General features: G+C 43.4%; 56 protein-coding genes and 2 riboswitches (2 of these 58 cut by a window edge). Of the genes, 10 read left to right on the forward strand and 46 right to left on the reverse strand.

Annotated elements, in window-relative coordinates; translation table 11 throughout:
- Positions 1 to 155: the start of an MFS transporter gene (locus MHH60_RS02550; protein ID WP_076132987.1), read on the reverse strand. It extends 1,066 nt beyond the left edge of the window; the window shows 155 of its 1,221 coding nt (coding positions 1-155); it begins with the start codon at positions 153 to 155; the stop codon falls past the left edge of the window.
- A gap of 188 nt (positions 156 to 343) precedes the next feature.
- On the opposite strand from MHH60_RS02550, the gene MHH60_RS02555 reads away from it, so the two are divergent.
- Together MHH60_RS02555 and MHH60_RS02560 are read left to right on the forward strand one after the other, a co-directional pair.
- Entirely contained in the window at positions 344 to 1,123 is a 780-nt protein-coding gene (locus MHH60_RS02555; RefSeq protein WP_076132985.1) for a GNAT family N-acetyltransferase, read from the forward strand.
- 24 nt (positions 1,124 to 1,147) lie between these two features.
- Positions 1,148 to 1,456, forward strand: a complete 309-nt coding sequence (locus tag MHH60_RS02560) for a DUF4190 domain-containing protein (protein WP_036676925.1) — start codon at positions 1,148 to 1,150, stop codon at positions 1,454 to 1,456.
- 75 nt (positions 1,457 to 1,531) lie between these two features.
- Here MHH60_RS02560 and MHH60_RS02565 read toward each other — a convergent pair whose 3' ends face one another.
- The 8 genes from MHH60_RS02565 to MHH60_RS02600 all read right to left on the reverse strand — a co-directional run bounded on the left by MHH60_RS02565 (position 1,532) and on the right by MHH60_RS02600 (position 13,034).
- Entirely contained in the window at positions 1,532 to 2,722 is a 1,191-nt protein-coding gene (locus tag MHH60_RS02565; protein WP_076132983.1) for a Ger(x)C family spore germination protein, read from the reverse strand.
- Entirely contained in the window at positions 2,715 to 3,818 is a 1,104-nt protein-coding gene (locus tag MHH60_RS02570) for a GerAB/ArcD/ProY family transporter (RefSeq protein ID WP_076132981.1), read from the reverse strand. The genes MHH60_RS02565 and MHH60_RS02570 overlap by 8 nt, the downstream gene beginning before the upstream one ends.
- 37 nt (positions 3,819 to 3,855) lie before the next feature.
- Positions 3,856 to 5,526: a spore germination protein gene (locus MHH60_RS02575; protein WP_076133420.1), complete on the reverse strand. Its 1,671-nt coding sequence runs from the start codon at positions 5,524 to 5,526 to the stop codon at positions 3,856 to 3,858.
- Between the two features lie 172 nt (positions 5,527 to 5,698).
- Entirely contained in the window at positions 5,699 to 7,897 is a 2,199-nt protein-coding gene (locus tag MHH60_RS02580; RefSeq protein WP_076132980.1) for a DEAD/DEAH box helicase, read from the reverse strand.
- Complete coding sequence (locus MHH60_RS02585; protein ID WP_076126647.1) at positions 7,894 to 9,213, reverse strand: ATP-binding protein; 1,320 nt, start codon at positions 9,211 to 9,213, stop codon at positions 7,894 to 7,896. The genes MHH60_RS02580 and MHH60_RS02585 overlap by 4 nt, the downstream gene beginning before the upstream one ends.
- Before the next feature lie 15 nt (positions 9,214 to 9,228).
- Positions 9,229 to 10,788 carry a TerB N-terminal domain-containing protein gene (locus MHH60_RS02590; protein ID WP_076132978.1) on the reverse strand — a complete coding sequence of 520 codons (1,560 nt, stop codon included), beginning with the start codon at positions 10,786 to 10,788 and terminating at the stop codon, positions 9,229 to 9,231.
- A gap of 185 nt (positions 10,789 to 10,973) precedes the next feature.
- The gene (locus MHH60_RS02595; protein WP_036677382.1) at positions 10,974 to 12,176 is read right to left on the reverse strand and encodes an MFS transporter; all 1,203 of its coding nucleotides are present in this window, start codon (positions 12,174 to 12,176) and stop codon (positions 10,974 to 10,976) included.
- A 90-nt stretch (positions 12,177 to 12,266) separates the two neighbouring features.
- Positions 12,267 to 13,034 (reverse strand): DUF1836 domain-containing protein, encoded by a 768-nt coding sequence (locus MHH60_RS02600; RefSeq protein ID WP_036676915.1) that lies wholly within the window; start codon positions 13,032 to 13,034, stop codon positions 12,267 to 12,269.
- 114 nt (positions 13,035 to 13,148) lie between these two features.
- Here MHH60_RS02600 and MHH60_RS02605 point away from each other — a divergent pair, with 114 nt between their 5' ends.
- Entirely contained in the window at positions 13,149 to 14,459 is a 1,311-nt protein-coding gene (locus MHH60_RS02605) for a hemolysin family protein (RefSeq protein WP_036676912.1), read from the forward strand.
- A gap of 50 nt (positions 14,460 to 14,509) precedes the next feature.
- On the opposite strand, the gene MHH60_RS02610 is transcribed toward MHH60_RS02605, so the two are convergent.
- From MHH60_RS02610 to MHH60_RS02620, 3 genes are read right to left on the reverse strand one after another with little or no spacing between them, the layout of a single operon-like run.
- Positions 14,510 to 15,043, reverse strand: coding sequence for a GNAT family N-acetyltransferase (locus MHH60_RS02610; protein WP_081388821.1), 534 nt, complete (start codon positions 15,041 to 15,043; stop codon positions 14,510 to 14,512).
- Positions 15,044 to 15,067: 24 nt separating this feature from the next.
- A complete protein-coding gene (locus tag MHH60_RS02615) occupies positions 15,068 to 15,496 on the reverse strand; it encodes a GNAT family N-acetyltransferase (RefSeq protein WP_076132977.1) in 429 nt (142 codons plus the stop codon).
- Between the two features lie 25 nt (positions 15,497 to 15,521).
- Positions 15,522 to 15,875 (reverse strand): VOC family protein, encoded by a 354-nt coding sequence (locus tag MHH60_RS02620; RefSeq protein WP_076133416.1) that lies wholly within the window; start codon positions 15,873 to 15,875, stop codon positions 15,522 to 15,524.
- A gap of 191 nt (positions 15,876 to 16,066) precedes the next feature.
- Here MHH60_RS02620 and MHH60_RS02625 point away from each other — a divergent pair, with 191 nt between their 5' ends.
- Positions 16,067 to 17,383, forward strand: coding sequence for a TrkH family potassium uptake protein (locus MHH60_RS02625; protein WP_076133414.1), 1,317 nt, complete (start codon positions 16,067 to 16,069; stop codon positions 17,381 to 17,383).
- 55 nt (positions 17,384 to 17,438) lie between these two features.
- Here MHH60_RS02625 and MHH60_RS02630 read toward each other — a convergent pair whose 3' ends face one another.
- A complete protein-coding gene (locus tag MHH60_RS02630) occupies positions 17,439 to 17,717 on the reverse strand; it encodes a hypothetical protein (RefSeq protein ID WP_076126655.1) in 279 nt (92 codons plus the stop codon).
- A gap of 178 nt (positions 17,718 to 17,895) precedes the next feature.
- Between MHH60_RS02630 and MHH60_RS02635 the strand changes: the two genes are divergently transcribed.
- The 3 genes from MHH60_RS02635 (at position 17,896) to MHH60_RS02645 (ending at position 20,822) form a co-directional block, all read left to right on the forward strand.
- Positions 17,896 to 19,128, forward strand: coding sequence for an aminopeptidase (locus MHH60_RS02635; RefSeq protein ID WP_076132975.1), 1,233 nt, complete (start codon positions 17,896 to 17,898; stop codon positions 19,126 to 19,128).
- A gap of 44 nt (positions 19,129 to 19,172) precedes the next feature.
- Positions 19,173 to 20,402 carry an aminopeptidase gene (locus MHH60_RS02640; RefSeq protein WP_076132974.1) on the forward strand — a complete coding sequence of 410 codons (1,230 nt, stop codon included), beginning with the start codon at positions 19,173 to 19,175 and terminating at the stop codon, positions 20,400 to 20,402.
- A gap of 237 nt (positions 20,403 to 20,639) precedes the next feature.
- On the forward strand, positions 20,640 to 20,822 hold the full coding sequence (locus MHH60_RS02645) for a hypothetical protein (RefSeq protein ID WP_076126661.1): 183 nt from the start codon (positions 20,640 to 20,642) through the stop codon (positions 20,820 to 20,822).
- Positions 20,823 to 20,896: 74 nt separating this feature from the next.
- On the opposite strand, the gene MHH60_RS02650 is transcribed toward MHH60_RS02645, so the two are convergent.
- From MHH60_RS02650 to MHH60_RS02685, 8 genes are all read right to left on the reverse strand, one after another.
- Entirely contained in the window at positions 20,897 to 21,589 is a 693-nt protein-coding gene (locus MHH60_RS02650; RefSeq protein WP_076132972.1) for an AlkZ-related protein, read from the reverse strand.
- A 25-nt stretch (positions 21,590 to 21,614) separates the two neighbouring features.
- Positions 21,615 to 22,187: a TetR/AcrR family transcriptional regulator gene (locus MHH60_RS02655; RefSeq protein WP_076132971.1), complete on the reverse strand. Its 573-nt coding sequence runs from the start codon at positions 22,185 to 22,187 to the stop codon at positions 21,615 to 21,617.
- Positions 22,188 to 22,904: an MBL fold metallo-hydrolase gene (locus tag MHH60_RS02660; protein WP_076132969.1), complete on the reverse strand. Its 717-nt coding sequence runs from the start codon at positions 22,902 to 22,904 to the stop codon at positions 22,188 to 22,190.
- Positions 22,905 to 24,568: 1,664 nt separating this feature from the next.
- Positions 24,569 to 25,171: a nitroreductase family protein gene (locus tag MHH60_RS02665; protein WP_076138724.1), complete on the reverse strand. Its 603-nt coding sequence runs from the start codon at positions 25,169 to 25,171 to the stop codon at positions 24,569 to 24,571.
- A gap of 151 nt (positions 25,172 to 25,322) precedes the next feature.
- Positions 25,323 to 26,099 (reverse strand): phosphate ABC transporter ATP-binding protein PstB, encoded by a 777-nt coding sequence (gene pstB / locus MHH60_RS02670; RefSeq protein ID WP_076138725.1) that lies wholly within the window; start codon positions 26,097 to 26,099, stop codon positions 25,323 to 25,325.
- 38 nt (positions 26,100 to 26,137) lie between these two features.
- The gene (pstA, locus tag MHH60_RS02675; protein WP_036687518.1) at positions 26,138 to 27,034 is read right to left on the reverse strand and encodes a phosphate ABC transporter permease PstA; all 897 of its coding nucleotides are present in this window, start codon (positions 27,032 to 27,034) and stop codon (positions 26,138 to 26,140) included.
- Entirely contained in the window at positions 27,031 to 27,933 is a 903-nt protein-coding gene (gene pstC / locus MHH60_RS02680) for a phosphate ABC transporter permease subunit PstC (protein WP_036687519.1), read from the reverse strand. The genes pstA and pstC overlap by 4 nt, the downstream gene beginning before the upstream one ends.
- 90 nt (positions 27,934 to 28,023) lie before the next feature.
- Positions 28,024 to 28,959 carry a phosphate ABC transporter substrate-binding protein PstS family protein gene (locus MHH60_RS02685; protein WP_076126671.1) on the reverse strand — a complete coding sequence of 312 codons (936 nt, stop codon included), beginning with the start codon at positions 28,957 to 28,959 and terminating at the stop codon, positions 28,024 to 28,026.
- A 328-nt stretch (positions 28,960 to 29,287) separates the two neighbouring features.
- Here MHH60_RS02685 and MHH60_RS02690 point away from each other — a divergent pair, with 328 nt between their 5' ends.
- Positions 29,288 to 30,178 (forward strand): LysR family transcriptional regulator, encoded by an 891-nt coding sequence (locus MHH60_RS02690; RefSeq protein WP_076138726.1) that lies wholly within the window; start codon positions 29,288 to 29,290, stop codon positions 30,176 to 30,178.
- Positions 30,179 to 30,232: 54 nt separating this feature from the next.
- Here the strand turns inward: MHH60_RS02690 and MHH60_RS02695 are convergent, their stop codons facing one another.
- The 15 genes from MHH60_RS02695 to queF all read right to left on the reverse strand — a co-directional run bounded on the left by MHH60_RS02695 (position 30,233) and on the right by queF (position 45,471).
- Positions 30,233 to 31,222 (reverse strand): substrate-binding domain-containing protein, encoded by a 990-nt coding sequence (locus MHH60_RS02695; RefSeq protein WP_076138727.1) that lies wholly within the window; start codon positions 31,220 to 31,222, stop codon positions 30,233 to 30,235.
- Positions 31,222 to 33,003 carry a cache domain-containing sensor histidine kinase gene (locus MHH60_RS02700; protein ID WP_076138728.1) on the reverse strand — a complete coding sequence of 594 codons (1,782 nt, stop codon included), beginning with the start codon at positions 33,001 to 33,003 and terminating at the stop codon, positions 31,222 to 31,224. Before MHH60_RS02700 ends, MHH60_RS02695 begins: the two co-directional genes overlap by 1 nt.
- On the reverse strand, positions 33,000 to 34,610 hold the full coding sequence (locus MHH60_RS02705; RefSeq protein ID WP_076138729.1) for a response regulator: 1,611 nt from the start codon (positions 34,608 to 34,610) through the stop codon (positions 33,000 to 33,002). The genes MHH60_RS02700 and MHH60_RS02705 overlap by 4 nt, the downstream gene beginning before the upstream one ends.
- An 80-nt stretch (positions 34,611 to 34,690) precedes the next feature.
- Positions 34,691 to 35,671: an ABC transporter substrate-binding protein gene (locus tag MHH60_RS02710; RefSeq protein WP_076138730.1), complete on the reverse strand. Its 981-nt coding sequence runs from the start codon at positions 35,669 to 35,671 to the stop codon at positions 34,691 to 34,693.
- Between the two features lie 63 nt (positions 35,672 to 35,734).
- Positions 35,735 to 36,724, reverse strand: a complete 990-nt coding sequence (locus MHH60_RS02715) for an ABC transporter permease (RefSeq protein ID WP_076138731.1) — start codon at positions 36,722 to 36,724, stop codon at positions 35,735 to 35,737.
- A gap of 32 nt (positions 36,725 to 36,756) precedes the next feature.
- The gene (locus MHH60_RS02720) at positions 36,757 to 38,256 is read right to left on the reverse strand and encodes a sugar ABC transporter ATP-binding protein (protein WP_076138732.1); all 1,500 of its coding nucleotides are present in this window, start codon (positions 38,254 to 38,256) and stop codon (positions 36,757 to 36,759) included.
- A gap of 223 nt (positions 38,257 to 38,479) precedes the next feature.
- Entirely contained in the window at positions 38,480 to 39,325 is an 846-nt protein-coding gene (locus MHH60_RS02725; RefSeq protein ID WP_076138733.1) for a class I SAM-dependent methyltransferase, read from the reverse strand.
- 32 nt (positions 39,326 to 39,357) lie between these two features.
- A complete protein-coding gene (locus MHH60_RS02730; RefSeq protein ID WP_179088968.1) occupies positions 39,358 to 40,272 on the reverse strand; it encodes a DMT family transporter in 915 nt (304 codons plus the stop codon).
- Between the two features lie 142 nt (positions 40,273 to 40,414).
- A complete protein-coding gene (locus MHH60_RS02735) occupies positions 40,415 to 41,551 on the reverse strand; it encodes a zinc-dependent alcohol dehydrogenase (RefSeq protein ID WP_076138734.1) in 1,137 nt (378 codons plus the stop codon).
- 81 nt (positions 41,552 to 41,632) lie between these two features.
- On the reverse strand, positions 41,633 to 42,451 hold the full coding sequence (locus MHH60_RS02740) for a VanW family protein (RefSeq protein ID WP_076138735.1): 819 nt from the start codon (positions 42,449 to 42,451) through the stop codon (positions 41,633 to 41,635).
- Positions 42,452 to 42,973: a cysteine hydrolase family protein gene (locus MHH60_RS02745; protein ID WP_076138736.1), complete on the reverse strand. Its 522-nt coding sequence runs from the start codon at positions 42,971 to 42,973 to the stop codon at positions 42,452 to 42,454.
- Between the two features lie 135 nt (positions 42,974 to 43,108).
- The gene (gene queE / locus MHH60_RS02750) at positions 43,109 to 43,831 is read right to left on the reverse strand and encodes a 7-carboxy-7-deazaguanine synthase QueE (protein WP_076138737.1); all 723 of its coding nucleotides are present in this window, start codon (positions 43,829 to 43,831) and stop codon (positions 43,109 to 43,111) included.
- The gene (locus MHH60_RS02755; RefSeq protein ID WP_036687544.1) at positions 43,824 to 44,306 is read right to left on the reverse strand and encodes a 6-pyruvoyl trahydropterin synthase family protein; all 483 of its coding nucleotides are present in this window, start codon (positions 44,304 to 44,306) and stop codon (positions 43,824 to 43,826) included. Before MHH60_RS02755 ends, queE begins: the two co-directional genes overlap by 8 nt.
- The gene (gene queC / locus MHH60_RS02760) at positions 44,306 to 44,968 is read right to left on the reverse strand and encodes a 7-cyano-7-deazaguanine synthase QueC (RefSeq protein WP_076138738.1); all 663 of its coding nucleotides are present in this window, start codon (positions 44,966 to 44,968) and stop codon (positions 44,306 to 44,308) included. Before queC ends, MHH60_RS02755 begins: the two co-directional genes overlap by 1 nt.
- 29 nt (positions 44,969 to 44,997) lie before the next feature.
- Positions 44,998 to 45,471: a preQ(1) synthase gene (gene queF, locus MHH60_RS02765; protein ID WP_036687775.1), complete on the reverse strand. Its 474-nt coding sequence runs from the start codon at positions 45,469 to 45,471 to the stop codon at positions 44,998 to 45,000.
- A gap of 163 nt (positions 45,472 to 45,634) precedes the next feature.
- Positions 45,635 to 45,678: riboswitch (PreQ1 riboswitch) on the reverse strand.
- A 258-nt stretch (positions 45,679 to 45,936) separates the two neighbouring features.
- On the opposite strand from queF, the gene MHH60_RS02770 reads away from it, so the two are divergent.
- Positions 45,937 to 46,272: a hypothetical protein gene (locus tag MHH60_RS02770; RefSeq protein ID WP_036687547.1), complete on the forward strand. Its 336-nt coding sequence runs from the start codon at positions 45,937 to 45,939 to the stop codon at positions 46,270 to 46,272.
- 64 nt (positions 46,273 to 46,336) lie between these two features.
- On the opposite strand, the gene murB is transcribed toward MHH60_RS02770, so the two are convergent.
- The 10 genes from murB to MHH60_RS02820 form a co-directional block, all read right to left on the reverse strand.
- Positions 46,337 to 47,248, reverse strand: coding sequence for a UDP-N-acetylmuramate dehydrogenase (gene murB, locus MHH60_RS02775; protein ID WP_076138739.1), 912 nt, complete (start codon positions 47,246 to 47,248; stop codon positions 46,337 to 46,339).
- 150 nt (positions 47,249 to 47,398) lie between these two features.
- On the reverse strand, positions 47,399 to 48,199 hold the full coding sequence (locus MHH60_RS02780; protein WP_036687549.1) for an ABC transporter ATP-binding protein: 801 nt from the start codon (positions 48,197 to 48,199) through the stop codon (positions 47,399 to 47,401).
- 55 nt (positions 48,200 to 48,254) lie between these two features.
- A complete protein-coding gene (locus MHH60_RS02785; protein ID WP_076138740.1) occupies positions 48,255 to 49,289 on the reverse strand; it encodes a FecCD family ABC transporter permease in 1,035 nt (344 codons plus the stop codon).
- Complete coding sequence (locus tag MHH60_RS02790) at positions 49,289 to 50,344, reverse strand: FecCD family ABC transporter permease (protein WP_051491521.1); 1,056 nt, start codon at positions 50,342 to 50,344, stop codon at positions 49,289 to 49,291. The genes MHH60_RS02785 and MHH60_RS02790 overlap by 1 nt, the downstream gene beginning before the upstream one ends.
- A 220-nt stretch (positions 50,345 to 50,564) precedes the next feature.
- Positions 50,565 to 51,572: an iron-hydroxamate ABC transporter substrate-binding protein gene (locus MHH60_RS02795; protein WP_081389194.1), complete on the reverse strand. Its 1,008-nt coding sequence runs from the start codon at positions 51,570 to 51,572 to the stop codon at positions 50,565 to 50,567.
- Positions 51,573 to 51,775: 203 nt separating this feature from the next.
- Positions 51,776 to 53,593, reverse strand: a complete 1,818-nt coding sequence (locus MHH60_RS02800; protein WP_076126699.1) for an APC family permease — start codon at positions 53,591 to 53,593, stop codon at positions 51,776 to 51,778.
- Between the two features lie 124 nt (positions 53,594 to 53,717).
- Positions 53,718 to 53,877: riboswitch (cyclic di-AMP (ydaO/yuaA leader) on the reverse strand.
- A 194-nt stretch (positions 53,878 to 54,071) separates the two neighbouring features.
- A complete protein-coding gene (locus tag MHH60_RS02805; protein ID WP_076138741.1) occupies positions 54,072 to 54,536 on the reverse strand; it encodes a disulfide oxidoreductase in 465 nt (154 codons plus the stop codon).
- A complete protein-coding gene (locus MHH60_RS02810; protein WP_076138748.1) occupies positions 54,533 to 55,249 on the reverse strand; it encodes a DsbA family protein in 717 nt (238 codons plus the stop codon). Before MHH60_RS02810 ends, MHH60_RS02805 begins: the two co-directional genes overlap by 4 nt.
- A gap of 197 nt (positions 55,250 to 55,446) precedes the next feature.
- Entirely contained in the window at positions 55,447 to 56,763 is a 1,317-nt protein-coding gene (locus tag MHH60_RS02815; protein WP_036687555.1) for a hemolysin family protein, read from the reverse strand.
- 348 nt (positions 56,764 to 57,111) lie between these two features.
- Positions 57,112 to 57,354, reverse strand: coding sequence for a DUF7667 family protein (locus MHH60_RS02820; protein ID WP_076138742.1), 243 nt, complete (start codon positions 57,352 to 57,354; stop codon positions 57,112 to 57,114).
- 127 nt (positions 57,355 to 57,481) lie between these two features.
- Between MHH60_RS02820 and MHH60_RS02825 the strand changes: the two genes are divergently transcribed.
- Positions 57,482 to 57,671 carry the 5' portion of a helix-turn-helix domain-containing protein gene (locus MHH60_RS02825; protein ID WP_076138743.1) on the forward strand. 32 nt of this gene lie beyond the right edge of the window, so the window shows 190 of its 222 coding nt (coding positions 1-190); the start codon lies at positions 57,482 to 57,484; the stop codon falls past the right edge of the window.

Below are 57,671 nucleotides of genomic sequence, written 5' to 3' on the forward strand. Positions count from 1 at the left end.
GATGCATTAAATGTGCGTCCTATCTCAGCCAGGAGCGGCTGATTATAATACATATTTGCCACGCTTAGTCCTGATGCAATGGCTAGAATTAAGATGAATTGCTTAGATAGACCTTCTCCTACACGAACAGCAGCGCCTGTGATAGATTGTGTCATGAAATTATGTGCCTCCGTTCACGTATGCTGCTTCAAACAGCGAGCTTTATTTTCCCTAATATATTATAACAGTCAATGTCAACCTTCCTTCTTCAATAGCTTAATAATTAGTAAAGGAAAAAATATAAATATCTGTATAAGTACAATTTATAGTAAAATATATAAATCTGAGCTAGGAGTGGATGGACGTGCACCAGAACGAACGAATCATAAACAAATTACAAACGAATCCCTTAAAAAATGTAAGCTTGTTAAAAATGTTAAACTCCTTCCACGAAGTCATGGAAACACATCTAGTTGAGCAAGGTGATCAGTGGGGTATTGTATTACTTCTTCCAGCCACAGCATACGCATATGATCATAGGGTATATCCTCAAGCGGATTACATCGTATTTTTGGATTACAGCTGCCCCGATATATTTCCAGCTTTATTACCACTGCTCCCAGCACAGGCAAAGCTTGTTTTTAAACTACAGGATGTGAAGTACCAAGAGGCACTGTCTGCACATTTTTCTTTAGAAAAAGCTCGGGGGTTTTTCTCTTACAGCACAGCTGAAGGATTAAGGTATAGTAAGGACAAAGAGGTGGCAATCAACCATTCATTTGATGAACGGCTACTTCCACTTTGGGCTGCTAACCATTACAATAAGGAAGAAATTGAGGAATATTTCCAAAAAGGAGCGTTTTCCGTTTCAATCTTTCAGGGCGACAATCCGGTTAGTACCTGCCTAGCGTTCCGAAATGAAGAGCAGATTTGGGAAATCGGCGCTGTACATACTTTAGAAGCATTTCAAAGATACGGATACGCGAAAAAGGTAGTTCGCACAGCCATACATGCAACGTTAGAACGAGGCTTTATTCCACGCTATCACGTCCTTGAAAGAAATCAAGCTTCCATTCGTCTAGCTGAATCTATTGGACTTGTCCCTTGTGTGCAGCTAGAGCACTGGATTAACTACATTCAATAACATTTTCTATTGGAGGTGATTTTAATGAGCTATCCACCAAACGACAATTTGAACTATTATCAGCCTCCACCCCCTCCGGCACCGACGAATGGCAAATCAATCGCTGGTTTTGTCTTGGGAATCCTCTCCATTGTTGTACCTTATATTGGCTTTCTGTTAGGAATTATTGCGATTATTCTATCCGCCTTATCGCTGAAGGAAATCCGTAATCGTTATGAACAAGGCAAAGGCCTAGCGATTGCAGGTCTGGTATGTGGAATTGTGGGCACGCTGATGTACGCAATTATTATATTATTCGTCGTTGTGTTTGTTTTTGCAGCTTCTACTTACTAACCACGAAAAGGATCTCAATAGCCATCATTGGCTGCTGAGATCCTTTTCGAGTTAACACGCTATCAAGTGAACCCTTCATTCAGTCGTGGAACCAAAATCGGTGATTTTAAGCTTTACATCAAAGGTCAATGGCATCCGAATAAATTCCTCGTCCCAATGATCCTTGATCTTTTTCCAAACCTGCGGTTTTTCTATGCTGAACCAATTTCCGAACCCTGCTATATCCACTTTGTAGGTCGAATGCATTTTGTGAATAAGAGCATTGATTTTTTCGGTTAATCTTTCCTCGAATATCTTCTCCAATTCTTTGAAATAGGCAACTTCCGCGGAATGTTCATTATCATCCCAATTCTCAATAAGACGGCCATCAGACTCAATGGCTACATGAATAGAGAACTTCTCGTCAGCAGTCTCCTTTAGCGTAATCTTGCTCTTAACTGATTTAATTTCATAAGTAATCGCTTCGTTCGACTGATTATAGGCCTTAATGCTTCCGCCTTTAATATCCCCTTTGATCCAGGCAATACTCTCCACATCCTGTTGATCAATATTGCCAATCCATTGTCCTGTATCTCCCTTGATAATACCTGCTCCGGAAAATTCCACCTCACCTTGCGCCTCCACAACGTTCTGTAATACAAAGCTTTGCTTGGAGTACATCAGCGCATCCAGATTCGACAATGTTATGCCCTTCATAACTTTACTGGTTCTAAAGTGGTTATGAATCATGTCTGCCAGACGAAAGGAAGGAATCTCCTCCGAGGATGTGTTAAGCGTGTCAGACGCAGGACCTTGGCTTAGAAATATAAGACAGCTAGGGCGGATATCATTATCTCGCAGTAAAAAGTCCATTAGACGTCTGATCTTCACCTGTTGCACCAGTTTCTCGGATATGACAACAACCTTGAGGTGATGGCCTATAATCGGACGGTTCTTACGTATCGAGATTTGGCGAAATATCTCAAGCAGAGAATCCCCTGTCTCAGAAATATTATTATAATGAGTTTTAGGTGTTTCGCCTTCTTTGCCAGAGTTTCCGATTACATTTTCAGGTACAATTTGTACCGTAGCCGTCAATTTATTTTTCTTTAAATAGCTTCCTCCAAGTTCCTCAAATTCCCGTTCGACTCCTTTCGGCTCCCCCTTGTCAAGTGCTAGTCCCGTATAAACACTCAGGTCTTCAATCTCCTTACTGCTCCAGCAGCCAGACTGCGTAAGCAGAATTACGAATACCAACAGTAAGTGTATAACCCGTTGTCTAAACATTCTGCTTGAGTCCTTTCTTCCTAATGATTAATACAATCGACAATAACATTGGCAGCAAAATAAAGATCAACACACCCATATAGCCAATCGTATCACCAAGACTGAAGACATCATTGATGCGTTGAGGGATCATCGTGCAGATGAAGATGATGGGCATTAAAGCGAACATAACCGGATGGATCTTTAGGTGGAACACCTGGGAGATTCCGAGTGAAGCATTAAAGAAAAAGCTGCAAAAATTACAGAACATCTGCATCAGCCAGATAACCAGTAACGGAAATTCAAATCGTTCAAAAAAGAACCCTGAAATTTCAAAGCTCCGTACCAAATCTATCGTCGGCCAGGTGCTTGAGATTACAGAATTAATAGATAAGCCGCCGATAACCATTACAACAGTAACCAAATATAATACAAATGGTATGCATAAACCAACCAACATTCCCTTGACTGCTTGCTGTGGATGCTCCATAAAGGCCGTCATTGTCATCACAACCTCACAACCGGTAAAGATCAGGATGCTTGACTTCATTCCACGGACCACCAGCATCATACCTTCACTCAGAAAAGGACGTAAATGCTGGATATCAAATATTCTGGTACTTAAGATGTAACAAATAATCAGGATAAAAATACTGATCGGAAATACAATCTGAAATACGCGGGCCATGGAATTAATCCCGCCATACACCAAATAAGTGCCCACCCAGATGAACGGCATCACAATCGCCCAGATCGGTGTCCCTTCCAGAAGAAAAAACAACGTTACTTCCGCCAGAACGCGAATTTCGAAACCCGCTATCACAATAAAGTACAGAATCAATATTGTACTCATTATACTGCCTGGAAGATTCCCAACAATTCTTTTAGAATACTGAAAGACAGTCTTTCCTGGAAATTGCTGGCTAAGTTTCACCATAACTAATATCACCAAAGATACGATGATACCTCCCAGCACTACTGAAATCCAGGCATCGGGAGTCTGCACAGCCTTAACAACATTTCTGGGCAAAGTCAAAATTCCCGCACCTAGCATTGAATTGGTCAAGATTATGGAAGCCTGCGAGGTTGTGATCTTGTCATCAGTTCGTTTAAACACTGTGGTCTCCCCTCTGCTCCTGCTAAGAATACATTCTCTAGGACCTGCGCTTTTTCTTCTGGGTCTTCAGCATCTCCGGTCTTCGCTTCATGATCGATAACGGTGCACGAACGAACAAATCTTTCCAGTCACTTAACCGGAAAGGGGAAATAGGGGTGACGTAAGGAACTCCAAAGCTTGAAAGCCGAGTCAGATGACTGCAAATAAGCAGGAAGAAAAGGATGGTTCCGAACATACCCAGGACCGCCGCAAATAACATGCCTGCGAATCGTAAGATCCGGAGAGTAATCCCCGCACTATACATCGGTATGGAAAACGAAGAGATCGCTGTCACAGCTACAACAATTACAAGAAAAGGACTCACAATACCAGCCTGTACCGCGGCATCTCCAATGATCAGACCTCCGACAATCCCCATTGCCGGACCTATGGGCTTCGGCAGCCGGATCCCAGCTTCACGCAAGATTTCAATGGAAATTTCCAGAATCAACACTTCAATTAATGCAGGAAAGGGTACACCTTGGCGTGTTTCGATAATGGAGATCGCCAGTTGTGTAGGAATCAATCCCGGATGAAAAGAGATAAAGGAAATATACAGCGCCGGAGCCAACAGAGCCAGAAATGATGCGCAAAACCGGAGTATCCGCAAAAGTGTACCCGGAATCCAGCGCTCATAATAATCCTCAGGAGACTGCAAAAGCATACTGAACGTCACTGGAACAACGAGTGCAAACGGTGTGCCATCCAGCAAAATAGCGACTCTTCCCTCTAACAAGGAAGCAATTACCCGATCGGGTCTTTCCGTATTCTGTGTCTGCTGAAACGGGCTTAAATAATCATCCTCGATCAACTGTTCCACATAGCCGGATTCCAGAATAAAGTCCATATCAATTTTGGAGATACGTTCCTTCACTTCCTGGAGCAGATCAGGATTTACAATGTTTTTCATATAAGCGATAACCAGGTTCTTCTTGATTTCGCTGCCTACTTCAACCATTTTCATTTCCAGATTCTTATTAAGCCCTTGGCGCCGCAGCATAGAGGTATTCTCACTAAGCACCTCTGTAAAGCCAATCCGAGGCCCACGCAGTAAAGCCTCCGAGGTCGGCTCAGTAATCGAACGCACGGATCCATGCGGAGAACCTACCAGCAACATCTCTCGCATGCCTTCGACAATCAGCGCAGTGTATCCGAATAGGACAAACTCCTGCAGTTGGTCTAAATCTTTGGCTTCACTAAGCTGAGCTAACGGGAGCATATTCTGTTTCAAGTAGTTGTATATTCCTTCTGAAGCCTGCGTTTCGCCGGCAAACATCAGATTCTGCAGCACCTGCTGATTAATCAGTTCTTCGTGCTGCATCCCCTCTACATAGACCAATGCGGCACGTGCCTGAATGCCTTTAACTGAGAATTCACGAAAATGTACATCACTGTTCTCCCCCAATGCCGTTTTTATCGCTGTCAGATCGGCATCATAGTCCTGGGTAAAAGCAGTAGACACAGGAGGCTGCGGATTTACTTCCCGATTGTCATTCTTCTTCAGTTCCGCATCCTGTGATTTGGCCTCTGTTTCCTTGGAGCGTCCGCTTCCAACATAAAAATACAAATGCCTGTAAAGATAAAAAATCCCTACGGGAAAGAGCAGCGTAATCGCCGCCTGCATAAAAATTGTCCAGTCCGGAATATAAGAGACTATTTTAGGCCACATCGCAATCATCCTCTATAGGAATCTGTTAGTACTATTCTCCTTTCACCCTATTCTTATGCAACATTTGAAACTTAAGGAAAGTTTATATATCAGCATTGGTCCGGACATAACAAAACGCCCGCATAAGCGGACGTCTGCAATTTAGAGTATTTTCAATGGGTACTGCTTAAGGTTAATTAGGTTGCTGCCACTGCTTTAAAACTTCAATCAGACCCGGAACATCTAATCCATCCAAGGAAAAAGCTTTACGCAGCAGCTCATGCGGGATGAACTCATCGTATTTTCCGAGATAGGGTGCTTCATCTGGGGATAACAATGATAATGGATCTGTGGCAGCCATACTTTCAGCAATGATCTCTGCTTCCAGCGTTTCTGCATCTGTTTTACCAGCAACGACCATATAATAAGGTTCCATCGGAACGATAGAACGCAGTCCCAGAGGGCTCTTTAGGTTGTTCTTCAAAAGGCGCTCCAACGTACGGAATTGCCGGCTGCCCGCCCAGGGCAGAATGAACATGGAATCTCCACCTGCCGGCATAACGGACCGCACAAGCATTCCGCTTTCCTTCGCTAAACGACGAGCTCGTTCGAGCCGCGCAGCCGCACTCGGAGCTAAATAAGGATACAATGAAGTGGCTCCTAAGATTTCACGGATTTTGGTCATGATGCGTGTATGTACATCCCCACCCGCACCAAGCCACAACGTATCTACTTTGCCGCGTGAAGTTTTCACATAAACGGCTTTATGGCGATTATCTACCTCTTCTACCTTCCAAAGCTTACCTGCCAGAGTAAAACAGTAGCCTGGTGGTGGAACCGTTGTGATCGATCCGATTTCCTCAGTTCCGTTATAGACGACATGCTCTTCATCATCTTTGAAGACCGCGTAGAAGCGGAAGTTATTCACGATCTTCTCTCCCGCCATCCCGATGATCAAGCTGCCTTCGTCCATCTTCTCAATTTGTCCCATGCCTAACATATAGGTCATGAAAATATCATAATCAGTAGGATCTATGGTTTTAAACGAAGGCAAACTCAGAACCGCTTCTTTTAAATCATCCGGTTCGGCCTCGCCCATACTTTTCAAAATGCTCATCGTCTGATGGTACAGCAGTCCAACTGGCAGCTGACGCACGACCAGGGGTTCCACCCATTTCTCGCGCACATATAGCTCAATAACCGCTATCGCTCGAAGCAGTGTCCAAGGCATCCGCGCCGGAAGCTGAGCTTCCTCGTCCTCTTCCTCGGGCGTGACAAAGATCATCTCGGATGCAGCGTCTCCACGCCTGCCCGAGCGGCCTAACCGCTGCACAAAGCTTGCGCAGCTATAGGGAGCGCCGATCTGTAGCACTCGCTCCAGCTCGCCCAGATCAATGCCCAGCTCCAGCGTCAATGTCGCTGCGGCAACAGCCGGTCCGGTGCCTTGCCGCAGCGCGGCTTCCGTCTCTTCACGCAGCATCGCGGAGATGCTGCCATGGTGAACGTGAAACACATCCCGTTCACCACGCTTCGAGGCCGTTCTCCGCATCTCTAGGGTCGCCGTCTCCGCATCTGAGCGGCTGTTGGTGAAGATCAACGCCTTCTTCAGATGCGTATGATCATAAATGAAATCGTAATAAGACTGCTTCGCACGTTCTAAATGCTCCGCCTGCACCTCATCCCGCGCATCCGGGAAAGAGAAATGCTCCACACTTAAACGGAGCTTACGCCCGCCTTGTGGAGCGGACACTTCAACGCTCTCCCGCGTGCCCGCCGCCAGCCACTCTGTGACAGAAGCGTAGTCACTCAGCGTAGCTGATAGTCCGATTCTGCGAGGATAGCATCCCGCCATACGTGAGATTCTCGCCAGCTGGCTTAACACCTGAATCCCCCGGTCAGCTCCCATAAAGGCATGCACCTCGTCAATGACAATAAAACGCAGATCATGGAACAACGCTGGAATAGCATTCGGGCGGTTCATCAACAATCCTTCAAGCGATTCAGGGGTGATTTGCAGCACGCCTGAAGGATTCTGCACCAGTTTTGTTTTATCGGATTGTGGTACATCTCCATGCCAGTGCCACACCGGAATGTTGCCTTCACGAAGCAAATCATTCAAACGTGTAAATTGATCGTTGATCAAAGCTTTCAGAGGGGCGATATACAAAATGCCAACCGAACCGGAAGGACGTTCATACAGTTCAGTAAGCGCAGGGAAAAAAGCTGCCTCTGTCTTACCTGAAGCGGTACCTGAGGCAATCAGCAGATGATGCGGGGTGTCAAAAAGCACCCGGCAGGCATCCACCTGTGCCTCACGCAAAGTCTCCCAGCGGTTCTTATAAATAAACTCTTTAATGAAGGGTGCCAGCCTATAGAACGGATTATCACTCATAATTCAAACTCCGCCAGGAACCCATCCAGTTCATTTTGCTCAGTCTCAGCTGGCTTAGCCGTTTTTTCGCCCACTAGCTGTTCAAAAGTAATCTCCGGATGCTGGTGGAGTGTATGCAGCAGATCCATGAAATCACGAACTACCTCCCGTGGAGTCAAGAGTTCTTCAGCCCCTAATCTTCCAACCGCTTCCTCCATAAAATGAACCAATTGTTCCTGTGATAAACGGGCTTCATAACCATAATGTAGGGCGTGAATCTCTTTAAGCTTTTGCAGCAGTACCAGAATTTCCTCGTGTGATAACATGTCCAGTGCAATGATAGGTCCAGTATAATTATTCAGACCCGCCGCCCCGTACCGGCCAGCAACCAATCTCGATCGCAGTGCCTCATAACTAAATAATCCACGCCGTCCATCTTCCACAAATTGCGGAGTTCCCCCTATAAAAATCCCAAGGTTCTCTGCCTTCCCCTGCATCGTATCATTGAACATGGTAAGCAGCTTTTCATAGTTGCTCTGGCGGGAAATACTGTTCGTAATTTTATAAAGATTGACACCTTCATCAATAAACAGCAGCAGACCTTTATAGCCAATAGCCGCGGTAAATTCCGCCCAAAGCTTCATATAGTCATACCAATTATCATCATCAATAATCACGCCAACTCCAAGCGCTTTGCGGGCTTCTGTCCGAGTTGCAAATTCTCCACGCAACCAGCGAAGCGAATCCTGTTTCTGGTCATCATCGGCCAGCTTGTGTGCATTCCAATAAGAGGCGAGTACTTTAGCAAAATCAAAACCATGTACCAAACCACGCATTTCAGAGGCTACAGCGTAAATTCGCTTCTCTACTTCTTCACCAAGCTGAGGGTGATCAGGCCCATATTCCTTCTCCTGCATCACGGACTGCTGTAGCGTAATAATCCATTTCTGCAGGATGATCTCCAACGCTCCACCATCTGGACGTGTGCGGGTCGATAAATGGCTCATTAGCTCCCGGTAAGTCGCTAGACCTTGTCCTTTAGTTCCTACTAACCTACGCTCAGGGGACAGGTCAGCATCTGCTACTACAAAATCACGATCCATCGCGTAATTACGGATCATCTGAAGCAGAAAGCTTTTGCCGCTGCCGAATTTGCCTGTAATCAGCTTAAAAGCTGCCCCACCCTCTGCAATGTTCTCCATATCTCTTAATATGGCTTCAATCTCCGGCCGGCGGCCAACGGCTATATGCTCTAGTCCAATACGCGGAACAACACCAGCCGTCAACGAATTGACTAGCGCAGTTGTCATTCGTTTAGGTATTTTTAATTCACTCATCCAAAGTTCACCTCATTAAATATTGCGCAGCATAGAGATATATTCCTCAACAATGTCTTCCCCCTCAATGATCAGATCACCAAGAATGTCCATTGCGATTTCATTAATCTCATCAATTAAAAGCTCTGACATCGTGCCATTAGCAGCAGCCAGCTTCAGTAAAGCATGACTTCCATCTTCATCCAAAAGAGCAAGCAGTACTTCCTGTTGTAGTGGACTTAAAGCATTGGCAAACTGTTCTGCCTCCGACCCTATGCTAACCGCTTGAGCTTCTTCAATCACCTCTACAGGCAACATTTCTTCCATACTATCTTGTATTGGATCGATTTCATCGATAGTTGCTTCGAGCTCGCTAGCCTCGTAGTCTTCCTGCTCGTCCATATTCTCAACCGTAAGCATCGTCCGTACAATTTCAGAATCACTTTGCAGGCGTTCTAGCTTCTCCGGATCTATGACAACTGCGGGTCCCTTGTCTTCCTGCATCTCTTTAAGGTACTCACGCTTTAAAAAACGAGTGATCAAATCGTCCATATCGGCATCTACATTAATACCTTTAAGTCGTCCGCGGTAACCCATCAGTTCCCGGAGTTTATTCTCAGTCAGACGAAATAGCCTAGTAATCAGACTGCGAAGTGGTGGAGATTTACTAATACGTACAACCGGTATAAGAACAGAATAGCCATATAATGAAATATCATATACGGCACTTCGGAATAAATAACGCTCCCGCATCACCGCTGGTCCAGGCGGAAACATTTCCACTAGATTGGAGCCGTGTTTCCGGGTGACATAAGCATTGATTAACGCCACGACCTGCGGAATGTATTGTTCAAGAGCTTCTTTGCCTTCTCCGATGTAGAACTTGGATTTACTAATATCATAGTCCGACATTGCCGTTAATACTGCGAAGGTTAGCTGCTCAGGAGCAGCCGTCAGTCCTCTCATTAATTCAAGCTCCGCCAGATCCCCAGCAAGACCACGTGAACGAGCCACAATGATAGAAAGCGGGACATCCAAATGATGTACAAAAGAGAAGTCCGCGATCCAGCCGCCAAGATATTGATCCAAACGTTTATAACTTTCCCGGTAAGCTTCCCAGATCAGATTTAGCTGCCTATAGCCATCATTAGGGTCAGTCCACCCCACGCCATTAATAAGCTCATATACATGCAGAAAAATATAAGAAAGATCTGTTTTCAGATATCTGCCTTGTCTAACTTCATTCCGCCAATAAAAATACCATCTGCTCTGCGTGCCTGTCATATGTCCATATGTAGGCCAGTAACTTTTAAAAGGAACAAAAAGCGCTGAATCCTCAGTTTTTTCAACTAATTCCTTCGCTCTAGTTACGAACTGCCCTTCGGTGGTAGTCACAGGCTCCGGTGTTTCCATCTCTGTATCCCAAAGCTGCAGCTGTAATGAAGGTTCAGGGGTTGAATTTGTTTTGCCATTATGCTTAGAAGATGACTTAGGCAGCGCAGGTTCAGGGGAATTTCGCGGTGGAATCGGTACATTTTGTTCAATACTTTCCCAGACTAATTCTGTGAAATGCGGTTGCTTCCTATCATTACTCATGTGCGATCGCTCCGCCCTTATAAATAAGGATTAATGTAAAAAAACGGTCCTGTTCACAACTGTGAAGGAACCGTTTTGTTCTTACGTGAATAGTGGTCATCCATACAGGACGACAACATCGTTTCTTCTTGATATTTTAGCATTGTTGATAGATTAACATCAAGTATGTAATGCAGAATCACACTTTAGAGAAGCTCGGTTCCCTTTGTTTCTTTGCCAAGGAACAATACCGCTAATGCACCGATAATAATCGTTACAAAAAAGAGCATAAAGATCGAGCCAATCGCCATAGATTTACCTACTAGAACCCCTACCAGCAAAGGTGCGATAATGCCCCCAATCCGGCCAAAGGAAGTTGCTAAACCAGCGCCTGTGGAACGAATAGCCGTTGGGTACAGCTCTGGCGTATAAGCATACATGCCACCCCAAGCGCCAAGATTGAAGAAGGATAAACAAATTCCTGCAGCCATCAGCATTCCTTCAGTAGTCGCATTTCCGAACCATGCAGCGCTAACCGCAGTGAATAGCATATAGATGACTAGGACAAATTTACGTCCGAACTTTTCTATAAAGTAAGCGGCAGTAAAATATCCAGGCAGCTGAGCGAGCGTCATAATAAGCACATATTCGAAGCTTTTGACCAAGCTGAAGCCTTTAAGTACCATAACTGTAGGCAGCCATAGAAACATGCCATAATACGAGAACACCACCGTAAACCATAAAATCCACAACATAATTGTAGAACGGCGATATTCTGGCGACCATACGGTAGCGATTCGTTTCTTCAAGGAAACGGGTGCCTTTTTAATCTCAGCAAATTTCGGTGAATCATCAATCGCCCGTCTAAGATATAAAGCGTAGAGTGCAGGTACAGCCCCAATTCCGAAAGCGATACGCCAGCCATAATCAGGGATAATGAAGAACGCGATTAATGCAGATGCAATCCAACCGACTGCCCAAAAGCTCTCCAAAAGCACTACCGCACGGCCTCTCTCCTGGGCAGGCATGCTCTCTGAGACCAAGGTAGAAGCGACAGGCAGCTCACCGCCAAGGCCAAACCCAGCGATAAAACGAAGCACACAGAGGATCGCAAAGCCTGTTGCAAATGCAGATAATCCGCTTGCCGCCGAGAAAATAAGGAGAGTCCACAGCAATACCGGTTTACGGCCAAAGCGGTCTGCTAATATCCCTGCCGCGGCAGCACCTACTGCCATACCGACGGAATTAATACTAGTCAATATACCGATCTGCTCCGGTCCCAGATTCCAATCCTTAGCTAAAGCTGCTACAACAAAAGAAATCATTCCGACGTCCATCGCATCGAACATCCAGCTCAAGCCAGCGCTGAAGAGTAATTTCCTTTGTTTCGGATTCCGCAGCAGTGTCATTTGATTCACTTCGAAGCCCCCTTATTTCAACCTGTTAACCAATAAACTTACTTTTGATTGTTTCACTTATACATTTTAAAATTGAAGTGCTCAAAAATCAAGAAATAAAGCAGCATTAAAGTATTGCCTAGCCAGCGATTGAAAATAACAGGTCTGCACAGAAATTGTGGCGATAAGCAGCATATTACGAACGGATTCTCTCTGCGCTCTCGACAAATGTGTCAGCCGGTTAATTACACGATCTATAGAGCTTTTTAACGAGGTATCTTCTTTCCAAGAGAACTCCTTGTGCAACACTTGATCTACTTTACATTGCGTCTGAATCGATGGATTGCTTTTGATCTCCTCAAAAAGCCCCGCATATGCGTAATACAGCTTGGCCGGTTCAATTAGATCATCATCATCGCGATCCGGCTTTAGGAACATTAGCTGGAACAATTGGCGGATACTTTCAAAGTTAAGGGCTGATTTGAGATCATCGATAATAAACAAAAGCGCCGCCTGATTAACCGAATATTTCTTTCCTTCTTTAGGCGAACCGAGATATTCCTTGAAGTCGCGTTTGACCCAATTTTGCATAGCAGTGACGGTCAATGTGGAATACTCTATAAGATGGCCCAATGAAGCAATTTCACCAAGTGAAAAGCCTTTTACATGGCCGCCTTTAATGATCTTTTGTAATATGGGTGGAACATTGGTTGATAAAAAAGCGGGTAACGAAGTCCCCTTTTGTAATTCTTCACGGTGAAACTTTGCCCATGCCTCTTGGAGGATATTCAGCGGTTTCCGGTCTGACAATCCGGTCAATGAGAGCAGTAGACTGGACATCTCCACACGAGTCAATGCAAATGATTCCATATCTGTTTCCCTCCACCATTTGATATTTTATTGAAAAGTTCGTAGAATAGTTCATAAGAACTCATAATAATGAGTATAACCTATTTTAGGAACGAAAGGGATGGTAAAGATTATATGGGTATAGGACTTAGTTTGACGTTGGTGGTTATTTTGATTATTTTAACCGCTTTTTTTGTAGCAACAGAATTTGCATTGGTGAGACTTAGAGGTAGCCAGATCAGTCAAATGGTGCTTGACGGAAAGAAGAATGCCTTAGCAGTACAGAAGGTATCCGCTAATCTCGATGGCTATTTATCCGCTTGTCAGCTCGGGATTACTATCACTGCGCTGGGTATTGGTGCACTGGCAGAGCCTGCATTCGAACAGTTATTGCTTCCTATTTTCGACTGGGCCAATATCAGTTCTAGTGTGAGTCACCCTCTTGCGTTTTTACTCGCATTCATCATTGCAACATTCTTGCACGTCGTTGTCGGAGAACTTGCTCCGAAGACGGCAGCTATAAACATTCCGGAAAAAATCGGTCAAATTACTTCACCGCTGATTATTTGGTTCTACAGAATTTTGTACCCTCTCATTTGGTTCATGAACGGTTCCGCTAATATGCTTGTTCGTCTTTTTGGGATGAAACCAGCTAGTGAGCATGGAGACGCGCATAGTGAAGATGAGATTCGTTTGATCCTGTCCGAGAGTTACGAAAGCGGGAAAATCAATAAAGCCGAATATGGGTATGTTAACCGAATCTTTACTTTTGATGAGATGCTCGCCAAAGAAATCATGGTTCCGCGAACCGATATGGTATGTCTTTTTACCAATCATTCGTTGAAAGAAAATTTCGAAATTATCCGCAAGGAGCAATATACTCGTTTCCCTGTGGCCCAAGGCAGCAAGGACAATATTATCGGAATGATCAACACGAAACAGCTCTATTTGCAGTATGATAACAATCCTGATTTTGATTTCCATAGCCTAATTCAACCCGTACTGACAGTATCTGAAGTTACACCGGTCAAGAATCTTCTAACTCGTATGCAGTTGGAACGTGTGCATATTGCCTTGCTGCTTGATGAATATGGTGGAACATCCGGTCTCATCACGATTGAAGATATTTTGGAAGAAATCGTTGGTGAAATCCGTGACGAGTTTGACGGTGATGAACGCAGAGAAGTCGAAAAAATAAGCGATACTAACTATCTGTTCGATGGTAAGGTATCTCTGTTAGAGGTCAAGGATCTTACAGGGCTTGATTTCGAAGATGAAGAAGTGACCACTGTTGGTGGTTGGGTATACAGTCATATTACCGATCCAGCCATTGGCAAAAGTATTGTTCGTGACCATGTAACATTGACCATCCGCGAGATGAACAGATACCGTGTCCGCAAGGTTGAAGTTGTTATCGAACAATCAAGCAACACTGAATCATCATAAATTACGAAATCATAACCTTTATTCATAAAAAAAAGGATAGGGTCATCAGATTAAATCTGATCCTCTATCCTTTTTTCTTTTGGGAAAATTTTGCTCATATAATATTCGTCCACCCACTCACCATCGATAGTAAGAGATTTCCGCTTCGTTCCTTCGATTTCAAACCCGTTCTTGATATATAGCGCCAAAGCAGCTTGATTATGGGTCATGACGGATAACTCAAGACGAACAATCCCATTGTTCATAGCCCAGATGTCCATCTCACGGAACAGGCCAGCTCCAATCCCATTCCCCTGATATTGTTTCTGAATCCCAATCACTATGTACGCGCTATGTCTATTGCGTCTGACACTTCCACCTCTAACAGACAAGTAACCTGCCAAATGATCGTCAACCTCTGCCCCTATAAGAATTGAAGTTTCTGCTGCCAGAAAGCTTTCAAGTATTTCTTTGACCTGACAAAGACTTGCTTGTCTTTCGTCCGGTTCCAATAACATAAATTTGGACTCTTGGTCTAACTGATGCTGAAGTCTAAGCAATTCTCCTGCATCGTCCGGCACCAGTTCTCTAAGAGTAACCATCATATCATCACTTCCAATCGTAAATAACTATAAATACTTCTTGAACAACTTGCTGGAGCTGCCATCATAACCTAGATGCTCGTAGAAGCGATGTGCTTCTTCTCTCTTTGCTGCACTTGATAGCATAATCTTAAGGGCTCCCTTGGAGATTGCTACATTCTCGGCATGTCTCATTAGCATTGCGCCATACCCTTTTCCTCGTACTTTTTCAGCCACAATAACTCTTTCTATGACAGCAAAGGGCTTATCGTCACATAAGGCATCCATACAAAAATGAAGATGTAACGACCCGACAATTGCTTCTTGTTCTTCGTACACATATAGAAAACTCTCCGGATGTTCTGCTATCTGCTTCAGCCGCTCAGGAGATACATGAACAGCTGGGTGCTCAGGCAGCAAAATCCGATAAAGTTCTTCAATGAAGCTAGCGTCTTCGGGCACAGCTTCTCTTATCATTTGTCTACTCCCTTCTATATAACGCTTAACAACGACAGACCATGATCACATTTCCATCGGGATCTTTAAAATTAAACCAATGATCATGCTCAATATCCGTGAGAATCTCTCCTCCGTTGGCCTTTACATAATCATAAGCAGCATCAATATCCTCGGTGTTAAGATGAAACGAAGGGATGTTTAGAACAGATTCAGCGGTGTAAATCTTACTGTCTAAAACGATGCCCGGTCCCTGCATAGGGACTACATATAAATGACCGAATAATACCTCTCCATCCAATGGTAGTCCAAGCAATTGGCAATACCATTGTTTTGATTTCTCAATATCCCTTACCGGAATAAAAACAGCACCAATCTGATTCAGAATCGGACTTATCATCATTAAGAAAGCCTCCTCTTTAAAGTTGACGGATAGGGTGTTATTGTAGAATAATTCGATAAAATATGTCAATTACCTCCCTCCATTTAGGGAAGGGCTGGTAAGTTGTGTTATAATTCTGTGAGCATTACTCCAATATCACGTACGTCAGGAGAATTACATTGGCTAACCTGAACTTCGGTGGTTTTAAAATGACCCCGCCCAAAGTTTTATCACTAGGATTCTTAATCCTTATCACTGCTGGGACTTTTCTGCTTAGTCTCCCGGTCTCCTCAACATCCGGACAAATATCCTTTATTGATGCCTTGTTTATGGCGACTTCAGCCACATGTGTTACAGGCCTTGCGGTCATTGATACGGGAACTCAGCTAACTACCTTCGGACAAGTTGTTCTGCTTATTTTATTTCAAATCGGAGGATTAGGCTTCGTAACGATGGCTACTTTGATTACATTGGTCCTTAATAAACGGATATCCTTGAAAGAGCGAATCCTTTTGCAAGAATCCATGAACCAAAATTCGATGCAGGGAATTGTACTCTTAATCCGTAGAGTCCTGATCTATTCTCTTGTGATTCAGCTGTCGGGTGCCGTGTTGTTTGCTGGAAGGTTTATGATGGATATGCCCTTTGGGAAAGCAGCATATTATGGGATTTTCCATAGTATATCTATCTTTAATAATGCAGGCTTTGACCTCTTCGGTGATATTCATGGACCCTTTAGCGGACTTACTCGTTTTGTAAATGATCCGATTGTTAACTTAACCTCAATGAGTCTCATATTTCTTGGAGGGATTGGTTTTATCGTACTGTCTGATCTTATGGACTTTCCTAAACGCAGAAGACTCACTCTTCATTCAAAGGTTGTTCTTTGGACTTCTCTTATATTGATTGTTATTGGTGCGGGGCTGTTTTTCTTGCTGGAGTATAATTCTACGCTGAAGCCCTTGAGTGCTGGCGGAAAGTTTTGGGCGACCTTTTTACAAGCGGTAACTCCGCGATCTGGTGGTGTCACCACCATTGAAGTTCCACTTTTACGGCAATCCACACAATTTCTGATGATTCTATTGATGTTTATCGGAGCTGCACCTGGGTCGACGGGTGGAGGAATTAAGATCACAACATTCGCCGTACTGGTTACTGCGGTAGCTGCACGATTACGGGGGAAAGAAGATATTGTAATGTTCCGCCACCGGATCGCTAAAGAAAATGTATATAGAGCCCTTACTATCACATTAATGTCTCTTATGCTGCTTGTCATCGCTACGATGTTATTATCCTTGACCGAGAGTGCTGAATTTCTAACAGTCCTTTTTGAAGCTGTATCTGCTTTTGGAACCTCAGGCTTATCTATGGGCCTTACTCCGGAACTAACTACGGCAGGAAAGGTTCTAGTGATTATCCTGATGTTTATGGGCCGGACCGGACCACTTACACTTGCTTATGCTTTGAAGCCAAAAGGTAGTAAAGAACTGTATCGCTACCCAGAAGGTAAGATAACGATTGGATAATCATGATATGGCCAGCGGCTACCAGATAATGCCGCTGGCTGTCATATCAATAATATTATTGTTCTTCCACGATTTCTTGTTGATCAAGTGCAGCATCCAGCAACTGATTGTACACATCATCGTTATTCTCCAGCAATGCATCCGTTTCTAAGAACTGTTCCTCGCTCCCAGGCTCACCCGCAAAGCTTAGACTGTAATCCCATTCCGTTCCTCTTGTACTGAAGAAAGTAATTTCATATGGAGCCTTATGATTTTCGAGAGTGAATACAGTCCTCCCTACATAACTTTTATCTTCTTTACGGCTCATTTCAGCACTTACGATCTCTAAATTCATCCACTTATCTTCCTTCCTATCATCAAATCAGCTACCCTTTCAGTATATCATTGAAATGAATGTAATTCCTTCTCTTTGCACTGTAAATTCCACGTAATTGACTTTTTTCATCCGGCGGTTAATAATTTAGTACAATGCTTGTAAAGTACTAAACTATTAGTAAATGGAGGAAATTACAATGACTGATTTTCAGGCTAAGCTTAGTAAATATGCAGATTTAGCTGTACAAATAGGTGTTAATGTTCAACCCGGGCAAATTCTAGTGGTGAATGCACCGATTCTTGCCGCTGATTTCGTACGTCTAATTACCGCTAAGGCATATGCAATCGGAGCAAGTTTAGTTAAGGTGAACTGGAGTGATGCAAGCATTACACGCCAACAGTTTGAACACGCTGCGCCAGAGGTATTCACTCAGCCTCCTACATGGTACGCAGGTGAAATGACTGAATTCGCCGAAAAAGGTGCAGCTATCCTTAACGTGATCGCTGAAGATCCTGATGCACTTAAAGGCATTGATCCAGTACGTATCTCCAATTTCCAAAAAGTACGTGGAGCTGCCCTTACCAAATATCGTGAAATGCAAATGTCCGACAAAGTTAGTTGGAGTATTGTAGCTGTTCCTTGTCAAGCTTGGGCGGATAAAGTGTTCCCTGAGGTTCCAGCCGAAGAACGTGTAGATAAACTCTGGGAAGCCATTTTCCACACCGTGCGTCTTGACCGTGAAGATCCAGTAGCTGCATGGCAGGAGCATCTTGATACCTTGGAGCAAAAAGCGAATGTACTCAATGCAAAAAAATATAAAAAGCTGCATTACATAGCACCTGGCACTGACCTTAGCATCGAGCTTCCTGAAGGCCATATCTGGGCACAAGGAGACAGCATTAATGCAAAAGGTCATTCTTTTGTAGCCAATATGCCTACCGAAGAAGTTTTCACTGCACCACTAAAGACTGGTGTTAATGGCACTGTAAGAAGCACAAAGCCACTTAGTCATGGCGGCAACATCATCGATGACTTCTCTATTAGCTTTGAGAACGGCCGTATTGTAAGTGTTGCTGCTGAGCAAGGTCAAGAAGCGCTAGAGCACCTCATTAGCATGGATGAAGGAGCGAAATACTTAGGAGAGGTTGCCTTGGTTCCTCATAAATCTCCTATTTCTGAATCCAACATTCTTTATTACAACACATTGTTTGACGAAAATGCTTCTAATCACCTTGCTATAGGTATGGCTTATGCCTTCTGTTTAGAAGGCGGTAAAGACATGAATCCAGAGCAGTTAATTGAGCATGGCCTCAACAATAGTGTAACCCATGTGGATTTCATGATCGGATCAGCTGAGATGAACATTTACGGGATAACTGCGGATGGAACTGAAGAACCTGTCTTCCTGAATGGAAACTGGGCGTTCTAATTTAAGCACACAAGAGATACAGGATATTGGGAGGAATAGAAACTATGTTGGATTTCAAGCAAAAGCTGGAGAATTACGCATTGCTGGCCGTGAAGATTGGCGTTAATATTCAACCGGGTCAGACACTCGTTGTGAATGCAGATATTGTTTCCGCAGACCTTGTGCGACTTGTGGTTCGTAAAGCCTATGAAGCCGGCGCGAGACTTGTAAAGGTGAATTATAGTGATGAAGTTGTATTACGCACACGATATGATCTTGCTCCATCCGATTCCTTCCTGGAGCCGCCGCAGTGGCAAGCCGATGAATTAGAGGATCTTGCTAAAAAGGGAGCTGCATTTCTAACCATTATCTCCGCAGACCCAGATCTTTTAAAAGGCGTTGAACCTGGAAGAATTGCCGATAATCAACGTATTTCTGGGCAGACCCTAGCACCTTATCGTGAGTACTTAATGGGAAATCATGCGAGCTGGAGCGGCCTTGCCTTCCCATCAGCCTCTTGGGCTGCAAAAGTGTTCCCTGACGCTCCATCCGAGCAGCAGGTTGAACTGTTATGGGACGCCATCTTTAAAGCCACACGTGCGGATCAGGAAGATCCTATTGAAGCATGGAGCCGCCATTTAGATGGACTCAAAACTCGTTGCGCGTCCTTGAATGAAAGTAAGTTTCGCAAGCTGCACTATACAGCACCTGGTACAGATTTAACTATTGAGTTGCCGGAAGGTCACATCTGGTGTCAGGCAGGGGCTGTGAACGGTAAGGGCGTCCCTTTCCTAGCCAACATTCCAACGGAAGAAGTGTTTACTGCCCCTCTGAAGTCTGGTATTAATGGTAAAGTGAGCAGCACTAAGCCACTTAGCTACGGCGGCAATCTAATCAATAACTTCACGCTGACCTTTGAGAACGGTAAAGTGATTGATTTTACTGCTGAAGAAGGCGCAGAGACTTTGGCATCACTAATCGCACTGGATGAAGGCTCTTCCTATCTTGGTGAAGTTGCTTTGGTACCTTTCCACTCTCCGATTTCTGAGAGCGGTATTCTTTATTACACTACGCTGTATGATGAGAATGCCTCCTGTCATTTGGCTTTAGGTGCAGCTTATGCCTTCACAATTCAAGAAGGAATTACGATGACTAAAGAACAGCTGTTGGAAAAAGGAATGAATCAAAGCCATACCCATGTTGACTTTATGATGGGCTCACCTGAAATGAATATTGACGGAATTAACAATGATGGAACAACAGTACCTATCTTCCGTAATGGGGATTGGGCTTAAGGCTTATACAACACCCGTTAGATCCTAGATAGCCTAGATAGAACCAACTTCAAACAACCCGTTTTACTCTCTAAGTAGAGAGTAAAACGGGTTGTTTTTGTTTTAACAACAACATTTCAGGTGGTAAAATGCCCAAATTTGAATAAAAGTTCAATATTTGTTCACACTATTGTTGATTTCCGTTCACAAATATGTCACAATACAGTTAAGGATTGAATTTCCAAGGAGGGGATTATCATGTTGAGAGACCCAGTTTCCAAAGAAGTTGACAGCCTCGAAGAAGAACAGCTAGAAATTCAACCACCGGTAGATTCAAGAATTGTTGCCTCTAATGCTATTAAATACACTGCCTATGTTATGCTGCTTTTTGGATTTTTGTATTTCCTGATTGCTTACTTGGCACCTATGTTGGAACCTTAATGTGATGGATATAATTTTATTGGAAAACGCTTACGGTTAATCACTCTCTATGGAGCAGTGATTAACCGTTTTTATTACTTCCATGAGAATGCTTTGTTTGTCCAAGCTATTGCTGTTGGAGACCATACCCCGTTCATCTTCGTTTGTATCCAAGCTATGGCCTCTTCTCTATCCCCTTCAAAAGCGGATAAACCGTTATCTGACATCCAGTGACTGACCGTCTCGAACGAGGTGCTGCTCCAACCATTTACTTCACCTTCATCATTCAGGCGTTGCTTGATGCCTGAAATCACCATATCTAACGATCCTTGCAGCTCAGTAACCGCGTTATCGAAGGCTGTTTTCTTATCTTTTGCCTTCATATCAGCCTCTGCCCGAAGTTTACGTGTGTCAATGCCTTCATGTTCACGAACAATCTGCAGCAAGGTCACAGCTTCTTTACTAGCCAACCCATCCTTATACCGCTCTTCAATAGATTTGGTACTGCCTACAGCTGCTACAAATGCCGGGAACCACTCCCTTGAGACTAAAATAGCCTTTTTCTTAATAAACTTTCCGTATCCTGCAAGACCCTCACCTGGAAACTGCGCACGCCATGACCACGGATCTAATTCTGTTCCGGTATGCCAATTCTCGGGCTTAGTTAAGACGTTTAAAGACGGGTGCCCGGGAATCAGCGCAGCAAGCGGTAAAATCCCCAATTTCGTAATAATTTCTGCTGTTTCCCCATAAGTGGTGACACTACCTTGTTCATATTCCTGACCCATTTGTTCATCATCTCCTAGATCTAATTTAATCTAATTTCATATTTCCAATTCCGGTTATAAAAGTGCTAATCAAGCGGGTTAGACTCTCGTTAGTATCGAGCGCCATACCAAATCCACCCTTTTGCTCCAAAGAGGCGAATCCATGTAGGATACTCCGTAATCCTCTTACGGCATGAAGTTCTCCTTCTTCACCTAATTGATAACTCTTCATCACCTGAATTATAAACTGCAAAATATGCTCACCAGCCGCTTCAAGCTCCGTGTTCTCCTGTTCAGGCGCTCGTAGTGTAGTCTCATACAAACCTGGTCTACTTCTAGCAAAATCCACATATGCTCGGCCCATCGCGTGTACAGCAGCATCTCCATTTAATCCCTCAGCTGCATTCGACATGCTTGTAAATAACAACTCTAAACCGTAAATGGCGAGTCCAGTCCGCAAATCCTGCAGTCCATTTATATGGTTGTATAATGACGGGGAACGAACACCTAGTTTAGCTGCTAGTGCAGCCAAGGTAACAGCTTCTATACCTTCAGCATCGGCAATTTCTGCTGCTCTAATCACTAGCGTGTGACGATCTAATCCTGCTCTAGGTGACATTTAATTACTCCTATCCTGAATCATTTGTGCCTTACTTATGGCTTTCTCCATCTCCTGCTTTGGCGCTTTAAGTAAGTTGCCGTGACCAACAGCAAGTAAAGCTGGAGATAACTCTAGAAGCTTAATCGCACTATTCAGAGCTTGAGCTTTATTCCATGTAGCCATTGCTGGAAAAGGAAACAGGGGGATGATGGTTCCAGCCACCGCAGTTCCCCGGAAGGTCTGAAGAGCATCCCCCACGACTACAGCACCGCTGCGTGAATCAAGGAAAGACATAGAGCCGGGGGTATGTCCTGGTGTGTGAATCGCTGTTAATGATCCAATGGTATCCCCTTCGTGGAGAAGGACATCTGGCTTGGTAGCTATCTTCTTCGGCACGCCTCCCTTAATAGGGGTCTGAGGTTCTCCTTCCCGAAGTGAACGATCTCCACGAAGTAATGCCGAATCTCGCTCAGAGATGTAAACCTGAGCCTCTGGACGTTGCTTTTTTAGTCCATCCAGTGCCCCAATATGATCATCATGCGCATGCGTTAAGATTATGCGTGTAAGCTTCTTATTTAGTTTCGCTTCAGTTTCCATAATTCCTTTTAGACTAAATGGCATAGCGGCATCTATTAAAGTCAATCCATCGTTTTCCTCAATAATGTAACAATTCACTGGAAAAAAATTTGGCATCCAAGTCAACTGCAATAAATGACCTTCACGTGTTACTCTCATCCTTACCCCTCCGATAAACTAATGGTATTAGCTTAAATATAAACTAATGATATTAGTTTTACAAGAGATTGTTATCTTTAATATTTAATTCTCAATTGTCTTGTCAGCATTTTTGTTGGATTTATTAATTATGTACCACATCGCCAAAGTGATCCCTATGAAAAAAACAACCGCCCCCACGAGAGTACTCGATATATTGCGGATCTTTTAGTTAGTTGGGTAGTTTGAGTTTAGTTCGCTTATTCGCCGTTGTATGGGACTGAGGAGTCGTTATTTCGTAGATTTGCAGCTATTTGACGTGCTATCGGACTCAGTTACAGCTATTTACTCAAAACCACACCAATTCAGCGCCGATACATGCTAATAAGAGCTATACGGTCCGATACATCTGCAAAATGACTCAAAAAACTCAAATAGCTGCAATACGGTCCTTAACATACTGAGGACCTTTAGATAGTTTGGGTTATTCGCCTACTTGAGCCTACTTGATCTTCAACATAGCTTCAATAGCTTCATCAAATTCTTGAGGTTATCTTGGCTCTTTTTACTTTTTTGACTACTTTTTTGACTACTTTTTTGACTTAAGCTTCTTGGCTTACTCGGCTTAATTCGGTAACTTGGACATCATTGGTTTAGTTCTTAGGTTACTTTGGGTTCTTGCGCGATTTCAACTATTCCCCATGCTTGTGAACACACCTTTACCGATGATTCGGACTCAGTTGATCTTATTTCACCGTTTTGAACGTTTTAGGCGAGCTATCGGACCCAGTTGCAGCTATTTACTCAAAACCACACCAATTCTGAGCAGTTACATGGTAATAAGAGCTATGCGGTCCGATAGTTCGGCAAAATGACTCAAAAAGCTCAAATAGCTGCAATACGGTCCGAAACATACTGAGGGTCTTTGGCTAGTTTGGTTATTTGGGTTATTTGGGCTATTTGGACTTCTTGGCTTAATTCGGTAATTTGGGCTTCATTGGTTTGTTTCTTAGGTAACTTTGGGTTCTTACGCGATTTGAACTATCCCCCATGCTGGTGAACACACTTTTACCGATGATTCGGACTCAGTTGATCTTATTTCACCGTTTTGAACGTTTTAGGCGAGCTATCGGACCCAGTTGCTGCTATTTACTCAAAACCACACCAATTCTGAGCAGTTACATGGTAATAAGAGCTATGCGGTCCGATAGTTCGGCAAAATGACTCAAAAAGCTCAAATAGCTGCAATACAGTCCGATGCGGAGATCAGTAGGAAGCCCATAGAAGGTCACTAGGAGATCTCTAGAAGGTCACTAGTAAGCCGCGCAAGAGGTCAATAGGAGGTCAATAGGATATTACTAAGAATTAAGTAGAAGGTTGAGCCACATCAGCAGAGGAACCAGCAGCGAAAAGTGATCAGCATAAATCACTCATCAACCATCACTCATCACCCATCACTCATCACTCATCAGCCCTCACCCTACTTCCGCTAGTATAAGCAACAAAAAAAGCATCCCTAAGGATACTTTTGATCTTTCGACGCTTATGATGTTTCGATACTTATGATGTTTCGATACTTATGATGTTTCGATACTTTTGATCTTTTGATCTATTTGATATTTCGACGTTTTTTCAATATTTATGATCTTTCGCCGCTTTTAATATACGAATGCCTTCGACTTTCCTTATTCCACTACGCCATTCTCTGGACAGAAGTCTACGATCTTCAGCAGCTCCGAAGCGTCTGTGCGTGGACGGCTGTCAGGTACAATCTCCGGATATCCGGCATGGATCATGGCTACAATTTTTTCGCCGGGCTTCACACCAATTTTAGTGCGGAATTCAGGGTTGTTGATGTATGGATCAGTCTTCCAAATCGTTCCTACACCTTGTTCCCAAGCTGCGAGCTGGAAGTTCTGTACAAGTGCGGACGCTGCTGCAAAATCCTCGTCCCACTCTCTTTGCCGAGGATCTTCAGGCATCACTACGATTACTGTTAATGGAATATTCGAGATATATTCTTTACGTTTAGCAGCCACTTCTGGATCAGCTATAGCACGTTTTACAAAAGCAAATGCAGATTCAGCTAGGAATTTCGAACCTTCCCCTTGAAAAGCAATAAATCTCCACGGCTCACGCACACCATGATTCGGTGCCCATACCGCTACATTTAATAATTCCTCTAAAAGGCCTTGTGGAAGTGGATCTTTTTTAAAAAGCTTAATCGAGCGTCGTTCTTTTATTATTTGGGCCACACTATTCTGTTGAGTCTGTTGAGATTGCGTCATAAGATCCACTCCCTATTATAGTAATAATGATAATCATTATCACAAATGATACAGCATCTTTCTGCCTTTTGCAAATAACAGGTAACCCTTCGAATCACAACTCTTGAATTCACAAAAAAACACCGTTCCAGAAGGAACGATGTTCACAGCTTCAGCCGAATCGGCCCATGATATATTCTTGCGTCATTTGATTCTCTGGATTGGTAAAGACTTTATCCGTCTTATCATATTCGACAAGGGAGCCTAGATAAAAGTATGCGGTATAATCAGAGATCCGAGCTGCCTGCTGCATATTATGTGTCACAATAACGATGCGAAGCTCTTCTTTTAACTCTTTGATTAGCTCCTCTACTTTACCTGTGGAGACCGGGTCTAGAGCTGATGCTGGTTCGTCCAAGAGCAGAATTTGCGGGTTAACCGACAACGCTCTAGCAATGCAAAGGCGCTGTTGTTGTCCACCGGAAAGTGCAAGTGCTGAATCTTTTAAACGATCCTTAACCTCATCCCACAATGCTGCTTTGCGAAGACTGCCCTCAACAATCTCATCAAGAGCCTTTTTACCTTTAATGCCATGATACTTAGGTCCAAAAGCGATGTTATCGTAAATCGATTTATAGAACGGATTTGGCTTTTGCCATACCATCCCGATCTTCTGGCGCAGCTTAATCACATCCGTACCCGGAGCATTAATATCCACTCCATCGATCCAGATGCTTCCTTTTGTCTTTGAGCCAGAAATTTCGTCATTCATCCGGTTCAAAGAACGAAGAAAGGTTGATTTACCGCAGCCGGATGGGCCGATCAGTGCAGTAACCGTATTTTCAGCAAATGGAAGGCTTATCCCCTTTACTGCCTCATATGTTCCGTAAAAAATACTCAGGTCTTCGGTTTGAAAAGATTCACGCACTGCTGTTGCCGACGTTCCCATCGATTACTCCTCCTACATCTCTACTTTAATTTGTATGATTAGTTCATTCTTTTTGAAGCTGTAAGCTTACGATATATAAATCTTCCGAAATAACGTGCTGCCAAATTGAAGATTAACACCATAATTACAAGCACCGCCGAAGCTCCTGCAGCAATCTGTGCAGCATCTGGAGCTAGGCCTTCACTGTTGACCTTCCAAATGTGGACAGCCAGCGTTTCCGCTGGACGGAAGGGATTCAGTGGTGAATTCGCACTAAGTGGATTCCAGTTGGTGAAATCCAATCTTGGACTACTCATCCCTGCTGTGAACATCAACGCAGCTGCTTCCCCAAAGACACGGCCAGCGGACAAGATAGTGCCTGTAATAATTGTAGGTAATGCTACCGGAAACAACACCGAGGTAACAATTTTCCACTTGGACAATCCTAGTGCAAAACCGGCCTCTTTTTGTTGTTTTGGAACACTACGAAAAGCTTGCTCCGTAATCCGCACCATCAGGGGTAGATTAAAGACCGTCAATGCTAGCGCACCGGAGATTAAGGAGAAGCCCAGATTGAAATAGTTAACAATCAGCAATAGACCAAACAAGCCGACTACGATGGAAGGGAAAGATGACAATACTTCAACAATCAAGCGAATAAAGCCGGTAATCTTACCGGGACGAGCATATTCCGCCATATAAATACCGGCACCCAGTCCAAGCGGAACTGTAATAATAAGTGTCAGTACCAACAGGAATAAGGAGTTAAATAGCTGCGGTCCGATCCCTCCACCTGCACGAATTTTTTGCGGTGCAGAGAAAAGAAAATCCCAACTGATATGGCTTAAGCCTCTAAAGAGGATATATCCCAAAAGTCCAAGTAGAATGGCAACGATGAGCATCGCGAAAAATACAATAAGACTGGTGGCAATTTTATTTACGGTTCTCGGCTTCAAATTTTATTTCTCCTTTCAAGCATTCTCACAAAGAAGACAAATACGAAAGTCATCAGCATGAGAACCAGTGCCATACTCCACAGTGCATTATTGTGAGGTGAGCCCATAGTCGTGTTCCCCATACCGAGTGTGATCACACTGGTCAAGGTAGAAGCTGACTCAAAGAGTGATTTTGGCACGAATGGCGCGTTCCCGATAACCATTTGTACAGCGAGTGCTTCACCGAAAGCACGAGCCATTCCCAATACAATCCCTGTCATTATGGCAGGAAAGGTTGTTGGAATAATCACCCGCGAAATCGTCTGCCACCGGGTGGCACCAAGCGCATAGGAAGATTCTTTTAAGTTTTGCGGCAATGAAGCCAGCGCGTCTGCAGCCACGCTTGTAATCGTCGGAAGAATCATTACCGAGAGCACAAGCGCGCCTGCAGCTACCCCGATGCCTTGGCCCGGCAGGTTGTTGCGTAAAAACGGTACAATTACACTTAATCCGATGAAACCATATACTACCGAAGGAATCCCTGCCAAAAGCTCAATAACAGGTTGAAGTAATTTTTTGCCCCACCCTGGAACAATCTCAGTCATAAATAACGCAGCGCATAAGCTAAGTGGACTAGCAATCAATGCGGCAAGCAAAGTAACCAGGAAGGACCCCGAGATAAATGGAAAAGCTCCGAAGGAAGGCGTATCCGCTTCTGGCGACCACTTTGTACCGAATAGAAATTCAGAAACTGTAGCATTGCCACTTGTGAAGGTTGAAATTCCTTTAGACGCTACAAAATATACCATCGATACAATGATTGTTATCAACAGTAATACACAGAAGGACATATAAGTACGTCCAACAAAATCTTCAATATGATGTTTTTCGAATCGTGAGTTCTTTAGTTTCACCCTCAATTGCTCCCTCTTTCTAAAGTGAAAAGAGAGGCAGATGTATCCGCCTCTAATCACTTGAGATTCTAATCAATAACATTGCCTAAAATTAAATTACTTAGCGGTAACAGTTCCTGCAACGTCGCGAACAACTTGCATTTTAACAGCTGGGATGTATCCAAGTTCAACAACTTCACCAGTTTGCACTTCGTCAGTTAAGAAAAAGTCGAGGAATGCTTTTACTGTTGCGTTAGGTTCACCATTTGTGTACATATGCTCGTAAGCCCACACTGGGTATTTACCAGAAACAACATTATCAACAGATGCTTCCACACCGTCAAGACTAAGTGTTTTAATGGAATCATCCAGGTAAGAAAGAGCAAGGTATCCGATTGCCCCTGGAGTTTCACCGATCATTTTCTTAACCGTACCGGAGGAATCTTCTTGAATTGAACCTGGGATATCTTCTGTTTTGGTTCCAAGTGCAAAGCTTTCAAAGGTTGCACGAGTACCGGAGCTGCCTGGACGGTTGATGATTTGGATTTTTTGATCCGCTCCGCCTACTTCAGACCAGTTAGTGATTTTACCAGTGAAAATGTCCACCAGTTGTTGTTTAGTCAAGCTATCCACACCAGCATCAGGATGAGATACTGCTGCGATCGCTACTACTGCTACTTGATGATCTACGAGTGCTGCTGCTTTTTCTGCATCTGCATCTTTTAATTTTTCTTCTGCGAATACGTCAGAGTTTCCGATATCTACTTGTTTCTCAGCTACTTGAGTAAGACCAGTACCACTGCCACCGCCTTGAACTTGAATGTCCACGCCAGTGTTTTTATCCATGAAATTCTCTGCTACCAGCTCAACCAAGGGTTGTAATGCTGTTGAACCTGAAGCCAGAATCGAACCACTTATTTCAGCGCCGCCGCTTCCTTCGTTAGTTGCTGCAGCGTTTCCTCCTGTGTTGTTAGCCCCGCCGTTACCGCAAGCCGATAGTGCCAGTACGCTTGTTAAAGCCAAAGTCATGATCCATGATTTTTTGAATTGCATTGTTTTGTCTCCTCCTAAATGGTTTGTTAGCATGGCTCCCTGATCAGTTCATACCAAACTGGCTTCGAAAGCTTTAACATGGTGTTGTGGAGCTTGGCCCCCATATGCATGGTTACTGTAAAAGTTCATCAAACGCATATGTTATATGTTGTCCGGGACTTCTTGGCCCCTCTGACTCTTCTTATTCTAGAGCTCGTTCGTTAGAGAAACTTCTTATCTTTGTAAAGTGAACGAAAAAAATACCAATATAAAGTGTATATCTGTATAGATATAATCTATAATGGAGATATAATTTGTAATCCAACTTAGCATTATGTGGAGGAAAGTCATGAATATTATGAAATTGAACATCGTAGTTCTAATTGAAAAATATAAAAAGGTAACCGATGTAGCCGCAGAATTAGGCCTTAAACAGCCTACTGTTTCTTTTCATATGAAGAATCTGGAGGCTGAGCTCGGAACCCCTCTATTTCTTTACCGCAGCGGCAGAGTGCTGCTTACGGATGCTGGGCGAGCCCTTTATCAATACGCCCTCAAAATCGTTTCCCTCACAGCAGAAGCTGAGCGTACAGTCAAACAATTTTCTTCTCCCTCAAAAGGAACATTAGAGCTGGAAGCCAGTTTTATTCCTGCAACTTATATTTTACCTAATATGTTAATCCAATTCATGAAACTCTATCCGGGGATTAACAACTCCTTGACTGTTCAAAGCGATGCTTTGTTACGTGAACGTCTCCGTAGTCGGGATATTCAGATGGCTATTTTACATACTTCGGATTGGCAGGACGAATCTTTTGATTTTCAGCTTATTGTCCGTGATGAACCTGTCCTAATTTTTGCACCTGGTCACCCATTTGAAGACCTAGAGAAATTAACACCTGAACTAATTGCCAATGAGCCGTGGATTCAGCATGAGCAAGGATCTTGTTTACGAGGGTATGCCGATCAATGGGCACAATTCAATCAAATCCGTTTATGGAACCGATCCGAGTTGAATTCTCCAGAAGTGATTAAGCAGCTAGTTAGCGGGAGTGATTGTGTTGGCATTTGTTCTAAAGCGGCTGTTAAAGCTGAGATTGAACTAGGCAAGCTTAGCTATGCCAACCTGCCAGGGATTTTGCCTGAAAACGGCGGGTTTGTGCTCGGCTGGCGTAAAGATCATATTTTAACACCGTTGCAGCAATCCTTTGTTGAAATAGTAACGACTCTTGATCTTTAAAAAAACAAGGAAGCTTCTAAAGCCGCAAACGGTTTTAGAAGCTTCCTTGTTCATTTATTCTATAAAAGGAAACATTAATTTCTCATTTTCACTTAAATACATATTCTCCTTCGTGATGATCACGGAGCCTGTGTCTATTATCCGTTCCACTTTTTCACCCTCAACAGCTTCAATCGCCGTCTTCACAGCTAAGTACCCCATATTAAAAGGCTTCTGCATAACCGTACCAAGTAAAATCCCTTTTTCGAGAAGCTTCACCTCATTGCTAGAATTGTCGAACCCAAATAATTTCACTTTGTCCTGAAATCCCATATCCATAATCGCCTGCCCAGCACCTAGTGTAGAAGGTTCATTAAGACCTATTATCCCCTTTAGATTTGGCTCGTCCTTTAGTAAATCAACAGTTAACTGGTACGCTTTTCGCACGGAACCATCACTGTATAATGTAGGCTGCACATCATGAACTCCATTCTCTAAAAGGGCATCACGAGCTCCTCTTTCCCTCTCGATTGCGGTGGCAGAGCCTTGTACAAAGTTAACGATAGCGACTTTATCCTCTGGATCGATATATTTTCTTAACTCCTGCCCTGCCTTACGTCCTGCTTCATAATTATCTGTAGCAATAAAACTCTCTGATACACCACCGCTCAAGCCCGAATCTACAGTAATAAGTGTAATGCCAGCAGATTTAATCTTTTCTGCGATTGGAATGAGGCGATAATAATCTGTAGCTGATAAAATAATGGCGTCAGGCTTCTCCTTAATGGCTTGCTCCAGCAGTTCTATCTGTTGATCTACATCAAGCTCTGTATCCGTTCCAACCGTGCGAACCTCTGCGTCGAACTCCTTAGCCGCTGTTGCCACACCTTGTTTCACCACTTCCCAGAATTCAATACTGCTGTCGATAGTCTTGGGCACATAAATAATGGTCCTAACCTTTGCGTCAAGCTCATTTGTAAACATACGATAGGCTAATGAACCCAAAGTAACAATGAAGAGCAGCAGCAGAGTATACAGGCCAATTTTTGACCGTAAAGCGCTCATTAACTCTCCTCCTCATAAATCACAGGGATTCGTAAAGTGGCCGTCGTTCCTTCCTCCATCTCGCTTGCAAAAGACAAACCGTATTTCACACCGAAATACAGCTGGACACGATGGTTCACATTCGCGACACCTACACCGCTGCCAGTCTTGAAATCTGATTTTTGCAGCAGTACCTTACCCATCTGCTCTTCATCCATCCCAATACCGTCATCAATGATCTGTACGATAATATCGTTCTGTTCTTGTCTTGCCCGGATCAGAATGTGCCCTTGCTCAGGATTATGTTTTATGCCGTGATAGATCGCATTTTCAACCAAAGGCTGAAGCACCATTTTTAAAATGCTGCAGGTTAGGATATCTTCTTGTACCTCTATGGAATAAGTGAATTTATTACGATAACGCATGTTCTGAATCGTTAAATAGTGCCGAATATGCTCTAATTCTTTGGCCAGCGGAATCAATTCCTCACCCTCACCAATTGTTGAACGGAGCAGCTTGGATAGAGATGAAGTCATCTCCACCACTTCCTCCATCTTTCCTGTCTCTGCCATCCAAATAATCGAATCAAGTGTATTGTACAAAAAGTGAGGTTTAATCTGCGCTTGCAGCGCCTTCAGTTCACTCACACGCTTCATCTCTTGCTCCAAGACGATCTGACCCATTAACTCTTTAATCTTCATGATCATAAGATTAAACGTACGAGCAAGCTTGCCGATTTCATTCGTGCTCTCAATCTCCACGCGTATGTCGAACTCTCCACGTTCCGCTTTTTTCATATTCAGCTCCAAATTCTTCAGCGGTTTGGTCAGTGCGTAAGAGAGAAAAATCGATATAGCCATAGCAAAAATCAAACTAATGGCTCCCCATAAGGCGGCAGTTCCTTGCATACGTTGCTTGTTCGCGACCAAATCATCCGGATAAGTGACTCCAACTATTTTCCAGCCAAAGCTTGTAGTGTCCACAGTGTACAGTTTCTGGTCATTCCCCGTGTTAACCGTAACAGATCCACTTTTGATCCCAAGGACCGTCTCCAATTGTTCGAACTTGAGCTGGGAGTAGATCAACTGCTGTTGTGGATGATAGACAAGGCTGCCTGCGGGATCGACAATAAAAACATAACCGCGTTTTCCCAGTTCGATTTGTTTACATAGATTATTAATTACACTGTAATTGAGATCTACGAGCAGTACACCTTGTTGATCCGCTTCCGTCATAGCATTCGCATTCGTGAGTTTTCGGCTGATCGAGACTACCCACCGGTATTCATCTTGAAAGATGTGCTGCACATGTGAGGAAGAAACTGCAACGTCAAGTTGATTCATAGCTTTTTGATACCAATCTTGAGCTATTAGTTCAGGAAGCGGTTTCAAAACAGCATGCTGTCGATCCGAAACGGTCATGCCATCTGAGCCTGCATATAATATAGAGGAAATATCCGAGCGGGACTGAACGACTGACCGGAGATAATGACTGGCAAGCAGTTTATTCTTAAGCGCCTCTTCTTTATCTAAATTCGAGCCTTTTATATACTTCTCTAGATCACTGCTAGTTAACACCAGAGCGGCTATGCTCTCCATATTGCCAATGTAATTCTCGATATTCAGTTTTACTTGTTCTATTAACTGTGAAGTGTAGGCTACAGAATTGCCCTTGACCGCGGCTGAGGACAGGCGATAGGAAGTATAACTCAGGACAATAGTTGTGCAGAGGATAAGAAGTGAAAACGAGACAGCAATATTAGTATGAATACTTCGGCTGCAGAAAAAGCGCTGTGCTCTCATAGAGAGAGATTCTCCTTCTGCCGGTATCGATATTCCTTCGGTGTGCTTCCTACATTACGTTTGAAAATAACACTAAAATACTGTGGATCAGCATAACCAACTCTGGCAGCGATATCATAAGTCTTCAACTGTGTGACCGTAAGGAGTTCTTTTGCTTTTTCCAAACGGAGTCGAGTCAGATATTCTATAAATGTTTCTCCGGTATGCTGTTTAAAAGTTGCACTGAAATAACTGATGCTCATAAAAATATGGCTACACAGCTCATTGAGTGAAAAGCTGTCATTACAATAATTCTCGCGAATATAAGCTTCTGCGGCTTGCATCTGAGAAGTCCGAACCGTTGTTCTCTGTTCCGATAGTTTAAGTATCAGTTCATGGCAAGTCCTCTCCAGATAATTCCTAGCTTCATCTAAAGTCTTAAGCGCAGCAACCTCTGCAAACATATTATGCGAAACAACTACTGTATTTGGGAAGCCGATGTCGGCCACATAATTCATCAAAGAAACCAGCAGCTGATAGATGCTGCTACGGCAGCCTTCTATAGAGGAGGTATTACTTTTAAGCTCCTGAAACCACTTCAATAGAATTTCCGATACAGCAGAAGCTTTACCTGTCTTTAAAGCGGATATGAATTGCTTTTCCCATGAGGTGAAATGCGCCTGATCCAATCCCTTGCCAAACTCAAGATCCTGTATGGAGATAACTTTATCTATGCCTAAAAGGTAACGATATTCTATGGAGGAGACCGCTTCTTGGAAGGATAGTGGAATTTGTTGAAAAGTATTACATTTTCTACCGATGCCTATGGTTGATGACAGCTTCAAATATTTATTTAAGCTACCCTGGACTTGCTCTGCAAGAAGCTGCGTTGCTACTTCTAACATCTCTGAATTGCCGGATAATATCGCAGCGATTTTTCCATCTCTCGTCTGGAATACCACTCCGTCTTGCTCTTTCTCCAGCTGCTCCTGAACAATGTTAAAGGCTCCGAAACGTAGTAGCTCTGCATCAAAAGATAGGTCCTGGCTTCGTTTCTCAAGTTCTATATCTATAACGAGCGCAAGGTACACTTGACCCTGCAACTGAATATGAAAATAACTCAATTTATTCTCGATTTCTTCGCTTTTCATTCGAGTAGTTACCAGCTGCTCCAAGAATCGTTCCCGCAGCAATGGAAGACTCTGATTAAGTTGCATACGAAGCTTAACTAAATTCGCTTTTTGTAGATGCTCTTCATCTAAATCCTGCTTCATCTTACTTAGAAATTCAGCAAACTCACGTGCATTAATCGGTTTTAATAAGTACTCAGTCACCTTCAGTGTTATGGCCTGCTTCGCATATTCGAAGTCTTCATATCCAGTGACGATAATGACCTTCATATCCCGGTACCTATCCATCACAGCTCTGGCCAATCCCAGTCCATCCATAAAAGGCATACAAATATCAGTAATAATTACGTCAGGCCGATGCTGCTCGATTGCTTCCAGTGCATCTCTGCCATTATCGAAATCACCAACCAGCTCAAACCCATATTTACTCCACAAGATCTTCTGTTTGATCCCTTCACGAACCTCATCTTCATCATCAACCAGAATTATCTTATACATCCAACACCTCCACAACTTTGAACTTATCAGCATAAGCATAATAGAGGCCGCCTGCGTGAGGCAACCTCTATTAATAAACTCTATTCGTATAGTAGCGGTTTGATCTCATCGGAATCCATATTGTTTTTATCATACCAGTGGAACCCCGTGTCGATGTTCTTTTCAACCGCTTCCCCTTTAATCGCTTGCACAGCTGCCTTCACAGCTTGATAGCCAATACCAATGGGGTCTTGTGTAACGGCGCCAGCCACAACACCACTGCGGATAGCATCCATCAACTGCTTGCCAGAGTCAAAGCCGACGACTACGATCTTACCATTCATTTGCAATTCATTAACAGCATTAGCCACACCTACAGCAGAGCCTTCATTAGAGCCATAGATTCCTTTCAGATCCGGATTTGCCTGCATCATCGCTTTCGCAAGGTCTGTAGACTTTAACTGATCTCCACCCCCATATTGCGGCTCTAACACTTGAATATCCGGATATTTTGCTTTCATTTGTTCCAAGAAGCCATCACGACGCTGTTGCCCTGTGCTGCTCGTTTGGTCATGTATGACAAGGCCCACTTTACCTTTCTTGCCAATCAGTTCAGCCATTTTATCTGCGGCTAAAGCAGCTGCTGCTTTATTGTTAGTCGCTGCTGTTGCTACAGGGATATCACTGTCTACACCAGAGTCAAAGCCGATGACCGGAATCTTATTTTCCTTTGCCTTTTCTAGATAAGGAATCGCAGCCTTGCTGTCCAGTGCGGCAAGCGCAATTGCAGCTGGCTTCTTATCGAGAGCGGTTTGCAGCATCTCAATTTGTTTATCCACCTGACTCTCATTTTCTGGACCTTCGAAGGTAATCTCAACATCAAACTCCTTAGCAGCTTTCTCCGCTCCTTGCTTTACCGCTTGCCAGAATTGATGCTGGAACCCTTTTGATATGACTGGAATGTATGGTTTGTCTGAACCGGATGCACTCTTGTTACTATCATTGTTGTTACATGCACTCAGCAAAGTAGTGACTAACAATAGACTGGCAAGCATGATAAACCCTCTACGACGCAGTTTCATTTGAATCTTCCCCCTCGTCATTTGCTTTGTATATCACTCCGGATGGAGATCATACCAAGTTTATTACTTACGGCGGCGTAGAATATCAGCGTAAACCGCAATGATGATTACAACACCGACAATGACCGTCCGCCATTCCTGAGCCACGGACATAATCTGCAAGCCATTCGTCAGCACACTCATAATCAGTGCGCCAATAATCGTGCCTAGAATAGAACCTACACCTCCACTTAAGGAAGTTCCGCCAATGACCACTGCCGCAATAGCCTCTAGTTCATAGCCAGTGCCCAGTGATGGCTGAGCTGAATTCAGACGTGAGGCCATCAGGATACCTGCGATTCCGCTAAAGATTCCTGTAATGGAATAGATAATAATCTTCCATTTGACTGTGTTCACACCTGATAAGCGAGTGGCTTCTTCATTACTGCCAAGCGCGAAGTTGTAACGCCCAATTATCGTCTTAGACAAGATTATGCTTGCGATCATACCGAGTAATAAGAAGATAACGATGGTATTGGGTATACCGGGGATCATTTTACCCATAGCGATCTTGGCGAAGATCGGATCATCGTTGAAATAAATGGGTTTGGCTCCTGTAATGACAAGCGACAAGCCTTTGGTGACCATCATAATCGCCAGAGTGGCGATGAAGGGTGGAATGTTCATCTTCGCCACCATCAAACCGCTGATAAAGCCGCACAGTGCTCCAGCCAGAATCCCACCTACAATGCCTAACGGGACGGGCAGACCCCAGAAGGTAATAATGACTCCAACCATAACAGATGAGAATGTCATTACAGTACCCAGAGCGAGGTCGATGCCACCCGTAATAATAACAAAGGTAGCTCCAAGCGCTAATACTCCGATTACAGCTGTAGAAACTAGAATTCCGACAAGATTTGAGAATTGAAAAAAGTTACTGGAGGATAAAGAGAATACGATGACCAATATGATCAGACTGGCAAATGCCAATAATTTTTGTTTGAATCCGGATTGCCCTCCCGTTTGCTTCATACCCGCTGGCTGACCAATCCCTTTATCCGCGATCTTCATAGTCCTGACACCTCCGGTTAACTCTTGAACAGTTATGAACGTTTCGTCGCATATTTCATAATCGCCTCCTGCGATGCTTCTTCTGCGGGGAGTTCTCCTGTTATACGCCCTTCACACATAATGATAATCCGATGGCTCATTCTTAGAATCTCAGGAAGATCTGAAGAAATGATAATGATCGCCTTCCCTTGACTCGCAAGCTGATCCAGCAGCTTATAAATTTCACTTTTCGCGCCTACATCAATACCTCGTGTGGGCTCATCGAAGATGAGTACATCACAGTCTCTAGTCAACCACTTGCCGATGACCACTTTCTGTTGATTACCTCCGGACAGAAACTTAACCTTTTGACCTACACTTGGAGTTTTGGTGGCTAGCGCTTCAACATGCTGCTCCGCTGAGCTTCGCATCTCCCGCTCCTTCATCCAGCCAAATGAATTACGGAATTTATAAAAGGAGGCAATTGCATTATTCATGCTGATATCCATATCCACAAGTAGTCCGAAACGTTTACGGTCTTCGGACAAATACCCCATACCATGCTGTACCGCTTGATGTGGCTGACGTATACGAACCGATTTTCCATGGAGCATAATTTCACCCTCATCGATGGGATCGGCACCAAATACGGCACGAACAACCTCGGTACGTCCAGCCCCCATTAAACCAGCGAAGCCCAAAATCTCACCTTTATACAGATGAAAGCTAATATTCTTGAACGCATGCCCTCTAGAAAGATTCCGGACTTCTAAGACAACTTGCTGAGTCTGTTTCGCAATCGTTGGTTTCGACGTTTGATATAATTCACGACCAACCATCATGCTGATGATCTGATCAATCGTTATTGAATCGGTACGAACGGTATCTACATAACAACCATCGCGCATAACTGTAATGCGGTCTGTAATTCGCTTCAATTCATCCATGCGGTGAGAGATATAAATAATTCCCACACCTTTATCTCGTAGCTGCTCAATCATTCGAAATAACTCGTTAATTTCTGTATCTGTTAACGCGGCGGTTGGTTCATCCATGATCAATACCTCGGCTTGGAAAGACAAGGCTTTAGCGATTTCAACCATTTGCTGATTAGCAACAGTCAGGTCTGATACCAAAACTCTGGGATCCAGCTTCAGATTCATTTGATCAAACAGTACCTGAACTTTGCGGTTCATCTCTACATCATCAACGAACCATTTCAGAGCTTTTCGCGGCTCTCGTCCAATGTAAATATTCTGGGCGACCGTAAGATGAGGCATTAAATTCAATTCCTGATGGATGATACTAATTCCAAGTTCCTGTGCTTCACGGGTATTAACAATCTCCACTTCATTTCCCTTGTACCACATTTGACCAGTATCCTTGGAATAGACACCTGTCGCAATCTTCATAAGGGTAGACTTGCCAGCGCCATTTTCTCCTACTAACGCATGAACTTCCCCACGCTTCAGCTCAAATTGACATTCATTCAAAGCATGAACACCTGGGAAAAACTTGTTGATTCCCTCCATACAAAGCAACACTTCGTTCATTTTGATATCCACCTCAAATTCTTTGAGAATGCATTAACCCTTAAGTAATCGCTTTCAATCCGGAATGTAAAATCATTGTATTCCCTATAAGTTGCCATTGTAATGGAATAATCTCCGTAAAAAAGTTTAAAATTTTATGTTTTACACACAAAAAAACTGAACCGAGAGCACCTCAGTTCAGCACAAATGTTATACCCTAAAAATCACATGTCAGCCAACCCTCCTACAGGCTTGCGCCATTTCCAGCCACCAATGTGAAGGTCTTAGGAATTCCCTTATCATACACGTCCGAAGATAGATTAGGTTCTTCTACTAATTGGCGGATCACTAGTCCGCTATTAGCTGCTGCGGTTACAATTTCTCCGAGTGTCCAGCGGCGCCAATACACAACACTATGCTCTTCTTCACCTGCTGGTTTACCTGTGGAAGGCAAATACTTGGAATAGGATACCTTCTTCTCTTCCAATGATGAGTCAAAATAATCTCCGTTTACTTTGTGTTTGCGTACCTTCGCAGTAGATCCCTTCGAGGAAATAAGTTTGGTCGTTACCGGATGAAAATCGCGGAGTACAAATACGCCTCCAGGAGAAAGCAATCGGCGAGCTGTTTCCATGAATAGTGTAAGGTTGGTAAAGTAATGAACAATACCTAACTCTGCAAAGACGATGTCATATGAACCATCAAGGACGTTTTCTGGCAGCTTAAGAATATCTGAGACGATATAGGTTAATGGTACCCCTGCTTCTTGGGCAAGATCAGCCGCATATCGCGCATTGGCTTCCGAGAAGTCCGCAACCGTTACTTCCGCACCTAGTAATGAGAGTGCCACGGCCTTCATCCCGTTTGAGCCCATTAAATTCATCATTTTCTTACCCTTCACCTCTCCAAAAAAAGAAAGGAGCGGGTAAAGCTTTACACTTGGTTCCTTTATTAATTTTGCAGCTGCTTCTGACGGTGTACCAAACCGAGTTACCCAAGCGGTATAAGTATCTTCGTTCCAAAGCTCTTCACTTGTTGGCACAGCGTTTTTTTCTGCTTGATTATTTGGATATTGATTCTGTTCTTCCATCCATTGCTACCCCTTTATGTGTAAAATATCTGTTATGAAGCGTTCTGAATGGCCTCAGCCATCCGGATAGTTTTCCTTCTTCCCGCGTACAAATATACTGCGAGTCCAATCATGATGAGCACTCCACCTGCCCATTGTAACGATGTTAGCTGTTCACCCAAGAGCAAATACGCTAAGATACTGGCACCCACTGGTTCTCCTAAAATGTTCATTGAAACCGTAGTCGCGGATACATATTGTAGTAACCAATTAAACAAAATATGGCCAAACACCGTTGGCACCACTGCTAACAATACAAAGATTCCCCATTCCTTGGCCGGATAATTAAAAAAGGAAATCCCCATGAACAGATTGTATACAGCAAATACGCCAGCGGCTGATAAGAAGACAATCAAGCTATATAAGTAAGAGGGCATGCGCACCACTAGCTTTTGACCGATCAGCATATGTACAGCTACCGCGACAGTGCCTCCGACCGATAATAGATCACCTTTTAGATTATCTGCAGAGATTCCAATATCCCCCCAGCCGATAAACACGACACCGCCAATCGCAATGCCAAGCCCTAGAATAGCGGACAGAGCTGTCTTTTCCTTATACAAAAAATAAACACCCAGCATAATAAATACAGGCTCCAGCGCCATGATCATTGTTGAACTAGCTACCGAAGTATACTTTAATGATCCCATCCATAGCAAAAAGTGCAGCGCAAGCATTGCGCCTGAGAGGATGAGCATTAGCCAGTCTTTTTTACGAAGAGCAAAAGCAGCTCCACTATAGGGTCTTGCAAAAGGCAGCATCAGCAGTGAGGTAAATAATAATCTGTACATGCCTTGTATAGATGCAGGTGCATCAGACCATTTAATAAAAATGGCGGAAAAAGAGATGGCCACAATCCCTATCAACATTAATAGTGGAATCGGAAGTGGCGGTTTTTTAAGTTTCACATGTTACGCGTCCTTTCAATATCTTAAGTCACTTATGTTAATTTAACGCAGACCGTGAAAAAATGCATCTATTTTCATAAGATTTCACTAAAAAAAGCACAAGCAATGTCATTTCTGACGAAAGCTCATGCTTCTTAAAAGGCTACGGCTTCAGAACAACCTTGATGCAATCCTCTTTTTTCTCACTAAAAACGTCATAGCCATGCTCCGCTTTACTAATTGGCAGGCGATGCGTAATGATATCTGTAGGATCAAATTTATTTTCTTTAATCATCTTATACAGCAACGGCATATAGTGAATCACCGGCGCTTGTCCCATCTTTAATGAAATGTTCCGTTCAAATAGATGACCCAAAGGGAACATATTATAATTAAGGCCATAGACCCCTACAAGCTGAATAGTTCCGAATTTACGTACGATGTCCGCGGCCATTCTGAATGCACTGAGCGAGCCTCCTTGCAGCATCAGAACCGTTTCCACTTTCTCCAAGGCAGATATTTTGGCATCTAGACCCACACAATCAATAACCACATCTGCGCCCCCATATGTTATCTCCTTCAAATGAGCTTCAATATCCTTAATCTCTTCAAAGTTGTAAATTTCGACATTATTGGTCAGCTTCGCATGCTGCAGACGATAGCCAATATGATCAACCGCAATGACTCTTGAGGCGCCTTTGATCCAAGCAAACTTTTGAGTTAACAGTCCAACGGGCCCGCAGCCGAGAACAATGACCGTATCTCCCGGCTTCACTCCCCCGCTTTCTACTCCCCACCAAGCAGTAGGAACGATATCCGATAAGAAAAGAAGCCGCTCATCTTCCATTTCTGCATCCTCAGGAACGACAAAAGGGCCAAAATTACCATAAGGTACCCGCAGCAATTCAGCTTGTCCGCCTGCAAAACCGCCATAAGTATCGGAATAACCAAGATAACCGCCTGTGTCCTTGGCGTCATTAGCATTGTCGCATTGGCTCTCCATCTCATGCTGGCAGAAAAAACACTTTCCACAGGCGACATTAAAGGGGATGATAACTCGGTCACCTTTTTTGACTTTAGTTACGTCAGGTCCCACTTCCTCAACAATCCCCATCGGCTCATGACCAATAATATAATCATCATGCATACCTGGAATTTCTCCGTTATAAATGTGCAGATCCGAGCCACAAATCGCCGTAGTGGTAATCCGAACGAGGATGTCATCTTTTTTCTCAAGCTTCGGATCAGCTACTTCTTTAACTTTCACTTTTTTCTTCCCTTGGTAGGTTAGTGCTTTCATGCTGTTAATCCGCTCCTTTGGAGATGGTTTAGAGATATAACGTTCATACCTTTCTATGTTATATCCCTAAGCCCTAAGCTCTTATCCATGAAGAAGCGGAGAATACATCATCAGTGCGTAATTATCAGTTACAGCTTCATCTCCAATTAGATCTCCAGAGCGTGTATATACTTTTCGACTGATCTTATTACTGCGTATATATCCGCCCCAGGGCTCTAAACTAATCCTATGATCACTTTCGTATACTTCATAATCATAAAGCGCCTGCTCATTGCATCTCCATTCCCCGTGTAAATGGCTATCGTCCAGCCAGAGCTTTAGTTGATACGTTTGAGCGGTGTTATTTTTCAATTGAAGATCCAAGTAGTTATAAGAACAGGTCGCCCCGCTTCCAAAAGGTTGTGTACGTTGTTCATCTGGAAATACATCATAGCTGTGACGATGCCGTTCCATAACGGTAAGTGGTGTGTGCAGTGCCATCCAATAGATCAGATTAGACAACTGGCATAAGCCTCCTCCAACCCCGGAATGAAAACCACCATAATGCAGTACCATACCCTCCAGATACCCTTTTCGCTTAGTGGGCTTACCAATACTTCTCCAGTAGGAAAAAGTCTCCCCCGGCTGCACAACAAGTCCATCCAGCTTCGCAATTGCCAGCCGTAAGTTAGTTATTTTATTGTATTGAAGCACCATATCTACATTCCGAAGACTTCTTAATAACGGGGTAGTATGAGTCATAGCTGTATAAGATAATGTTTCATCCGTACGCTGCTTCGCTATTTTGCTTCGTCCAGTGCACCATTTCAAATATCTTTTCCAAATAAAATATCGTTTGCCAGCAAACAATCTAAGGCGAGAACGCTTAATGGGCTTCATGGCAGCCTGGGGTGTATTCATCTAGAACTGAACCTCGCTTTCAGCTCGTAACTGGGCGAATCTACCTCCAATTATCGCATTATGATGCTTAACGATCTCCCTACTACTCAGAACCCCATTGTCAAAGGTACTATGGGCGTCTGAAACCAGTACACTTTTATATCCCATGCTGTATGCGCGTCTTATCGTCGTATCCAGACAGAATTCACTTTGCATCCCACAGATTACCAGATTCGTGATCCCGAGCTTCTGGAGTTCATCTTGCAATTCCGTTCGGTGAAAAGCATCCCAAGTAGGCTTCTCAACAATAACTTCGCCTTCTTGCGGTGTGATGCGGTGACTGATCTGCCAAGTGGGTGTACCTTTTGTGTATTCCTCATCTTCGGTATGTTGAATATACACAATAGGAGTACCTGCTAATCGAGCTTTTTGCTGAAGCGAGACAATCCTTTCCATTACACCCTCTTCATCGTACAGTTTTAAATCATAGGAGAACATGGCTTCTTGAACATCGATAATTAATAGTGCTGTTGATTGTTCCAAATGAATAACCTCCAAGAGCTTTTTCCAAAATCATACCAGAAACTGGGACAGACTATCTACCTGCTAGAAGTTACAACTGTTAAAAATAAAAACCGAGTATCTGTAAGCAGATACCCGGACGATTTCATCAATCTTTTATTTACCACGCTTATTATGCCAAATCAATGCATGCAGCTGTGGAAGTACACGAACCTTGTTCATATCCGAATCCACGATTACTTTATTAAACAACCACTCCAGCCTTCCCAGAAGCCGAGCAGAAATGTTGCCCTCTTCCGTGACATCATCATTACCAGGCTGCAGAAAGAGCTGCACATTCGGATATCGCTGGTGAACGTTTTTCGCATAATCAAAATCCTTATCATCAAACACTACGACCTTCAAGCTATGCGTAGAACGACCCAGTTTCTCCATCTTACTCATGATGTTATCTAGCATTTTCCAATTCGTTGTCATTCCTGAGCTTGGGGGTTTAGGACTGATTGTCAGCACATCCACGTCATTGAACCAATCCTGCCATTTACTCCCCTGAGTTTCTATCGCTGCTTTTATTCCGCGCTCATGAAGCAGATTGATGAAGGTACCCATTCCTTCACCAATCAAGGCAGGATTACCGCCTGAAATCGTAACACAGTCGAAATTATCTCCAGCTAACGCCAATAATTCATTTATGATTTCTTCTGCTTCCATCATGTGAACCTTATTCTTAACCGTACCATCCCAAGTAAAAGCGGAGTCACACCAGCCGCAGCGATAATCGCAGCCATAGGTGCGGACAAACATCGTCTTCACTCCAATTACCGCACCTTCGCCTTGAATAGTTGGACCGAACATTTCTATTACAGGAATCTTACTCACAGTCACAGCCTCCATACAAACGGTAGGATGGCCCTTCATCCGGAACATCTTCAGCCAGCACCTCTGCCCAAGAGGTTGGAGTCTCCCATAGCTTTACCGAGTACAATGGCAACCCTGCTTGCTTAAGCTTGTAGGCAATATATGAAGACATATTCTCCACTGTGGTGCGGAAAGACAACAAGGCTACTTTGGAGCCCGTATTCGTTAACGTCTCTAACACAGGTTCATTTCCCATGGCAAGAAAAGCGTGATCTAAACGATCTACAAGGCTTTGTTGTACTGTCATTTTGATATCGCTAAAATCAATGACAAAACCTTCATCCGAGTGGCCTTCCGCGGCCATAGGTTTGCCCTTCAGCACGACTTCGAGCTTATAAGTATGACCGTGCAGATTGCTGCATTTCCCTTTGTGTCCCACTAACTGGTGTGCCGCGTCGAACGTAAATATTTTGCAAACTGAAACCTCGTTAAGCATTAAGAGCCGGCCTCCATTCTCTCTGCCTCATATTGCTCAAGACCACGCTGACGCAATAGACAGGCTGGACAAGTACCGCAGCCACTGCCAATAATACCGTTGTAACAGGTCAGTGTGTGTTCGCGAACATAATCAAAATACCCCAGTTCATCGGCCATTTTCCACGTTTCTTTTTTATCAAGCCACATTAGGGGAGTGTGGATCGCAAACTCATAGTCCATAGATAAGTTCAGCGTAACATTCAATGATTTCACAAAAACATCACGGCAGTCCGGATAACCGCTAAAGTCCGTTTGGCAAACCCCAGTGACGATATGGGAGTACCCCAGTTGTTTAGCTAATATGGCGGCAAAAGATAAAAACAACAAATTACGTCCATCGACGAAAGTACTTGGAAGCTCATCCCCTTCACCAGCCACGATATCTATATCCTGACGGGTAAGTGCATTGGGTGCCAGCTGATTAAGCAGCCCCAGATCAAGAATATGCTGTTTTACATTAAACTTAGCTGCTATCTCTGTTGCAACTTCGATTTCAGCCGCATGACGTTGATTATAGTTGAAGGTAACTACCTGCACTTCCTCATACTGCTGCAATGCCCAAACCAGGCAAGTGGTACTATCTTGTCCGCCGCTGAATACGACGAGTGCTTTTTTGTTCATATGAATCTCTCCTTATCACAAGTTGGAATTTAGCGGTTGTCCACTTTTTCTGGATAGAGGTCGTGATTGATTAAGCGGTGTTCTGCCATCGCCTCATACTTCGTACCCGGTCTTCCATAGTTGCAATAAGGATCAATTGAAATGCCTCCGCGCGGAGTGAACTTGCCCCATACCTCAATGTAACGCGGATCCATCAGTGAGATCAGATCATTCATAATAATGTTGACACAGTCCTCATGAAAGTCACCATGGTTGCGGAAGCTAAACAGATACAGCTTTAATGATTTGGATTCCACCATTTTTTGTTCAGGAATATACGAAATATACAGCGTGGCAAAATCCGGCTGACCCGTTACAGGACACAAGCTAGTGAACTCAGGGCAGTTGAATTTAACAAAATAATCACGCCCGGGATGTTTGTTATCAAACACCTCCAGAATGTCTGGATCATAACCAAACTTGTACTGTGTTCCCTGATTACCAAGCAAAGTAACTTCTTGCATTTCCTCTTTCAATCTTCCTTCTGACACGACAAAAAACCCCTCTCTTTTCCTTCGGCCTTGGCCGGTAATGGAAAGAAGAACGAGATTTCGAAAACTTGGCTCCACTAAGAAGAAACGGAAGCATCGTCCGGATAAAGGACAGCAACCGCTTGTACTGTTTAATATATTCTTAGTTTTTTATAGAGGGAGTTCGCGAACCTCTCCTGCACAACTTTAGCGCAGACTTCTTCTTAAAACATATTGCGTCTTGAACTATACCATGGCTAGCCCGCTCCTGACAAGTTCTACTCTTTACGTACGTAGAATTTATGAAGTTCAAAAACAATGCCATTTGATCGTGAATTTCTTTTTAATCACATGAATTATTCATATGGTTAATTAAGATGTGGCAAAAAAAAGGATTCAAATCCTAAGAAAGGGGTAACTTATTCATAATAATCTTCGAGCTAAGGGTGGGAGCATGTTATGGAACAAAGTATACAGCAGCTTATGGATTGGCTTAACAATCATTTAAATGAAACAATCGCTATTGAAAAGAAAGAACTTCGTGATTTGGATAAAGTTCATTTCAATTTAGAGTCCGTAGATTTCCGGAGTGCAGACGATGTTATTGATGAATATCTTGGAAGTGCACTGATATTAAGAGGTTTCGGCAGCACACTTAACGCCGATGGTGAACTGGTATCCCTGCCACAATCCACTTATGATTTAGCTGTTGAAGGTCTTCAAATCGTAGACTTAGCCGACCGCAAGGCAGAAATAACTACGGACAGAGCTAATTACACCCTTTCAGTAGATTAAACGAACATGATTACGATAAGCAAAAAGAGCCCGCAGTTCGCTGCGGGCTCTTTTTGCTTATCATTTATTCTTCTCCAATGATCTCCACTTCAGTTTCCAGATCCACACCGAATTTATCCTTCACAGTCGCTCTTACATGGTGGATTAGCCCGATGTAATCACTGGCTGTTGCATTATCTGCATTCACAATAAATCCCGCATGCTTCTTGGATACCTCAGCACCGCCGATTCTTGTACCCTGTAAGCCGCTCTCTTGAATTAACTGACCTGCAAAACGGCCAGGAGGCCGCTTAAATACACTCCCACAGGATGGATACTCCAGCGGTTGCTTCGATTCACGTAAATAAGTTAACTCATCCATTTTTGCCTTGATCGTTAAAACATCACCGGAAGTCATAGCAAATTTGGCCTCAAGTACAATGTACTCACCGCTTGCGAACACACTTTTTCTGTATCCCCATTGCAGCTCATCACCTTGCAGAGTTACCATTTGCCCATTCTTATTTATAGCTAGTGCACTATGCAGGACATCTTTGATCTCACCGCCATAAGCACCTGCGTTCATATAAAGCGCTCCACCAACAGTTCCTGGAATGCCACAGGCGAACTCAAGACCCGTAAGTTCCTTATCAAGCGCATATCTGGAAACATCAATTATTTTGGCACCACATTGCGCATATAAGAGATTGTCGCGAATTCCCATTTCGGTCAGTCCTGCCGTTTGCAGAACGATCCCACGTACACCTCCATCACGGATAATCACATTGGAGCCATTCCCAAGTACCGTAAGGGTTATCCCATTTTGTTCTGCATATGTAACGATCTTTTGAATTTCATCATAAGTAGCTGGTGCAGCCAAAATATCAGCCTTGCCGCCCATTTTAGTGTACACGTGATCTTTTAAATTCTCATGACTTTTCACTATTCCTGCAGTCATTAGCTGCTCTAGGTCATCTTGAATTTTGTCAATATTCATGTTTTCATGCTCCTTTAACCATGTATAAATGATGGTCCTTGATCTATTTTAAAGAGTTATTATGAAATTGTAGGCAACCACAACTGTAACAACGAACAGGCTCCCTTGTCAATGACAGGAGCCTGTTCGTTGTATGATTTTAGATGATAATTACACAGCTTTATAGGCAGCAAGCTCGTAAGGAAGACACAGTGGCACACCCGTACGTGGATCCGGAACGATATCCGCTTCAATTCCAAACACTTCCCGCAATACATCTGGTGTCATAACCTCAGTAGGTGAGCCTTCGCTAACCACAGTACCGGACTTAATCGCTACCATATGCTGCGCATAACGAGTAGCATGATTCAAATCATGCACGACCATGATGATGGTACGGCCCTCTTCCTCATTCAGCTTTTGCAAAAGTTGAAGAACTTCGAGTTGATGCGCCATATCTAGGAACGTTGTAGGCTCGTCAAGGAATAAAATATCTGTTTCTTGTGCTAACGCCATAGCGATCCAAGCGCGTTGACGTTGTCCACCTGAGAGACGGTCAATAGGGCGATCATGAAAAGATTCCATTCCCGTAACAGAGATGGCGTTGGAGATGATGTTACGATCCTCAGCGGTCATCGTGCCAAATCCCTTTTGATGAGGGAAACGACCGTAGCTGACCAGCTCAGACACCGTCAAACCGTCAGGAGCCGTTGGGTTCTGCGGTAGAATCGCTAGCTGACGAGCAACCTCTTTAGTTGAAAAGTTATGAATTGATTTGCCGTCCAGCATTACGGTGCCACTCTTCGGCTTCATAATCCGGGCCATCGTTTTGAGGATTGTAGATTTACCGGAGCCGTTAGCGCCCACCAGTGCGGTGATTTTTCCCGTAGGGATAGACAAGTTCAATCCTTTAACTATAGTAGCCTCTGCATACCCAATACTTAATTCTTCTGTATTCAAACGTTCTGACATGATCTACAACTCCCTTAAAAGATTTATGGAGCTATGCTCCTAAGTATGAACGAATTTACGCTTTAGACTTGGCGAGTAAATATAAAAAGTAAGGTGCGCCAATAATCGCAACCACAATGCCAGTAGGAACTTCCGCAGGTTGCAGCACCCATCTGCCGATGGTATCGGCGGTAATCATAAGAAGCGAGCCTGTCAAAGCACTAGCAGGTAGTAACACCTGATGACGGGGTCCCACGAGCCTGCGAGCCAGGTGTGGTGCTATCAGGCCGACGAAGCCAATACCTCCGCTTACTGCGACGCAGGCGCCGGCAAGCGCTACGGCTGTTACCAGAAGGAGAATACGTTCCTTCTCCACACGCATTCCTAGACCTAATGAAGTATGATCTCCTAGATTCAATACATTTAGAACCCGGGCTTTATAGAAAGCGAACGGTAACAGAATCGCGATCCAAGGCAGCAAAGCAAGGACGAATCTCCAATCCCCACCCCATATTTTCCCGGCGATCCAAGTAGCTACAAATTGATAATTATTAGGATCAAGCCTAAGTGCCAATACAAGCTGGCAAGCATTGATTCCTGCAGCGACCGCAATCCCGATAAGGATCAGCCTTGTAGGAGACAGACCATCTGCCTTCCGGTAGGCAAGAATATAGATTAAAGCTGCGGTCAGGCCAGCCCCACCAAGCGCTAGGAGAGGCAAGACAAATATCGGCGCTGCTGTTGTAGCCGGAAAAAACGAGATGAAAATGATTACCGCAAAACCTGCACCAGCACTTATTCCCAGCGTAGCCGGTTCAGCGAGTGCATTACGTGCAAGACTTTGTAGAATACAGCCCGATACTGCAAAGCCCGCTCCAACTAACAATGAAATTACGATGCGGGGTAATCTGAAATCAAATAAAATAAGCTTTTGCTGATGTGTTCCATCACCCAGCAGTGTATGTAATACCTCCAGTGGGGATAGACGCATAAACCCTGTATTCATACTGACTATAAACACAACGACGATCAGTATAGCAAGGAGTGATAACACCGTTAGGGCGCGTGTACGGCGTTCTTTTTCATCTGGAGTAAGGGTTAATTTGGGCATTACAGCTCCCCCTTCCGCTTACTCGCTAAATAAATAAAGAACGGTACGCCGATGATGGCAATTAAAGCTCCTAGCGGTGTCTCATAAGGTGCATTTATCATTCTTGCGGCAATATCTGCAAAGATAATCAATAAGCTCCCTAGAACTGCCGAGCAAGGGATAATCCAGCGGTAGTCCACTCCAACGAAATAACGTGTAACATGCGGAATAATTAGTCCTATAAAAGCAATCGGGCCAACCGTTGAAACCGCACTTCCAGCTAAGATAACCACAACAATCATACATGCCAATTGAACTAACCTTGTCCGCTGCCCCAGACCAACCGCAACTTCTCTTCCTAGGCTGAGCAATGTGACGGATCGTGATAACATCATCGCTGCAATTAAGGCTACGGCCACCCAAGGGAATATAATCTTGATCTGAGTCCAGCTAGCTCCACCCATCCCACCAGCTAACCAGAAGGCTATGTCCTGAGATAAGTTGAAAAGAATAGCTACTCCCTGACTAATAGCAACCAATAAAGCACTAACTGCCGAACCTGCTAATGTCAATCGCAAGGGGGTCAGGCCATTAAAAGAAAGCGAACCGATTCCGAATACGATAAAAGAGGCCACAGCGGCACCGATAAAGCAATACAACATTAGTGAAGTGAATGAGAGTGAGGGTGCAAAAGCAAATACTATTGCCAGCGCTACCCCTGCTCCTGCATTCAAGCCTAACAGCCCTGAATCCGCAAGCGGGTTTCTTGTCATCCCCTGCATGATAGCCCCTGCTACTGCGAAGCAAGCACCGACTAAGGCGCCAGCAATAGCACGTGGAAATCGCAGTTCTCTAATCACCTGATGTTTTTGTAAATCTGGATTGAAATGAAATATAGCTTCCCATACCGTAGCTAACTTGATATCTGCCGCACCCACTGAGACCGAAAGTGCCAATCCGAAGGCAATGGCAGCAAGTCCAAAAATAAGAATACCAATGGCAGCTGCCGGTCGGGTATGTAGAGCTTTTTTAGGTTCATTGTTAATACGATTTGCGAAATCTGAGGGTGAAACCATGAGTCGTCTCCTTATTCAATAGTTACAATGGTTTATATGATAACAACAATCATTCTCATTATCGCAAAAATATTTATGTTGTACAATTGCAGGAACGATTTTTCCGTACTATGGGATTGGTTTATAAAAAAATGGTGCAGATCTTTGTATCCCGAGATACTTGATCTGCACGCCCTTCCCCACCGAAATGATCAGTCTCATTCATGGTGAATTACGACTTTTATTTCACAAGACTTTTTAGCACATCGTCAATGATTTTGCTGCCAGCGTTCGCACCACTGTAAAGCCAGCTGCTCGTTGAACTCATTTCATGCACATTTCCAGCTTTTACAGCTGGGATGCCCTTCCAGATTGCACTATCTAGGATCTCCGAACCCTCAGTCTTATCACTATTTACAAGGAAAATATGATCTGCGGTCAGCTCAGAAAGCTTCTCTAGCGAGATCGGATTCCAAGTTGCTCTTGTTCCTACTGGGATCTCTGTTACTAAGTTAGGCAACGTTACGCCAAGGTCTGTATATAATACAGCTCCACTGCTGCGGGTTTCGTCTACAATATAGAAGTTTTTTTGCACCAACCATAGAATCGCCGCGGACTCTTGTCCAATAGCTCCTGCAAGCTGTTCTTTCGCAGCCGCTGCTTTAACATCATAATCTTTAATGGCTTTTTCTGCTTCAGGGGTTTTGTTCAAAATCTCACCCATCTTGAGCAACGATTTGCGCCAATCTTGATTTAGTTCATCCCCAATTACATAAGTGGGTGCAATCTTATTCAACTGATCGTAAATCCCGTTCTGAACAGAAGACTCCGATGGGATGATAATAAGATCCGGAGCAAAGCTGGTTACAGCCTCTAACGGAAGATCGTAACTAATTGTAGGAACATCCTTCAATTCAGTGGCCAGATAATCCTGAACGCCATTTGTAACTGACCATTGAGCTACTGGAGTTACACCCAGAGTTACCAAAGAGTCCTCCAAATATGAACCCAGCACGCGCTGTGGATTAGCTGGAATCGATACTTCATGACCCATTGCATCAGTTAACGTCTTAGGTGCAGCAGGTGCCTCTGTAGATTCTGCTGTAGGAGCTGTTGTAGGCGCTGCTCCTGCATTTGATGAACTTTCAGCATTATTATTACCACAAGCGGAAAGTAAAAGCGTCATCACTATTAATCCGCTCATCGTTACTTTCATGCTTCCTGATCTTTTTCTGTTAAGCCAAAACATTAAAAACCCTCCTATATGTAACTGCTTTGATATTCAAAGGTGATCATTACCTCTGCTTCACTTTTAAATGATATTGATTCTCATTCTCTATGTCAACATATAAATTTCAAATTCTGTGGATTTGCAACAATTTCCTTCATATAAAATACAAAAGAGGTTATATTCCGAACGTTCCGGATATAACCTCTTTTTTTATCTTCTGCTTATTTATTTAAATGATAAGGGACAGTCGCTACTACAACGTCCTTTTGATTCATTAGATACGAGCGGATTAAAAAGCTGGTCTGATTATGAAGCACGGCTTGCCACCAATGTTTGGTAATAAACTGTGGAATCAGAATTGTGATGTGATCCGTCGCAGCTGTCTTCCACTCTACCGTATCGATAAACTTCACTAACGGACGAATGATACTACGATATCTGGAACGAAGTACAATCAGGCGTACACCTGGATTCCATTCCTCCCACCGTTGCTCCATCTTATGAATGTCTTCTTCATCAAAGCCTACATACACAGCAACAACATTATCTGTTAGAGACTTCGCATAGCTGATGGAATGTAATACAGCACGTGTAACCCCTGCAACAGGAACAACTACAGTACTTCCTTTAATTACAGGTTTATCAGTAGCAGGACATATACGCAGTTGATCCGCAGTGTTCAAATAGTGCTTATGAATACGGTGGAACACGAACATTACAGCAGGTAAGAAAATGAATGCCATCCATACGCTTGAGAATTTAGTAATGATAAAAATAAGTGTAATCGTCAATGTAGTCAGCATACCGATGGTATTTACTACAAATCTTTTCACCCATCCAGCGGGTCTGGTTTTGATCCAATGCACCATCATCCCCAGTTGGGATAAGGTAAAAGGAATGAACACGCCTACCGCATATAGTGGAATCAACCCTTCCGTATTCCCATGGAATGCAGTCACAAGTATGATAGACATAACTCCTAGAAAAATAATGCCATTTGAGAAGCCCAGGCGGTCACCACGGACCATAAATGCATGTGGCAGATATTTATCTTTTGCAAACATAAAGGCGAGCAGCGGAAACGCTGAATATGCTGTATTAGCTGCCAAGAACAAAATCACTGCAGTAATCCCTTGAATGAAAAAGTACAATCCGCCACGGCCAAAGGTCGATTCAGCGATCTGAGAGACAACCGTAGCCTTTTCATCTGGCACAATACCATACCAATACGCCAGCACAGTGATTCCGGTAAACATAAAGCCAAGGATAAGTCCCATGATCATTAGCGTCTTGGCTGCATTTTTCTCAGCCGGTGCTTTAAAGTTTGGGATCGCATTAGATACGGCCTCAACTCCCGTTAGGGCTGAACAACCAGAGCTAAACGCTTTTAATAGTAGAAACAAACTTACATTAGATACGGCGCTTCCTATTTCAGGAACATTCGCATGCGCGCCACCCATTGCATATTTAACGATACCGGAGATAATCAGAACAACAATCGAAACCACAAACAAATACACGGGAATTGCGATAAATGAAGCCGATTCAGTCACTCCGCGAAGATTAATGATTGTTAATAGAACGATAACAGATACAGCGATGAGAACAGTATGATTATGAAGACTTGGAAAAGCCGATGTGATCGCATCCGTCCCTGCCGAGGCACTAACCGCTACGGTAAGAATGTAATCCACCAATAATGAACCCCCAGCGAGCAGCCCTGTCGGAATACCAAGATTACTCTTGGCTACGATATAAGCTCCGCCTCCTTGCGGATAAGCAAAAATCGTCTGCCGGTAGGATAAAATCAGGATGGCCAGCAGGCCCAATACGGCTAATGCAATTGGCAGGGAATACCAGATGGCAGTAAACCCGGCAGCCACCAGTACAATCAGAATTTGTTCTGTTCCGTAGGCTACAGACGAGAGCGCATCAGAAGACAGGACAGCCAGTGCTTTAACCTTGGATAACTTTTCATGATCGAGTTCATTCGACTTCATCGGACGTCCGATCAATAGTCGTTTTACCTTGCTTACCATGGTGGATACAGTTCCTTTCTTTGGGAGCTGAAACGGAATTTCCGTGCGCTGTTTTCATCGGTGGATTTCATAAATGCAGACACAAAAATAAGCATACGGAAATGATCCGCATGCTTATGCATGGTCATTTTCCCACCTTGCTTACGAGGTTAGCTGGCGGATTCGGGCTGTGGTTATAGCCCTACGGTAGAGATCTGTTCGACCCGGTTCCGATTCACCCCATTGGCATGAATGCCAAGTTTGGTTCCCCCGTTTTTCCTAAGAAAATTCAGCGCATATTCAACTTCTCACAAGGTCTAATATTAGTCTACAAAGTGCCTACAGTAAAGCGTTGAAAAAAATGAAAAAAGAATGAAAAAACATCCAATAAGCTCAAATATAGCGTCTTATTGGATGCTCTCTTTCATTATCTTCAATTATCCCTCTAGCCCGTGATTTTAATACCTTTTCAGCGTTTTTGTACCTTCCAAAGTAAAAACTAAAATCCTAAGCTCTCCTCTGCATCTACTTCAATCACTTCTTCTTCCTTACGTCCATACCAAAGAAGGAGACTAATTAAAGCAAACGCAATTAAAGCTAACAAAGGAATCGTTATAAATCCGAAGTAGTTCAAGTAATCTTTATTACAAGGAACACCAATTGTACAAGGTAGAACTTTACTTAACGCTGGAATCTTCTGTTCCGCATAATGATAGATTGAGATACTGCCACCAATCAAACTTAATGGAAGCACATAAGGAATGATGCGCTTATCTCCGCGGAAAGTGGCAATTCCCAATAAAAATAACTGTGGATACATAAAAATCCGCTGAAACCAGCAAAGCTTACAAGGTTCATAATTCAAGACTTCACTTAAATACAAGCTACCAGCTACAGCTACCAAAGAGACGAACCAGGCCAGATAGAGGCAGTTACGCTTGCAAAAAGATAGGAATTTTGTCACTTTGCCTCCACTGCTTTTGCGGCGGCGTTAATTTCAGATGTAATCGCTTCAATATCGAAAGGTTCAGCCGTTTTCACTCCATTAATGTAGAGCGAAGGCGTATTTGTCACGCCTGCGTCAGTTGCCAACTGAATATCTTTCTTCAGCTCATCTGCATAAGTTTTCTCTTGGATGTCTTTACGCAACAGATCGTAATCGATCGCTAATTTCTCTTTTTCAGCAAGGCTTACCAAGAAATCCTCAGTGGCCCATTCCTCGCTCTCATCCCCTTGCTGCGCATACACAGCATCATAGAACTTCCAGAATTCATCCTTATTCTGATGGTATACAGACAATGCAGCTAATGAAGCTGTTTCAGAGTCAGGACCAACGAAAGCCATATTTACAAAGTAAAGAGCTGCTTTTCCCTCGTTGACAAAATCTTGAACAATTTTCGGTTTCATGGAGCCAGCAAATTGGGAACAAGCTGGACATTTGAAATCGCCAAATTCAACAAGCTTAACAGGTGCATCCTCATTACCAATCCTAGGTAGCTCACTGTAATTGAATTCTACCGGTTCTCCTGTAGAGACATTCTTTGCTGCATCTTTCGAAGCTAACATAAACAATCCAACAAAAATGATAACTACTACAGCTATTGAACTAATAACTAAAATTCTCGTTTTCTGCTTCTGTTGCTCCTGTTCTACCCGTCGTTTCTCTTGTTTGCTCAACTGGGGAACGTTTGGACTTTTTTTAGGTTTACTCAAGGAGAATTCCTTTCTGTCCTCTAGGGACTAATGTAGTTTTTATCATATACATTTAAAATTATATAATTATTAATCTATTTTTGGCAAACAGTAGGGTCAAAAAAAAACAGCGTGACTCCAAAAGGAGAAACGCTGCTCTTATTTTAAAATATATAATTCCATCAAGCTCCAGCTTCTTCATTCAATAACTGTAACCGCAATAGCTTAATTCGAGAAATCCGCTTATTCTCAGTCTCTTCTACAATAAATAGATGATCATCAAATTCTACGGATTGCCCTTTTTGAGGTGGATTAACCTCCAATTTAGAATACAGCCAGCCGCCTATCGTATCGTAATCCTCAGTCTCCATATGAAGACCCAAAAGATCATTAATCTCCTCAATAAGCATCAAACCGTCAATGGAGTGCTCATCCTCACCAAGCTTCTCAACACCTGGACGTTCCTCATCAAATTCATCCTGAATTTCTCCAACTATTTCCTCCATGATATCTTCCAGTGTCACCATTCCTGAAGTACCCCCATACTCGTCGATCAATATGGCGATTTGTGTCTTCGCACGCTGCATAACTTTCAGCAAAGCGCTAATCTGAATGGATTCCGGTACGGTCAATATTGGACGAATTAATTTCTGATAACTTTGCGGACGATCCTTAATTAAGTCCTTTATATGGATGAAGCCTAAAATATGATCCTTATCACCGTCACAGACGGGATAACGTGTCCTCATGCCATCATAGGCAATCTCAAGGTTCTCCTCAGCAGAAACATGATTATTCAGACAGATCATCTCTGTCCGCGGAATCATGATCTCCCGAGCCATGGTATCCACAAATTCAAAAATATTGTCAACCAACGCCATTTCAGTATTATCGATAAAGCCGCTTTTGTTACTTTCCTGCATGATAATACGAATTTCTTCTTCCGTATGCGCCGTTCCCAGCTCTGAAGCCGGGGCTAATCGGAAAATTTGCAGTAAACCACGCGCCAGCCCATTAACGATCCATATCACTGGATACATGATTTTGTAAAATACATTCATCGGTCCCGCTGTTAGTAAAAGGACAGATTCAGCCTTGTTAACAGCAATGGTCTTAGGTGCAAGCTCACCTAATACGATATGCAAGATAGTAATGAACATAAGAGCAATAACCAAAGATACAACATTAACAGCAGTTTCTCCTAAACCTATGCTTCCTAATAAAGGCCCGATAAGATTAGCTATAGCCGGTTGACCCAGCCACCCTAATGCCAGTGAAGCCAATGTAATGCCGAGCTGACAGGCTGAGAGATAGCCATCCAGGTTGCTGACAATGCTTTTTGCATTAAAAGCTTTTTTACTACCTTCTTCAATCAGGGTATCAATTCTACCACTTCGTACTTTCACCATTGCATATTCGACTGAAACAAAAAATCCATTTAACAATACCAACAAAATAATAAGACCAACATGTAATATACCGGGTAAAGGGTCGCTCAATTTATACTCCTATCCACCATTTTCCGTACATGGATGGATAGGCCCACCTCCTTCGTTTTTTCAGAGTATTGGCAAAATGCTCGCCGTTTGTTCCTTTCAGTATCAATTTCCCAATGGTTTCATCTCCAGTCTAGAATCACGTTTTTGAATATATACTTTATTATATTATTACATAGCCCATAAAAACAGGTCAAAACCAGTGTAAAAATATGATCTATTTTTACTGCTCATGGACACATACCTCTCAATAGTAGAAATAGGTACAAACTAACGATAAGAGATTATGTGATTTTCCCGTGATTTTATCGAGTGATTTTTTGTTATAAACGTGTTTCTTCTATATATATGTTAATTCTTTGGAACCCGTCCCGTCAACCGGAGCACCTCCAGCTTACGTTGAAGATCCAATTGCCACTCATTATCATTCGTACCGCTCGCCAGTCTGGATTGATTATCGATCATCAGACAGTCCCAACAATACCTAGCGTTCTCCCGTAAGCAGCACTGAAGCTCCTTGGCTTCTTCGAGTGTGAGAGGTCCATTCAGATTAATATGAAAGATCTCTGCCAATCGCAAATGTACTGATAACATATGAATCACTCCCCGTATTAGCTTCCTGATACAATATATGCATGATGTATCAGAATGTTGATACTCGTATAAGCTAGTTGATACATTTATTTTGCTACTGTATACTTTTGGTAAGGGAGGCGTGTCCATGATTAAGAATCACATTCGGAGTATCATGGATTTGCAAGGAAAGTCTATACGAGGAGCTGCCAGAGAAACGGGGCTTGCTATTAATACGGTGTCCGGATTATATCATAATACATCTAAGCGTGTGGATATGGAAACGTTGGATAAGCTCTGTAGGTATTTAAATGTGGGTACCGGAGATTTGATTGAAT

Source organism: Paenibacillus sp. FSL H7-0716, from assembly GCF_038002705.1.
GTDB classification, from domain to species: Bacteria; Bacillota; Bacilli; order Paenibacillales; family Paenibacillaceae; genus Paenibacillus_AQ; species Paenibacillus_AQ odorifer.

Bases quoted from the DNA above. Each gene is read 5' to 3' on its own strand.
- MHH60_RS02800 (WP_076126699.1), bottom strand. From the start codon at position 53,593: ATGGTAAGCAAGGTAAAACGACTATTGATCGGACGTCCGATGAAGTCG.
- MHH60_RS02695 (WP_076138727.1), bottom strand. From the start codon at position 31,222: ATGAGCGCTTTACGGTCAAAAATTGGCCTGTATACTCTGCTGCTGCTC.
- MHH60_RS02735 (WP_076138734.1), bottom strand. From the start codon at position 41,551: ATGAAAGCACTAACCTACCAAGGGAAGAAAAAAGTGAAAGTTAAAGAA.
- MHH60_RS02690 (WP_076138726.1), top strand. From the start codon at position 29,288: ATGAATATTATGAAATTGAACATCGTAGTTCTAATTGAAAAATATAAA.
- murB (WP_076138739.1), bottom strand. From the start codon at position 47,248: ATGAATATTGACAAAATTCAAGATGACCTAGAGCAGCTAATGACTGCA.
- MHH60_RS02575 (WP_076133420.1), bottom strand. From the start codon at position 5,526: ATGTGGCCTAAAATAGTCTCTTATATTCCGGACTGGACAATTTTTATG.
- MHH60_RS02635 (WP_076132975.1), top strand. From the start codon at position 17,896: ATGACTGATTTTCAGGCTAAGCTTAGTAAATATGCAGATTTAGCTGTA.
- MHH60_RS02640 (WP_076132974.1), top strand. From the start codon at position 19,173: ATGTTGGATTTCAAGCAAAAGCTGGAGAATTACGCATTGCTGGCCGTG.
- MHH60_RS02710 (WP_076138730.1), bottom strand. From the start codon at position 35,671: ATGAAACTGCGTCGTAGAGGGTTTATCATGCTTGCCAGTCTATTGTTA.
- queF (WP_036687775.1), bottom strand. From the start codon at position 45,471: ATGCAAGAAGTTACTTTGCTTGGTAATCAGGGAACACAGTACAAGTTT.
- queC (WP_076138738.1), bottom strand. From the start codon at position 44,968: ATGAACAAAAAAGCACTCGTCGTATTCAGCGGCGGACAAGATAGTACC.
- MHH60_RS02650 (WP_076132972.1), bottom strand. From the start codon at position 21,589: ATGGGTCAGGAATATGAACAAGGTAGTGTCACCACTTATGGGGAAACA.
- MHH60_RS02740 (WP_076138735.1), bottom strand. From the start codon at position 42,451: ATGAATACACCCCAGGCTGCCATGAAGCCCATTAAGCGTTCTCGCCTT.
- MHH60_RS02615 (WP_076132977.1), bottom strand. From the start codon at position 15,496: ATGATAAGAGAAGCTGTGCCCGAAGACGCTAGCTTCATTGAAGAACTT.
- MHH60_RS02565 (WP_076132983.1), bottom strand. From the start codon at position 2,722: ATGTTTAGACAACGGGTTATACACTTACTGTTGGTATTCGTAATTCTG.
- MHH60_RS02560 (WP_036676925.1), top strand. From the start codon at position 1,148: ATGAGCTATCCACCAAACGACAATTTGAACTATTATCAGCCTCCACCC.
- MHH60_RS02820 (WP_076138742.1), bottom strand. From the start codon at position 57,354: ATGTTATCAGTACATTTGCGATTGGCAGAGATCTTTCATATTAATCTG.
- MHH60_RS02595 (WP_036677382.1), bottom strand. From the start codon at position 12,176: ATGACACTGCTGCGGAATCCGAAACAAAGGAAATTACTCTTCAGCGCT.
- MHH60_RS02605 (WP_036676912.1), top strand. From the start codon at position 13,149: ATGGGTATAGGACTTAGTTTGACGTTGGTGGTTATTTTGATTATTTTA.
- MHH60_RS02755 (WP_036687544.1), bottom strand. From the start codon at position 44,306: ATGCTTAACGAGGTTTCAGTTTGCAAAATATTTACGTTCGACGCGGCA.
- MHH60_RS02660 (WP_076132969.1), bottom strand. From the start codon at position 22,904: ATGAGAGTAACACGTGAAGGTCATTTATTGCAGTTGACTTGGATGCCA.
- MHH60_RS02630 (WP_076126655.1), bottom strand. From the start codon at position 17,717: ATGAATTTAGAGATCGTAAGTGCTGAAATGAGCCGTAAAGAAGATAAA.
- MHH60_RS02770 (WP_036687547.1), top strand. From the start codon at position 45,937: ATGGAACAAAGTATACAGCAGCTTATGGATTGGCTTAACAATCATTTA.
- MHH60_RS02620 (WP_076133416.1), bottom strand. From the start codon at position 15,875: ATGATAAGTCCGATTCTGAATCAGATTGGTGCTGTTTTTATTCCGGTA.
- MHH60_RS02720 (WP_076138732.1), bottom strand. From the start codon at position 38,256: ATGAACGAAGTGTTGCTTTGTATGGAGGGAATCAACAAGTTTTTCCCA.
- MHH60_RS02785 (WP_076138740.1), bottom strand. From the start codon at position 49,289: ATGCCCAAATTAACCCTTACTCCAGATGAAAAAGAACGCCGTACACGC.
- MHH60_RS02795 (WP_081389194.1), bottom strand. From the start codon at position 51,572: ATGTTTTGGCTTAACAGAAAAAGATCAGGAAGCATGAAAGTAACGATG.
- MHH60_RS02705 (WP_076138729.1), bottom strand. From the start codon at position 34,610: ATGTATAAGATAATTCTGGTTGATGATGAAGATGAGGTTCGTGAAGGG.
- MHH60_RS02725 (WP_076138733.1), bottom strand. From the start codon at position 39,325: ATGGAAGAACAGAATCAATATCCAAATAATCAAGCAGAAAAAAACGCT.
- MHH60_RS02600 (WP_036676915.1), bottom strand. From the start codon at position 13,034: ATGGAATCATTTGCATTGACTCGTGTGGAGATGTCCAGTCTACTGCTC.
- MHH60_RS02685 (WP_076126671.1), bottom strand. From the start codon at position 28,959: ATGCAATTCAAAAAATCATGGATCATGACTTTGGCTTTAACAAGCGTA.
- MHH60_RS02580 (WP_076132980.1), bottom strand. From the start codon at position 7,897: ATGAGTGATAATCCGTTCTATAGGCTGGCACCCTTCATTAAAGAGTTT.
- MHH60_RS02585 (WP_076126647.1), bottom strand. From the start codon at position 9,213: ATGAGTGAATTAAAAATACCTAAACGAATGACAACTGCGCTAGTCAAT.
- MHH60_RS02780 (WP_036687549.1), bottom strand. From the start codon at position 48,199: ATGTCAGAACGTTTGAATACAGAAGAATTAAGTATTGGGTATGCAGAG.
- MHH60_RS02715 (WP_076138731.1), bottom strand. From the start codon at position 36,724: ATGAAGATCGCGGATAAAGGGATTGGTCAGCCAGCGGGTATGAAGCAA.
- MHH60_RS02590 (WP_076132978.1), bottom strand. From the start codon at position 10,788: ATGAGTAATGATAGGAAGCAACCGCATTTCACAGAATTAGTCTGGGAA.
- MHH60_RS02700 (WP_076138728.1), bottom strand. From the start codon at position 33,003: ATGAGAGCACAGCGCTTTTTCTGCAGCCGAAGTATTCATACTAATATT.
- MHH60_RS02610 (WP_081388821.1), bottom strand. From the start codon at position 15,043: ATGATGGTTACTCTTAGAGAACTGGTGCCGGACGATGCAGGAGAATTG.
- MHH60_RS02645 (WP_076126661.1), top strand. From the start codon at position 20,640: ATGTTGAGAGACCCAGTTTCCAAAGAAGTTGACAGCCTCGAAGAAGAA.
- MHH60_RS02665 (WP_076138724.1), bottom strand. From the start codon at position 25,171: ATGACGCAATCTCAACAGACTCAACAGAATAGTGTGGCCCAAATAATA.
- MHH60_RS02655 (WP_076132971.1), bottom strand. From the start codon at position 22,187: ATGTCACCTAGAGCAGGATTAGATCGTCACACGCTAGTGATTAGAGCA.
- MHH60_RS02790 (WP_051491521.1), bottom strand. From the start codon at position 50,344: ATGGTTTCACCCTCAGATTTCGCAAATCGTATTAACAATGAACCTAAA.
- MHH60_RS02625 (WP_076133414.1), top strand. From the start codon at position 16,067: ATGACCCCGCCCAAAGTTTTATCACTAGGATTCTTAATCCTTATCACT.
- pstB (WP_076138725.1), bottom strand. From the start codon at position 26,099: ATGGGAACGTCGGCAACAGCAGTGCGTGAATCTTTTCAAACCGAAGAC.